This window comes from Siccirubricoccus deserti (genome assembly GCF_014283215.1).
In the GTDB taxonomy this organism is placed as follows: Bacteria; Pseudomonadota; Alphaproteobacteria; order Acetobacterales; family Acetobacteraceae; genus Siccirubricoccus; species Siccirubricoccus deserti.
On sequence record NZ_JACOMF010000005.1, the window covers coordinates 167,817 to 221,873 of the forward strand.

Sequence of the window (54,057 nt, forward strand, 5' to 3'; positions counted from 1 at the left end):
GGCGGCCGAGCTGACCATCGCCCAGGTGCAGCACATCCGCGAACTCGGCACGCTGCACCCGCACATGATCATGACACCCGGGGTGTATGTGAACCGCGTGGTCCAGGTGGACCGCGGCGGCGATTGGCTCAAGCCGGAGGGAGAGGCGTGATGAAGCCGTTCACCCGTGACCAGATGGCTGCGCGGCTTGCCGCCGACGTGCCGGAAGGCTGGTGCGTCAACCTCGGCATCGGCATCCCGACCATGGTCGCCAACCATGTCCCGCCGGAGCGGGAGGTGATCTTCCAGTCGGAGAACGGTGTCATCGGCATGGGCCCGGCGCCGGCCAAGGGGCAGGAGGATCCCTGGCTGATCAACGCCGGCAAGCAGCTGATCACCCTGGCCAAGGGCGCCTCCTTCGTCGGTCATGCCGACAGCTTCGCGATGATTCGCGGTGGCCACATCGACCTCTGCGTGCTCGGCGGCTTCGAGGTGGCGGAGAATGGCGACCTCGCCAATTGGGCCACCAGCGAGAACGACACCGCCCCCGCCGTCGGCGGCGCCATGGACCTCGCCGCCGGCGCCAAGCGGCTCTGGGTGGTGATGGACCACACCACCAAGGACGGCAGGCCGAAGATCGTCGAGCGCTGCGGCTATCCGCTGACCGGCCTCGGCTGCGTCAACCGGGTCTACACCAACCTGGCCGTGCTGGACGTGGTGCCCGGCAAGGGCTTCGTCGTGCGCGACCTGGCGCCGGGCTGGAGCCTCGCCGAAGTGCAGGCCAAATCGGCGGCGACCTTGCACACCAACTGAGGACACAGGCCAATGAGTGCCGCGCCCATGGATGACCGCGCGGAGTCGATCCGCATGATCCGCGACAGCGCGGCGGCGGTGGCGCCGCCCGGCGGCGAGCTCAAGCGGGTGCGCGACCTGCGCTTCCAGGACCCCGGCTTCGATGCCGGGGTGTTCCGTCAGATGGGCGAGATGGGCTGGATTGGCCTGCGCCTGCCGGAGGCGCTGGGTGGCGCCGGACTTGGCCTCGGCGAGGCCTGCGCCCTGGCCGAGGAACTCGGCGCCGGGCTGGTGCCGGAGCCGCTGATCCCGGCGATGCTCTCGGCCGGGCTGCTGGCCGCCGCTGGCGGCAAGGGCGCGCTGCCGGTGCTGCTGGCCGGCGAGGTGGTGGTGCTCACCGCCTGGCAGGAGCACCCGGACACGCTGGAGGTGCCGGGCACCCCCGATGCCTCGCGCCGCTTCCTGCCCATGGCTGCCGGCGCCGATTTCTTCCTGGTCCCGCAGCAGGAGGGGGGCAGGCTCGCCCTCTATGAGCTATCGGCCGCGCGCAGCGCCGTCACGGTCGAGCGCACCCAGGATGGCGGCAACCTCGGCATGCTGACGCCGAACCTGCGCGAGGCGACGAAGCTTGCCGACGACATCGGCCCGGCGCTGGCCGAGGCGCTGGACGAGGCGGCGCTGCTGACCGGCGCCTATCTGCTGGGCGGCATGGAACGCGCCTTCGCCATGACGCTCGATTACCTGCGCACCCGGCAGCAATTCGGCCGCATCATCGGCACCTTCCAGGCCCTGCAGCACCGCGCCGCGGATGTGAAGATGCAGATCGCGCTGACCCGCGCCAGCATCGAATCGGCGGCGGCGGCGCTGGACGCCGGCGCCAGCGGTGATGCCCGCCGCGCCGCTGTCTCCCGCGCCAAGGCACGCGCCGCTGATGCCGCCATGCGGGTAACGCGCGAATGCATCCAGCTGCATGGTGGCATCGGCTACACCGACCAGTATGATGTCGGCCTCTACCTGCGGAAGGCGATGGTGCTGACCAACCAGTATGGGAGCGCCGCGCTGCACCGCCGCCGCTTCATGGCGGTGAGCCCGAAGGTGGAGGAATGAGCGACCCCGTAGCGCGCGTCGTCACCGAACGGGACGGCAATGTCCTTCTCCTGACGCTCGACCAGCCGGCCCGGCGCAACGCGCTGGCCATGTCCATCCGCTTCGAGCTGATCGAGGCGCTGCGCGCGGCGCAGGGCGACGCATCCGTGCGCGCCATCGTGCTGACCGGCGCAGGCGGGCATTTCTGCTCCGGCGGCGATATCTCCGGCATGGAGGTGAAAACGCCGATGGAGGGGCGGGAGCGCATGCGCCTCTCGCATGAGCTGGTCCGGCTGATGGTGCTCGGCAGCGTGCCGGTGGTGGCGGCGGTGGAAGGCTTCTGCGTCGGCGCCGGCCTGTCGCTGGCCTGCGCCTCCGACACCGTCGTGGCGGCGGAGGATGCGCGGCTCGGCGCCGGCTTCGGCAGGATCGGGCTGATGGCCGATCTCGGCCTGCCACATACGCTGCCGCTGCGCGTTGGCCAGGGCAGGGCGCGGCAGATCCTGCTCTACCACGGCCAGATGACGGCGATGGAGGCAGAGCGCATCGGCCTCGTCGATCATGTGGTGCCGAAGGGCCATGCGCTGGCGAGCGCGCTGGAGAAGGCGCGCTTCCTTGCCGAACAGGCGCCGGCGCCGATGGCGCTGACCAAGCAGATGCTGGGCGAGGGCCTCGACCGTGCGCTGGAGCAGGAACGGCATTTCCAGGCGACGCTGTTCCTCACCGGGGATTTCAAGGAAGGCCGCGCCGCCTTCCTCGGCAAGCGCGCACCACAGTTCAAGGGAGATTGAGATGGACGCCATCCGCATCCCCGCGCCGCAGGAGCTGGACGGGCTCGACGACGAACATTTCCGCCAGGTGGTCCGCGCCTTCCTGCACGAGAACTACCCGGAAGAGCTTCGCAACCCGCCGAAGCGGCTGCACTGGTCCGAGAACCGGCCCTGGTACATGAAGCTGGCGGAGAAGGGCTGGCTCTGCCCCGGCTGGCCGAAGGAATACGGCGGGCTCGGCCTGTCGCCTGCCAAGCAGATCATCCTGACTGAGGAATACGAACGCTACGGCGTCGCCCGCACCAACGACCATGGCATCGTCATGCTCGGCCCGCTGGTGATCAAATACGGCACCGAGGCGCAGAAGCGGTTCTTCCTGCCGAAGATCCTCACCGGCGAGCACATCTGGTGCCAGGGCTATTCCGAGCCCAACGCGGGTTCCGACCTCGCCGCGCTGAGGACCGAGGCGGTGCTGGACGGCGACCACTATGTGGTCAATGGCCAGAAGATCTGGACCACCCTGGCGATGGACGCCAACTGGATCTTCCTGCTGGTGCGCACCGACAAGCAGGCGAAGAAGCAGGAGGGGATCAGCTTCCTCCTGGTCGACATGAAGACGCCGGGCATCACCGTGCGGCCGATCATCAACCTCGAGATGCACGACGAATTCTGCGAGACCTTCTTCGACAATGTCAGGGTGCCGAAGGAGAACCTGGTCGGCCAGCTCAACAAGGGCTGGGACATGGCCAAGGCGCTGCTCGGCTTCGAGCGCATCTTCCTCGGCTCGCCACGGCAATCCGGCTACGCGCTGTCACGGCTGAAGCTCCTCGCGGAGCGCATGGGCTGCTGGGAGGACGCCGAATTCCAGGACCGCTACGCCCGGCTGCGGCTGGAGTTCGAGGATCTGAAGGCGCTGTTCGGGGTCTATGTCGAGAAGCTGAAGCGCGGCGAATCGCTCGGCCCCGATGTCTCCATGCTGAAGGTGATCCAGACCGAGCTGTTCCAGAAGATCACCGACTGCATGCTGGAGATCGCCGGCGAAAACGCCGGGCTGCTGGAACCGATGGAGGGCAACCGCGACCTCAACATCGGCGGGCTGTTCATCCAGGCGCGGCCGGCCTCGATCTACGGCGGATCGAACGAGATCCAGCGCAACATCCTCAGCAAGAACGTGTTGGGGTTGCCAGGATAGCAGAAGGCCAGGGGGCGCTGCTCCCCTGGACCGGTTTGAGTTTGGCTGCGCCCCCTGATTGACCGGCTGCGGCCAGGGAACGACCATGCGCCGAATCAAGCCGGGATGCCTGCCATGACCGAACTCTGGCGCCTGTCCGCCACCGACCTCGCCGCCCGTATCCGCGCGCGCGAGGTCTCCGCCCGGGAGGCCGCCGCCGCGGCGCTGGCCCGGCTGGAGGCGGTGAACCCCGCGCTCAACGCCGTCATCGCCCATGACCCGGCGGAGAGTTTGGCCGCCGCCGATGCGGTGGATGCTATGCTGGCGCGTGGCGAGGATCCCGGCCTGCTCGCCGGCGTGCCGGTGACGGTGAAGGTGAACGTCGACCAGCAGGGCTGGCCCACCACCAACGGCCTCCGCCTGCAACGCGAGCTCATCGCGCAGCAGGACAGCCCGGTGGTGTCGAACCTGCGCCGCGCTGGCGCGGTCATCCTCGGCCGGACCAATACCCCGGCCTTCTCGCTGCGCTGGTTCACCCGCAACTCCCTGCATGGCGCGACAAAGAACCCGCGCGATCCCGCGATCACCCCGGGCGGCTCCTCCGGCGGCGCGGCGGTGGCGGTGGCCACCGGCATCGGCGCGATCGGCCATGGCACGGATATCGCCGGCTCCATCCGCTACCCCGCCTATGCCTGCGGCGTGCATGGGCTGCGACCGACGCTCGGCCGGGTCGCGGCCTGGAACGCTTCGGTCGCGGATCGCGGCATCGGCGGCCAGCTCATGGCGGTCTCCGGCCCGATCGCCCGGACCATCGCCGATTTGCGCCTCGGCCTCGCGGCCATGAGCACGCCCGATGCGCGCGACCCCTGGTGGACGCCGGCGCCGCTGGAAGGCCCGGCCTATCCGAAGCGCGCCGCCCTCTGCATCGCGCCCGAGGGCATGCCGGTGCAGGCCGAGGTCGCGGCCGCCCTGCGCGATGCGGCGCGGCGGCTGGAGGCGGGTGGCTGGAGCGTGGAGGAGGTTCCGTCGCTGCCCCCGTTGCAGGAAGCCGCCCGGCTCCAGGCCATGCTCTGGCTGGCTGAGACCCGCCGTGGCGGCATGGCTTCGGTGGTGGAGCGCGAGGGTGATCCGGATGCCATCGCCATCTTCGGCTTCATGGAGAGGCTCTGCCCCGCGCCTGCGCTGGAGGATTTCCAGGACACGCTGCAGCGCCGCGTCACGCTGCTGCGCGCCTGGCTGCTGTTTCTCGAGCGCTATCCTGTGGTGCTGATGCCGGCCTCCGGCGAGCTGCCTTTCCGCGACCATTCGGATGTCGAGGGTTTCGACCGCTTCCAATCGGTGATGGCGGCGCAGCTGCCGCAGATCGCCCCGGCGCTGTTCGGCCTGCCGGGGCTGGTGGTCAGCACCGGGCTGGTGGGGCGGGTACCGGTCGGGGTGCAACTGATCGGCGGGCGCTATCGGGAGGATGTGCTGCTCGCCGCCGGCACGGCCATCGAGGCCGGCGGCGTGCCGCCCGCGCCGATCGACCCGGCGGCCTGATCGGATGCGTCCTCCGCTGCTGCCGGCCGCCCTGCTGCTGACCATGGCGTTGCTGCCCGGCTGTGCCCGGCGAGCTGGCTGCGAGGCCCTGCTGACCAACCACTCCGCCATCGCGGTGGAGCAGCTCTATCTGGCGCCGGCGGCCACCCGGCAGTGGAGCCCCGATCTGCTGCGCGGCGGCGGCCTCTCCAGCCAGGCCAGCATGCCGCTGCGCTTTCCGGCAGAGGGCGCCTACACGCTGCGCATCGTCTGGGTGGACGGTCGCGCCGCGGAGCTGCCAGGGGTGGCGGCCTGCGAAGCCCGCCGCATCAATATTCTCGGCCAGGGGCTGCGCGCGGAATGATGCGAACTGCGATGCAGCCTGCGCGATCGTAGGTTTATACGTTCAACCAGGGAAATTGGCGCCCCGCGCTTGGCGGGGAGCCGGCACGCCTCCAGGTCGGCGGCTGTGCGGCCGGCTACTCCGCCGCCAGCATCCCGATCGCAGCCTCTGGGGCGACTCCCGGGCCGATCCTCGGCAGCACCGCTCGCAACGCGCGGACCAGCTCGGCGATCATCGCATCGGTATGGAAGGGGGTGGCACAGAGCCGCAGCCGCTCCGTGCCGCGCGGCACCGTCGGGTAGTTGATCGGCGTGGCGTAGAGCCCGTGCTCGGCCAGCAGCCGCCGCGCCACCTGCCGGCACAGCTCGGCCTCGCCGACCCAGACCGGGACGATGTGGCTCGGCCCGTCCATCCGCGCCAAGCCGGCGCCATCCAGCGCCGCCTTCAAGGCCGCGGCGCGTTCCGCCAGCGCCGCTCGCCGGGCCGGGTCGCGCTTCAGCACCCGTACGCTCTCCAGCGCGGCGCCGGCCACCGCCGGCGGCAGGGCGGTGGTGAAGATCAGCCCGCCGGCGACGCTGCGGATATAGTCCACGACATCCGCGTCGCCCGCGATGTAGCCGCCGAGCACCCCGAACCCCTTGGCCAGCGTCCCCTCGATCAGGTCGACGCGGTGGGCGGTACCGTCCTGCTCGCTGATGCCGCCGCCGGTCGCGCCGTAGAGGCCGACGGCATGCACCTCGTCGAGGTAGGTCATGGCGCCGTAGCGCTCCGCCAGGTCGCAGATCGCGCCGATCGGGGCGATATCGCCATCCATGGAATAGACGCTCTCGAAGGCGATCAGCTTCGGCGCGCCGGGCGGGGCGGCGGCGAGCTTCGCCTCGAGGTCGGCGAGGTCGTTGTGCTTCCAGATCACCCGCTGCGCCGCCTTGGCGCCGCGCATGCCGGCGATCATCGAGGCGTGGTTCTTGGCATCGCTGAAGACGATGAAGCCCGGCAGCGCTTCCAGCACCGCGCTGATGCCGGCCTGGTTGGCGATATAGCCGCTGCCGAACAGCAGCGCCGCGCCCTTGCCGTGCAGCGAGGCCAGTTCGGCCTCCAGCGCCGCATGCAGGGGCGAGGTGCCGGAGATGTTGCGGGTGCCGCCGGCCCCGGCGCCGTGCTCGGCAACGGCCCGCGTCGCCGCCGCCAGCACCGCCGGGTGGTTGCCCATGCCGAGGTAGTCGTTGGAGGACCATACGGTCACCTCCCTGACCCCCTGCGGCCCGTGCCAGCGGTAGGTCGGGAAGCGCCCGGCCAGCTTTTCAAGACGGGCGAATTCGCGATAGCGGCCTTCCTGGCGGAGCGCGCCGAGGCTGGCTTGGCAATGGGAGAGGAAGGCGTCGCGGGTGCGCATGGGATTTGCCGCCACAGTGGAAAAGTCGTTGCGCAAGTATGTTGGCATGGTTGCTGAAAGCCCAATCACGCTACCGCAACCCCGCGTCGCGGCGAAGCGCCATGCTGCTGGCGCCAGCCCGTGCGGACTGTGCGCCCGGGCACAGGCCGGGTCTTTGGCGCAGATCAGCCGGCGAGGGAAGCCGGGGCCGCCGCGCATGCCGAAATTGGCCCCTCGGCCGCAACCGAAGAGGTTCGACAGGGCATGCCAGGGCCGGCATATTCCGCTGGTGGATCCTTGGCCGAAGGATGGGCGGCCCGCCACGCGCCGCCGGCCGGGGAGAGCAGCAGGGGAGATGGTCGCATGTCTGATAAGCCCACCTATGACCGCATCATGCAGCTGGCGACCGGATTCTGGGCCTCGAAGGCTTTGTTGAGCGCGGTCGAGCTCAACCTGTTCGGGGTGCTGGCGGCGGGGCCGCTGGAGGCGACGGCGCTCCGCCAGCGGATCGGCATCCATCCGCGCGCGGCGCGCGACTTCTTTGACACGCTGGTGGCGCTCGGCCTGCTGGAGCGCGACGCCGCGGGCCGCTACGCCAACGGCGCCGAGGCCGCCCGTTTCCTCGACCCCGCCGCGCCCGGCTACATCGGCGGCATTATCGAGATGCTGAATGCACGGCTCTTCACTTTCTGGGGGTCGTTGACTGAGGCGCTGCGCACCGGCGAGCCGCAGAACGAGGCGAAGAGCGGCGGCGACGTATTCGGCAGCCTCTACGCCGACCCGGACCGGCTGGAGGTGTTCCTGCGCGGAATGACCGGGATCACCACCCCAATCGCCGAGGCGCTGGCCGCTGCCTTCCCCTGGCAGGAGGTGGCGAGTGTCGTCGATATCGGCACGGCGCAGGGCTGCGTGCCGGTCCGGCTGGCCCGTGCCCACCCGCATCTGCAGGTCGCCGGCTTCGACCTGCCGGTGGTGGGGCCGGTCTTCTCCCGCTACGTGGCGGCCGAGGGCCAGGCGGAGCGGGTCCGCTTCATCCCCGGCGACTTCTTCAAGGATGCGCTGCCGCAGGCCGATGTGCTGGTGATGGGCATGATCCTGCACGATTGGGATCTGGAAACGAAGCGCATGCTGATCCGCAAGGCGCATGCCGCCCTGCCGCCCGGTGGGTCGCTGATCGTCTGCGAGGCGCTGATCGACGATGCAAGGCAGACCCACCTGCCGGGCCTGCTGATGAGCCTCAACATGCTCATCGAGACCCGCGGCGGCTTCGATTTCACCGGCGCCGACTGCATCGGCTGGATGCGGGAGGAGGGCTTCGCCGAGGCCCGGGTGGTGCCGCTGACCGCCGCCCATGGCGCGGTGATCGGGCGGAAGTAGCGCGTCCCCTATCGCACCGGATGCTGCCGCAGCGCCGGGGCGACCGCGGCGCGGGCGGCCTCCGCCTCGGCCTGCAGGGCCAGCATCCGCGCCACGTACTGCGCGGCGAAGGCCCGATAGGCCGCCGGGTCCCGGTCGCGCCAGTCATAGAAGCCGAGGCCGGCATCGGCGCCGGTCTCGTCACGCTTCGGCAGGTCCAGCATCCACTCCGCCGCTGTGCCTTCGTGGTGCAGCAGCGGCACCAGGCCGGATTGCGAGGCGGCATGGGTGCCGAGGCCGGAGAGGTCCTTCTGCTCGATCAGCCCGGTCACCGCCATGCGCGGCGTCAGCATGCGGCGGATGACGAGATCGACCGTCGCGGCATCGACCGCGCCCTCGGCGATCATCTGGTAGGCCTCGTTCGCCATGGCGTGCTGCAGGCGGTTGATCAGCGCGCCGGGGATCGGCTTGCTGAGGCGCAGCGCGGTGCGGCCGCAGCGCGCCAGCAGCGCGGCGATCGCCTCCAGCGTCTCGGGCGCCGATTGCCGCACGGCGATTAGCTCGACATAGGCGAAGGTGTCGGCCGGCTGCATGTAGTGCAGGCCGCAGAAGCGTTCCGGATGGCGCAGCGGGTCCGCAAGCGCCTGCAAGGGCAGCACCGAGGTGTTGGAGGCGAGGAGGCAGCGCCCACCCCAGGCCGCCTCGATGCGCGCCAGGAACTCCTGCTTCAGCGCCATCTCTTCCGGAATGCTCTCGATGAGGAGGTCAGGCGGCGGCCCCTCGGGCGCGCCCAGCCGACGGACCCCCATCGGCAGGCCGGGTTTTTCCGCGCCGGGATCGCGACTGAGCAGCCAGCATTCCACCCCATGCGCCGCGAAGCCGCGCAGGATGCCAAGACCCATCACGCCGCCCCCGGCGACGCAGACGCTGTTGATGTCCATGCGCGTTCTCCCCTTGGGTACTCTGCCTGGATCCGGGGGTGGAGCAAGCCGGTGGCTCTGCCCCCGGGGCCCCGTTGGATATGGGCGTCCTCCACGGCCTGGGCCCGGCCGCCACTGGACGAGGCGTTCTAGAACTGCCATTCTAAATGGTATGGTCAGGACGGCGCGCTTCTCCGAGCACTGCTTCATCGAGGCTGCGACGCACCTCGTCGCCGAGGGCGGCCCCGCCGCGGCCACCATGCAGGCGATCGCGCGCCGGGTGGGGGCGCCCACGGGCTCCATCTATCACCGCTTCGAGTCCCGCTCGGCCATCCTCAGTGCGGCCTGGAACGCGGCCTATGCCTCCTTCACGGGGGCGCTGGCGCCCTTGCTGCGCGAGGGCCGTGCCCGCGAGGCGGCACTGGCCATCCTGCCCTGGTCAAGCAAGGACGAGCACCGCGCCCGCTTCCTCTTGCTGCATGAGCCGGTCACGCTGTTCGAGGACGCTCCGCCTCCGGCGCCGGTGCGGGAGGAACTCGAAAGGCTGGAGGAGGCGTTCGACAGTGCCTTCCGCGCCTGTGTCGCCGCCCGCGGGGACGGCAGCGTTCGCGAGGAGGAGCTGGCGCGGGCCAGGTTCCTGATCTTCGACGCGCCGATCGCGATTATCCGCCCCCACCTGCTGAAGGGCGGCCCGCTGCCGCCCTTCGTCGAGCGGATGATCGATGAGCTTCACGCGGGACTGCCCATCGCCGCCACGCCGGACCAGGGCATACGACCCATGGCCGCTGCGTGACATCGCCGCTGTTTCGCTTGCCCGGGATCTCCCATGGACGCCATCGCTCCCCGCCAAAGCATCAAGCTGCACGCGCCCGAGGACTTCGTCGGGATGCGGGCCGCCGGCCGGCTCGCCGCGGCAGCGCTGGACATGATCACCGCGCATGTCCGGGCGGGTGTCACGACGGCCGAGCTCGACCGGATTTGCCACGCCTTCGTGCTGGAACACGGCGGCACGCCGGCCTCGCTGGGCTATCGCGGCTACGCCCATGCGACCTGCATCTCGCTCAACCACGTCGTCTGCCATGGCATACCCGGCGAGCGGCGGCTCATGGACGGTGATATCCTCAACATCGACCTGGCGGTGGTCCTCGACGGCTGGCACGGCGACAGCAGCCGCATGTACGGGGTCGGCAAGGTCAGCACGCGCGCCGCACGCCTGATGGACGTGGCCTATGAGGCCATGATGCGCGGCATCGAGGTGATTCGCCCCGGCGCGACGATCGGCGACATCGGATTCGCCATCCAGCGATTCGTGGAGGCGGCACAGTTCAGCGTCGTCCGGGATTTCTGCGGCCACGGGCTGGGCCGCGTCTATCACGACGCGCCGAATATCCTGAACTACGGCAGGCCGGGGCATGGGGCCGAATTGCAGCCGGGGATGTTCCTGACGGTCGAGCCGATGGTGAATGCAGGGAGGCCGGAGGTGAAGGTGCTCGGCGACGGATGGACGGCGGTGACGCGCGACCGCAGCCCCTCGGCGCAGTTCGAGCACAGCGTCGGGGTCACCGGGACGGGCCATGAGATCTTCACCCTCTCGCCCGCGAAGCTCACCCGGCCACCCTACCCGATCGCGGGGTAGGCGGAGCCACTCCTCGCCCACCGGGACCGGCGCAGCGCCGAGGCTTGCCAGCCCCACGCACCGCCGGCACCCTTCGCGCATGACCGAACGCCTGCACCCGTTGCTGAAACCGCTGCTGGCCGATGACTGGGCCGCGGTGGATCCCACCCTGCCACCGCTGCTGGAGGTGCTCTTCGCCCGCAGCGCCGGGGAGGATTGGCACAAGGCCGGCACCTTCAAGGACCATCTGCTGGGGGTCTACCGGACCCTCGCCCTCTGGGACCAGCCGCGCGAGGTGCGGCTGCTCGGCCTTTTCCACAGCGTCTATTCAAACGAGTACGTCGACCTGAAGCTGTTCGATGCCGCCGGCAACCGGGCCGAGCTGGCCGGACTGCTGGGGGAGGAGGCGGAGCGGCTGATCCACCTCTTCTGCACCATGCCACGCAGCCTCTTCACCCGCCGCCTGGCGGAGGAGCCGGATTTGCCCGAGGAGGGCATGGTGCTGGAGCGCGAGGGCAAGCCCGACATCATCCTCTCGGCGCGCGACGTCGCGGTCTTCGGCATCGCCACCATCGCCGACATCGCCGAGCAATGGCATTCCTGGCAGGACGAGATCTTCGCCGGCTTCCCCGGGCCGACAGTGCCGCGCGGCACGCGCGACCATTGGGCGGCCGCCATGTGGCCGGGGCCGCTGAAGCCGACGGTCAAGGCGCTGTCGCTGCTCTCCCGCCTCGCCCGGCCGCTGGCCTTCATGCCGGAGGAATGGGGGCTGCCGACGCCGCCGATCTTCGCCCGCTGCAATGCCCTGCTGGCGCCGGAGGAGGAGTTGGCCGCTGTCACCCTCTACTGGCAGGCGGTGACCCGTGCCCTGCCGCTCGGCAGCCCGGAGCCGACCCGCCGGGCGCTGGAGGAGGCGGCGCGGCTCAACCCCTTCGTCGGCGAGCCGCGGCTGCTGCTGGCGCAGATCGCGCTTGGCCAGGGGGAGTGGGACCGCGCCGCGGCCGAGGCCCGGGCCGGGCTGGACCTGCTCTCCGACTGGGGCGTCGCCTGGGACAAGCGCATCGCCTGGTCCGGCTGGGTCGCCTGGGCGCGCATCCTGCTGCAATCGGCCGAGCGGCGGCGCTGGCCGGAGCAACTGGCCGGGCTCAACGGGCTGGGGCTGGTAGGCTAAGCTATCCGCTGAGCGGCATTCGCGGCATGGTGCCGCATCATGACCGTTCCGGGGGAAACATGACCCGTCTTTCGCGCCGCGTAATCCTCGCCCTGCCGCTTGCCACGCCCTTCCTTGGCCGCACCGCCCGGGCGCAGGGCTGGCGCCCCACCCAGGCCATCCGCATCATCGTTCCGGCCGCGCCAGGTGGCACCGCGGACATGTCCGCCCGGCTGCTGGCGCCCTATCTGCAATCCCATTTCGGCCAGAACGTCGTGGTCGACAACCGCTCCGGCGCCGGCGGCGTCATCGGCACCCAGGAAGCGGTGCGCGCCACGCCGGATGGCCACACCCTGCTGCTCGGCAACATCGGCCCGCAGGCCATCGGCCTCTCGCTCTACCGCAGCCTGCCCTACAACAAGGACAGCCTGATCCCGGTCGGTGGCACGGTGCGCGGGCCGAACGCGCTGGTGGTGCACCCTTCGGTACCGGCGAACACCATGGCGGAGTTCGTCGCGCATCTGAAGAAGAACCCGGGCAAGCTGTCCTACGCCTCTCCCGGCGTCGGCCAGTCGCCCCATCTCACCGGCGTCTGGTTCAACCAAGCGACGGGGACGGAGGCGATCCACGTTCCCTTCCGCGGCGCCGGCCCGGCGGCGATGGAGCTGGTTGCCGGCAACATCCAGTACATGTGGAACAATCTGACGAGCGGCATCGAGCAGATCCGCTCCGGCCAGGTCCGGGCGCTGGCGGTGTCCTCCGCCGAGCGCAACCCGCAGCTGCCGGACGTGCCCGCGGCAAGGGAGACGATGCCGGAGCTGGCGCAGTTCGATGTGAACACCTGGTTCGGCATCTTCGCCCCCGCCGGCACGCCGCGCCCGGTCACCCAGTCGATCAACGAGGCGATGGAGGCCTGGCAGAAGACGCCGGAGATCCAGGCGCGGTGGCGCGAGATGGGAGGCGTCCCGCTCAGCGGCAGCATGGAGCAATTCCACGCTTTTGTTGCCAATGAGATCGAAAAATGGGGCAGTGTGATCCGCAAGGAAGGACTGCAACTGGACCTCAGCTAGAGCGGGTCGCCGAAGGCGGAAACCTGCCCTGAAACGATGGAGCGGATTGCGGTCCCAGCCGGGCTGCGATCCGCCCAGCCAGCAAGCGGCTCGAGGTCGTTCGGTGAACCCGTGAACGGAAAAGGCCCGAGCCATGCCAGCCATCACCCGCCGCGCCACCCTCGCCCTGCCTGCCCTGCTGCCTGCCCTCGGACGTGCCCAAGCGGGGGCAGGGGCCTGGCGGCCCGGGCAGCAGGTGCGGATCATCGTCCCGGCCGCGGCGGGCGGCACCACCGACATCATGGGCTGGCTTTGCGCCCAGCATTTGCAGGCGCGCTGGGGCACGCCGGTGGTGGTCGAGAACCGCGCCGGTGCCGGCGGCACCATCGGCACGCTGGAGACGGTGCGGGCGCGGCCCGATGGCACCACCCTGCTGTCGGGCAATATCGGGCCGCAGGCGATCGCCTATTCGCTGTTCCGCAACCTGCCCTACAAATCCGAGCAGATCCTCCCCATCGCCGGGCAGATCCGCGGCCCCAACGTGCTGGTGGTGAACGCCGATACCCCGGTGCGCAACATGGCGGAGTTCGTCGCTTGGCTGCGCGCCGACCCGGGCAAGGTCAGCTACGCCTCCACCGGTGTCGGCCAGTCCACGCATCTGACCCCGGTGTGGTTGCTGCAGCTGCTGAAGGCCGAGGCCATCCACGTGCCCTTCCGCGGCTCCGCCCCGGCGCAGATCGAGCTGCTGGCCGGCAATGTCGGCTTCCTGATCGACAATCTGACGGGGGTGATCGAGCATATCCGCAGTGGCAAGCTGCGCGCCCTGGCGGTCACCAGCGCCGAGCGCAACAGCAAGGTGCCGGAGGTGCCCGCCGCCCGCGAGACCCTGCCGGAGCTGGCGCAATTCGAGGTCAACACCTGGTTCGGCCTGTTCGGCCCGGCCGGTCTGCCGACCGAGATCATCCGCACGGTGAATGCCGAGATCAACGCGATGCTCGACCTGCCGGAGACGAAGCAGCGTTTCGACATGCTGGGCGGCGTGCCGATGCGCTTCACGGTCGAGGAATTCGCCAGCTGGGTGCGGGTCGAGACCGACAAGTGGCGCGGCGTGATCCAGCGCGAGGGGCTGCAGCTCGACGCCGGCTGAGTGCGGCCGGAGGCCGGCCGAGGCACCCGGTTGACGCCGACGGCACTCCGCAGCAGCCTGTTCGCGAATGATTCTCTCCCCCCTCTGGCTGCCGATCACGCTCTCGGCCGCCCTGTTCCAGTGCTGGCGGACCGCGATGCAGCAGAAGCTGCGCGGCCAGCTCTCGGTCAATGCCGCGGCGGTGGTGCGCTACCTCTACGGCGTGCCGGTCGGCGCCCTGCTGCTCGGCCTCTACATGCTGGTGTTCGGCGGAACGCTGCCACTGCCGGGCTGGGCCTTCCTGGCGCTCTGCGCCGCTGGTGGCCTCGGCCAGATCCTCGGCACCAACCTGCTGATCATGGCCTTCGGCCACCGCGGCTTCGCCGTCGGCACCGCCTATGCCAAGACCGAGGCGGTGCAGGGCGCGATCCTGGCGCTGGTGCTGCTGGGGGAGCGGATCTCAGCGGTGGCCTGGGTCGGCATCGCGATCGGCGTCGTCGGCGTGCTGTGGCTCTCGCTGGCGGGCAAGGCGGCCTCGCTGCGCGAACTGGCGCTGGCCACGGTGCAGCCGGCCGCGGTCTGCGGCCTGGCGGCGGGGTTCTTCTTCGCCGCGACCAGCGTGCTGGTGAAGGCGGCGAATCTGGAACTGCCGGGCGACGACCCGATCCACCGCGCCCTGGTGACCCTGGTGGTGACCAACATCCTGCAGACCGTCATGCAGGGCGGCTGGCTGCTGGCGCGGGAGCCGGCCCAGGCTCGCGCGGTCTTCACCACCTGGCGCAGCAGCGCCCAGGTGGGCGCGCTCTCGGCCTGTGGCTCCGCCTGCTGGTTCAGTGCATTCGCCCTGGCGCCGGTGGCGCTGGTACGGGCGGTGGGGCAGGTGGAGATCCTCTTCACCCTGCTGTTCAGCCGCTTCTACCTGCGGGAGCAGCCCAGCCGGACGGAGATCCTGGGCGCGCTGACGGTGGTGCTCGGGGTGGTGCTGGTATTGGCCGGCCGCTGAGGCGCCCTGCCTAACGCGGCAACAGCACCCGCACCAGCAGCGCCACTGCGCCGGTCACGCAAACCCCTACAAGCCACAGCGCGGCGAACCAGCCGAGGCGCCGCCACATCCTCAGTGATATCCCTCGCCCGCCTTCACCTTGCCGCGGAACAACCAGTACACGTAGGCGGTATAGGCCAGGATGACCGGGATCAGCACCGCCGCGCCGACCAGCATGAAAAGCTGCGAATCCCGCGGGCTTGCCGCCTCCCAGATGGTGATGCCGGGGGGCACGATCATCGGCCACATGGAGATCCCGAGTCCGGTGTAGGAGAGGAAGAAGAGCCCAAGCGCGCAGGCAAAGGGGACGCCGTCCCGCCAGACCACCCTTCGGTGCTCCTTGCCGGTTCCCGCCTCCTCCAACCCGCGGAACAGCCGCCAGGTCAGCACCACCACCAGCACCGGGACCGGCAGCGCCGTGAGGATGATCGGGAAGTTGAACCAGCGGTCACGGAATTGCGGCAGCAGGAAGGGCACCACCAGGCTGACCACGATGATGAAGCCGAGCGTCAGCCAGGTCAGTCCCCGCGCCAGCCCCCGCACCTGGTCCTGCATCTCGCCTTCGGTCTTCCAGACCAGCCAGCAGGCGCCGAGCATCCCATAGCCGGCCAGCAGGGCACAGCCGGTCAGCACCGAGAAGGGCGAGAGCCAGTCCCACCAGCCACCCGCATAGGCCCGGCCCTGCACCTCCACCCCCTGCACCAGCGCGCCGAGCGCGACGCCCTGGGCAAAGGCCGCCGCATAGCTGCCGCCGGAGAAGGAGCGGTCCCACCAGATCCGCTGGGCGTCGGTCGCGGCGCGGAAGCGCATCTCGAAGGCGACGCCACGGAAGATCAGCGCCAGCAGCATGATGATGATCGGCATGTAGAGCGCCGGCATGATCGTCGCGTAGGCCAGCGGGAAGACCCCGAACAGCCCGCCGCCGCCCATGACCAGCCAGGTCTCGTTGCCGTCCCAGACCGGCGCCACGGTGTTGACCGCGAGGTCGCGGTCCTTCTGCCCGCGGATCCAGGGGAACAGGATCCCGACGCCGAGGTCGAAGCCGTCCATGCAGACGTAGAGGAAAACGGCGGTGGCGATGATGAAGGCCCAGATGGTGGCGATGGTCTCCGCGCTCATCCCCGTCACTCCGCCGGCTGCGGCCGCGCGTCATGCGCGCGGTCGGGGTCGACCTGCGGACCCGGCGTGATGCCGGCGGTGCGGATCGGCGGCTCGGACTCCACCCCGGTCTCATGCGGCTCCGGCGGGTGGCGGAACAGGCGGAACAGGTACCAGATGCCCGCGCCGAAGACGACGAAGTAGACCACGATGAACAGTGTCAGCGAGGTCACCAGCGCCGGCACGGCAAGCGGACTGGCGCTCTCCGAGGTGCGCATCAGGCCGTAGACGGTGTAGGGCTGCCGCCCCGTCTCGGTCACGAACCAGCCGAAGGTGACGGCGATCAGCCCGGACGGTCCCATCGCCACCGCCCAGCGGTGGAACCAGCCGGCGCCGTAGAGCCGCCCGCGCCAGCGCAGCCAGAGCGAGGTGAGGCCGAGCCCGATCATCAGCAGGCCCATGCCCACCATGATGCGGAAGGACCAGAAGACCAGCGGCACGTTGGTCGGCCGCGCATCCTTCGGGAAGGCCTTCAGCCCCTGGATCTCGCCGTCCCACTCATGCCGCAGGATCAGGCTGCCGAGGCGGGGGATCTGGAGCGCCAGGCGCGTCTCCTCCCGCGCCATGTCCGGTATGCCGAAGAGGATCAGCGGCGCGCCGCGCTGGGTCTCCCAATGCCCTTCCATCGCGGCGACCTTCTGCGGCTGGTAGTGCAGCGCCCAGAGACCCTGCAGATCGCCGAAGACGGCCTGCGCCGGCGCCACCGCGGCGGCCATCCACATCGCCATGGAGAACATCAGCCGCGCCCGCTCATTCGCGCGGTCGCGCAGCAGGTGGAAGGCGCCGACCGCGCCGACGATCATGGCGGTGGTCAGATAGGCGCCGGTGATGGTGTGCAGGTAGCGGAAGGGGAAGGAGGGGTTGAAGACGATCGCCCACCAATCCGCCGGCAGGAACTGCCCGTCCGGCGCGATGGTGTAGCCCGCCGGCGTCTGCATCCAGGAGTTGGCCGAGAGGATCCAGAAGCCCGAGATCAGCGTGCCCACCGCCACCAGGCAGGTGGCGGAGAAATGCAGCGCCTTTCCGACCCGCCCCAGGCCGAACAGCATGACGCCGAGGAAGCCGGCCTCAAGGAAGAAGGCCGTCAGCACCTCATAGGCAATTAGCGGCCCGAGCACCGGCCCGGTCCGGTCCGCCCAGACCGACCAGTTTGTGCCGAATTGGTAGGAGAGGACGATGCCGGAGACCACGCCCATGGCGAAGTTCACCGCGAAGACCTTCAGCCAGTAGCGGAACAGGTCGAGGTAGGCGGCGCGGCCGGTCCAGAGCCACAGCGCCTCCAGCACCGCCAGATAGCTTGCCAGCCCGATGGTGAAAGCGGGGAAGAGGAAGTGGAAGGTGACGGTGAAGGCGAACTGGAAGCGCGCGAGGTCAAGCGCGCTCGGGAAGGCATCCCACGGCATCGTTCACGTCCCCGCTACTTCTGGGGGTAAATCGGCAACCAGTACTGTCGTTCCGCGTGCCTGGCGGGTGCTGTATCACGAAGCTGGGAGACGAGCCTCGGGTCTGGCGCCGACCATCACTTCAAGCCACCGCACGAAGCCGCGGTCCGGCCTCGGTGCGGACGCTGCGCACGCCGATCACCTGGCGGAGGTTGCCCTCCACCAGATGCACCATCGCGGCCGGCATGGCGTGCAGCACCAACTCGGCCTGGACGGTATCGCCGTCGCGCAGCGCCTGCATGGCATCGGTCATCAGATCCCGCTTGGCGAGCGGCTGCAGCAGCCGCGGCAGGAGGCCCGGGCAGGCATCGGCGGTAACGAGGAAACGTGCGGCGAGAAGCGGGGAATCGGACATCGCGGGAAGCTCCGGTACGGCGAGGGCGGGAAGGAAAACCCGGCGGCGCGGCACGCGCCGTACCCACGGCGCGGCTCAGGCAGCCGGGCCAGTAATTCGCGCGGTACGGAGGAAGCGATGCGACATGAGGGCACCCTAGCCCGGATGGCCAGGGGATGCCAAGCGTGACCCCGCCCTAATCCCGCCGCGCCGGCACGGCCGGCCAGTGCCAGGCCGGCAGCCGGGCGATGGCGATCCGCGCCAGACTCAGGGTGCGATCCTCCAGGGCGAGCGGCACTTCCAGCTCCGGTGGCCCGCCCTCCGGAGGGCTCCGGCTCAGCAGCCGTACCATTGTCCGCGCGGCGGCCGCGGTCCGCGCCGGCACCAGCCCGGCCGCGGCGGCCGCGTCCAGCGCCTCCGCTCCGCCGGACAGGCGCAGCGTGGCGGCGCCCATCGGCTGCAGCGCCTCATCCAAGGTCAGGGTCGCGGTGGCGGTGGCGACAACCGGTCCCCAGTGCAGTGCCAGGCTGCGCAGGTCGAGCGTCCCGCCGCCCACCCGCCAGGCTGCGGCCCGCGCCGCCGGGCTGCGCCCGGGCGGCACCGGGCCGGAGAGCGCCGCGTCCAGTACTACCGAGGCAATGGTCTGCCCCAGTGTCGCCAGTTCCGGTCCGGCCGTGTCCGGCAGGGTCAGGTCATCGGCCGCGCCACGCAGGGTCACCGCCGGCTCGCCCTCAATGGCGGTGATCCGGGTGGCTAGGGTCAGTTGCAGGGTGCGCAGCGCCACGCTGCCGGCGGCGGTGCCAAGGCGCAGCCGCTCGCCCTCCAGCTTCAGTTCGCTTGGCAGCACATCCCGCTCCAGCGGCAGCGCGCCGTGCAGCCGTTCGGCGGTGAAGGGCAGCCCGGCCTCGCCGAGGCGGAGGTGGTGGCGCCCGCCAAGGTCCAGTTGCAACCGGTCCAGCCGCGGCGGCTCCAGGCGCAGCACCAGTCTCTCCGCCTGCCAGTCCATGCCGCCGGGCAGGGTGGCCTCGCCGCCCGTCAGCCGGAATTGCGGCAGGGTCAGCGTCGCCGCGAAAGGCCAGCCGCCGCGCCGGGGCGGGCCATGCGCCACCTGCCAACCCTGGGCACGCCGCAGCGCGGCCCAACTGGCGAAGCCGTCCTCCAACTGGTTGGCCATCCATTGCCAGAGCAGCGCATGCCCGGCGCCGAGGCCGGCGAGCAGCAGCAGCGCGCCGAGCAGCAGGCGGAGGAGCGGCCAGCGGCGGCGCCCCGTTCGGGTCGATGCCTCGGCGAGGCGGGGCGGCTTGGCGGACATTGCGGTCAGCGATATACGCGAAGCCCGCGCCGGCGCGAATGCCCGGGGCACGCATGCCCGGGAGCCAGATGACACGGTCCGTCGCGCCTGCCGCCCTCGACCCTGATGGGCACCTCTATGTCTTCGGCTATGGTTCGCTGATCTGGCAGCCGGGCTTCGCCCATCTTGGCGCCCATCCGGCCCTGCTGCGCGGCTTCCATCGCCGCTTCTGCCTCTGGAGCCGGCTCTACCGCGGCACGCCGGAGGTGCCAGGGCTGGTACTCGGCCTCGACCGCGGCGGCGCCTGTCGTGGGGTGGCGTTTCGGGTCGCCGGGCAGGATGCCGGCGCGGTGCTGGACTACCTGGATGCGCGGGAGAACATCGGCGGGGAGGTGGTCTACACCCGCCGCCTGCTGCCGGTGCGGCTGCTCGACGGCGGCAGGATGGTCCGCGCCGTCGCCTATGTGGCGAACCGGGGCCACCCCGCCTATTGCCGGCCCTGTCCGGAAACCGCCGCCGCCGCCATCGCCCGGGGGACCGGGCAGGCGGGGCCGAACCGGGACTACCTGCTCAACACCGTTGTGCACTTGCGAGCGATGGGCGTCCGCGACGGCGGGCTGGATCGCATTGCGGCGTTGCTTGGCGGCAACTGATCCCCGGGCATTGTCCACATCGCAGGGCGCCGGCGATTGGGCGCCATGGGGATACGACAGGATTGCCAGCAGGTTGACGGGATAAACCACAGCAGCTTCCGTCAACTATCCCCAGCTCACAATATTCCCAAGCGAATTCAATGCGTTGCATGCATATCGATCTTGTGGATAAGCATGTTCTGGAATGCTGTTGTTAACTAAAATCACACAAACGCAGCAGCTTGCCGAGGCATGCTGCACTCACGACCGAACTCCCGCGCCGAGTTCATCCACTGGTTTATCCACAGCCTCTCCGGATAGCAGCCGGGCGGTTTCCGCTTCGATCTCTGCCTCAAGCCGTTCCATAAGCGCATCGCGCCGCAGCTCCGTCGGCAGCGGCGGCAGGACGGCGACGGTGATGGTGCCCGGGCACTTACAGAAGCTGCGACGGCCCCAGTAACGGCCGCTGTCGGTCGCCACCGGCACCACCGGCAGGCCGGTCGCGGCGGCCAGCGCCAGCACCCCCGGCTGGTAGGGCACCCGCACGCCGGGAGCAACCCGCGTGCCTTCGGGAAAGATGACGATCTGCCGCCCCGCCTCCGCCGCCGCGCGACCGGCCTTCAGCAAGTGCCGCATGGCGCTGGCGCCGCCGGCGCGGTCCACCGCGATCATTCCGCTATTCCGTGCCAGCCGGCCGTAGAGCGGGATGTGCAGCAGCTCCTTCTTCAGCACATAGACGGGGTCCGGCAGCAGCCGCAGCCAGACCACCGTGTCGAACGCCGATTGGTGCTTGGCGGCGATCAGCCCGGCGCCACGCGGCAGGTGTTCCGCTCCGGTAACCCGCAGGTGGATGCCGCAGATCACCCGCAGCAGCCAGAGGACCACCGCGGCCCAGCCGCGTATCGGCAGGGTCAGCCAGTGTCGTGGCCCCAGCGCCAGCGGCAGCAGCACCAGGGCGATAAACCCGGTGGCGCCGAAGAACGCCATGTTGAACAGCAGGGAACGTAGCCAGATCATCGGTTCGGGTCCGGGGTGGGCGCGCCGGGGCGGGTCAGCCCGGCCTCCGCCGCCAGCAGCTTCAGATATTCGCCGGCCAGCAGCGACCAGGTGCGCAGCCGTGTGCCGGCGTCGCGGTCGCGCAGCCGGGCCGGGACCACTGGATGAGCGACCAGCGCCGCCTGCGGCAGCACCCGGCGCAGTTCCAGCAGCGCCCGCGGCATGTGGTAGGCGGCGGTGACGATGCGGATCGAGGCCAGCCCTTCGGCTTTCGCCCATTCGGCGATCTCCCGCGCATTGCCGCGGGTGCTGGTCGCGGCTCGGCCCAGGGTGACGCGGCCGGCCAGCGCCTCCGGCCCCGCGCCGCCCAGCCGGGCGAGGTCGGCCAGGGTCACATCCGGATGGACGCCGGAGACCAGCAGCCGCCCGGCCTTGCCCTGGCGCAGCAGTCGCAGCCCGGTCTCCACCCGTTCTGCGCCGCCGGTCAGCACGGCGATGCCGTCGGTTGCGCGGTCGGGATCGGCCGGGGTGGTCGCGGCCAAACGGAGGAACCAGCCGAAGCCGCCCAGCAGCGCCAGCAGCACCAGGGTGGCGAGCAGGGCCGCCCAGCGGTGCCACTGGCGGCGGCGCAGCCGATCCTGCCTCGCCGCGCCGCAAAGCCCGGCCGCGTTCACGGCAGCCGCCGCAGCCAGCGGCGCACCGTCGCCTGCGCCGTCAGCCAACCGAGCCCGGCCGCCAGACAGGGCAGCAGCGCCAGTTCCAGCCAGGGCAGCTTGCCCCAGGGCAGCGCCAGCAGGTCCACCCCCGGCTGGCCGCCCACCAGCGGCGCCGCCAGATCGGCGAACCCCGCCAGCACCGGCGCCGCCACCAATGTGCCGGCCAGCCCGCCGAGGCCCACCAGCAGCGCCGCCCGGGCGGCGAAGCGGCCAGCGATGTCGGTATCGGTGGCGCCGAGGTCGTGCAGGATGGTGATCGCCTCGCGCCGCGCCGCGATGCCCGCCCGCACCGCGACGGCCACCACCGCCGTGGCGATGCCCGCCACCAGCAGCAGCGCCGCCAGCGCCACCGCCTGCAGGCTGCGGGCGAGGGCGACCAGCCTTGCCACCCAGACACCATGCGCCTCCACTGCGCCGCCCGGCACCGCGGTGGCGATGCGGTCGGCCAGCGCCGCCGGGTCGCGCGGCAACTCCTCCAGCCGCAGCTCGATGATCGTGGGCAGCGGCACTGCCGGCGCCTCGCCGAGCCAGGGCCGCAGCAGCGCCCTCAGCCGCGCCTGGTCCATGGCGCGGGCCTCCGCCACCTCCGGCATGGCGGCAAGGGTTGCCAGCGCCCGGGTGAGCCTGCCGTCGGTCGCGGCAGCGGACGGCAGCTGTACCGTCATCGCGGTGGCGGCGCCGCCTTCCCAGCGGGATGTGAGGTCGGCCGCGCCGCGCGCCCCGGCGATCGCCAGCGCCGCCAGCAGTGCCATGGCCGCCACCAGCGCCGGCAGCAGCCGGTCGGACATCACCCGGCGCAGGCCGAGCGGGTCGCGGCCGCGGCTGCGGCGGAGCCGCGCCTCCGCGCCGTGGCGAAGCCGTGGTTCAGCCATGGCTGACCAGCCGCCCCCGCTCCAGCCAGAGCGCCGGCGCCGGATAGGCCTCGACCAGCGCCTCGGCATGCGTCGCGACCACCACGGTGGTGCCGAGGCGGTGCATCTCATGCAGCAGCGCCAGAACCCGGCGGGCCTGGACAGTGTCGAGGTTGCCGGTCGGTTCATCGGCCAGCAGCAGCGCCGGCCGCATCACCACGGCACGGGCCAGGGCAGCACGCTGCTGCTCGCCGCCGGACAGCGTCGCGGGCAGCTGGCCAGCTTTCGATTCGAGTCCGGCCCAGCGCAGCATCTCCGCCACATCGGCACGGATCTGGCCTTCCGCCCGGCCGGCGATACGCAGCGGCAGGGCGACGTTGTCCTGCACCGGCAGGTGCGGCAGCAGGCGGAAATCCTGCCAGACCGTGCCGATTCGCCGGCGCAGCGCCGGCAGGTCGCGCCGGCGGATGCGCGACAGGTCGGCGCCCAGCACCTCCACACTGCCGCTGGTTGGCCGCAGCGACAGCTGCATCAGTCGCAGCACCGAGGATTTGCCCGCGCCCGAGGGGCCGAGCAGCCAATGGAAGCTGCCCTGCGGCAGGGTAAAGCTCACGTCGTGCAACGCCGCGGGCTCCCCGGCCCCCGGACGATCCCCGGCCAGCCCCCCCACGGGCCTTGCCGCATTGGCATAGCGCAGCCCGACACCGGCAAAGCGAACCATGGCGCGGACAATGCCGCCGGCGAGCGGGAACGCCAAGTGAGGAAGCGTATCTTGCAGGCGCGAAGACACGGCCTCACATTGGCGCGCCAATGCGCATCGCCTGCCCCGCCTGCTCAGCCGCCTACGAGGTGCCAGACGCGCTCGTCGGCCAGGGCCGGCGCCTGCGCTGCACCCGTTGCGGGCATGCGTGGATGGCCACGCCGCCGGCCAACGGGAAGGCGTTGCTCCCGGCCGCGCCGCCGCCCGCCGCCCCCGCGCATTTCGAGCCGCCACCGCCGGTGCAGATGCCGCGCCGGGCGCCGCAACTGATCGACCCGCCGTTGCCGCAGCTAGGCGATACGGCGGCGCGCCAGGAGTCGAATCCCCTGCTCTGGGCGGCGTGGATCGGATCGGCGCTGACGGTGGTCGCGGCAGTGGCGCTGCTCTGGGCCTATCGAGCGGAGGTGGTTGCGGTCTGGCCGCCGGCGGCGCGGCTGTTCCTGGCGCTGGGGGCCGACCTCGGCGGGTAGGAGGGGGGTGGCGGGTTGGCCGGTGCCCCTTCGGCCGGGCTTGACCCAGCCATCAACCCACTATTTCCGCGGTAGATGCGGATGCACGGAGCGAGCCCGTGCAGGGCGGTGTCGGGGCTACCGCCCGGTCAGGATCCGCTCGACCAGTTGCTTCGCGGTCGGGATGAAGCCGTTGGAATAGAAGGGGTCGCCGGCGAAGCGGAAGGCATTGTGGCCGGCGAACATCAGATTCTGCTCCAACGCCCCGTCATGCGCCACGTCCTGCAGCGTCTTCTGGATGCAGAAGCTGCGCGGGTCCGCCTTCTTGCCGTTGTCGAAGGTCGGCTCGTGCTGCGCCCAGTTGGAGAAGCGGCAGGAGGAAAGGCAGCCCATGCAGTCCACCTGGTCCTTGATGATCTCCCGCGCCTTCTCCGGCGTCACGAAGATCAGCGTATTGTCCGGGGTGCGCATGGCTTCGGTGAAGCCCTCGACCTCGAACTGGCGGACGCGGGAGAGGTCATGCGCGGTCAGCCAGACCCGCCGCTTGCGCGGGCCGACGCCGTATTCCGCCACATGATCGCCGATCGGCTCGGCGGTGTAGGCCACCTGCCGCTCGTTGCGGTCCTCCAGCTCGCGGAGGAATTCATTGCGCACCGCGCTGCTGTAGAAGCCGGTGGGGGAGAAGCGCTGCAGCAGCACATCCCCGGGCTTCAGGGTCAGCAGCCGCTGCTTCCAGGCGTCCGAGATCGGGCTTTCCTGGGTCAGCAGGGGACGGGTGCCGAATTGGAAGGCGATCGGGCCGAGTTCCGGATTGTCGATCCAATCCTGCCATTCCTCCAGCCACCAGACGCCGCCCGCCATGATGATGGGGGTGTCGTCCAGGCCGAATTCCCGCATCTGCTGGCGCAGCTTCAGCACCCGGGGGTAGGGGTCCTCAGGCTTCGCCGGGTCCTCGCTGTTGGAGAGGCCGTTATGGCCGCCGGCCAGCCAGGGATCCTCGTAGACGACGCCGCCGAGCCACTCCCGGGTCTTGCCGTAGCTGCGCTTCCAGAGCGCGCTGAAGGCTCGGCCGGAGGAAACGATGGGGTAGTAGAAGACGCCGAAATCCTTGGCGATGTCGGCCAGGCGATAGGGCATGCCGGCACCGCAGGTGATACCGTTGATCAGCCCCTTGGCGCCTTCCAGGATGCCGCGGATCACCCGTTCGGCACCGCCCATCTCCCAGAGGATGTTGCAATGGATGCGGCCCTGGCCGCCGGCCCGCTCATGCGCCTCGCGCGCCTGGGCGATGCCGCCGGCGATGCCGTAGGCCACCAGCTCCTCATGCCGCTCGCGCCGGGTTTGACCGTGATAGACCTGCCGGATGACCCGGCCTTCGGCATCGTAGCTGTCGGCGTTCACGGCGGAGAAGGTGCCGACGCCGCCGCCGGACGCCCAGGCACCGCAGGTGCCGCCATTGGAGACGGCAACGCCCTTGCCGCCTTCGACCAGCGGGAGCACGTCCACCCCGCCCATGCGGATCGCGTTGATCGCCTTCACACCCAAGCCCTCAGTCTTCAGTCGGCCAATGCATATAGCGCGGCCAGCGCCCTTTCGAAGGGGCTGACCAACGCTAGAGCAGATCGCCGGGAGGCTGGAAGCCTAGAGGCCCAAATCTGCTCCGGAAGCAACAAGCTAAAGCGGACCGCAGTTCCAACTGAACTGCGATCCGCCTTGATGCGCCTTGCGGCTGAGGTTACTCCGCCGCCTCGTTCCGGTCGCGCCGCGGGCCGCGGTCGCGCCGCGGACGGTCCTCGCCACCCTCGGGCCGGTCCTCGCGCGGCCGGCGGGCGCCGACCTGCTCGGTGATGTCGGCGCCGGTCGCCTGATCGACCACCCGCATGGAGAGCTTCACCTTGCCGCGGTCGTCGAAGCCCAGCACCTTCACCTTTACGGCGTCGCCGACATTGACGATGTCGGTGGTGCGGTTCACCCGGTCGTTCGACAGTTCGCTGATGTGGACAAGGCCGTCGCGGGCGCCGAGGAAGTTCACGAAGGCGCCGAATTCGGCGGTCTTCACCACTTTGCCGTTGTAGATCACGCCGACCTCCGGCTCCGCCACGATGCCGCGGATCCAGTCGATCGCCTTCTGCGCCGCCTCGGTGCTGGTGGCCGCCACCTTGATGGTGCCGTCGTCCTCGATGTCCACCTTGGTGCCGGTGCTCTCGGTGATCTCGCGGATCACCTTGCCGCCGCTGCCGATGACGTCGCGGATCTTCTCCTTCGGCACGCTGATGACGGTGATGCGCGGCGCGTTCTGCGCCACGTCGCCGCGGGCGCCGGTCAGCCCCTTGGCCATCTCGCCGAGGATGTGGATGCGGCCATCCTTCGCCTGCGCCAGGGCCTGGCGCATGATGTCGAAGGTGATCGAGGTGATCTTGATGTCCATCTGCAGGGCGGTAATGCCCTGCTCGGAGCCGGCCACCTTGAAGTCCATGTCGCCCAGATGGTCCTCGTCGCCGAGGATGTCGGACAGCACGGCGAAGCCGCGGTCTTCCTTGATCAGGCCCATGGCGATGCCGGCGCAGGGGCGCTTCAGCGGCGCGCCGGCGTCCATCAGCGACAGCGAGGTGCCGCAGACGGTGGCCATGGAGGAGGAGCCGTTGCTCTCGGTGATCTCGGAGACCACGCGCAGCGTGTAGGGGAACTTCTCCTTCTCCGGCAGCAGCGGCCGGATGGCACGCCAGGCGAGTTTGCCATGGCCGATCTCGCGGCGGCCCGGGCTACCCATGCGGCCGGTCTCGTTCACGCTGTAGGGCGGGAAGTTGTAGTGCAGCATGAAGTGCTCGCGGTACTCGCCCGCCAGCGCGTCGATGATCTGCTCATCCTGGCCGGTGCCGAGGGTCGCCACGCACAGCGCCTGGGTCTCGCCACGGGTGAACAGCGCCGAGCCATGCGCCCGGGGCAGCACGCCCACCTCGGCGACAATCGGCCGCACCGTCTTCGTGTCGCGGCCGTCGATACGGAGGCCGGTGTCGAGGATGGCGTTGCGGACGACGTCGGCCTCAAGCTCCTTCAGCAGGGCCTTGGCGGCGGCGGTGTCGGCGCCCTCGGCGGTGAGCTGATCGACCACCGCCTTCTTGGCGGCGCCGACCTTCTCCTGCCGGACCAGCTTCTGGGTCTCCTTGTAGGCTTCGGCGATCGTCGCGGTGCCCAGCTCGGCGATGCGGGCCTTCAGCGCGGCCTCGGCGGCGGAGGGCTCGGGCAGCGGCCAGGGCTCCTTCGCGGCGCGCTCGGCCAGCTCGATGATGCCCTGGATGACCGGCTGGAAGCCCTTGTGGCCGAACTCCACGGCGCCGAGCATGATCTCTTCCGAGAGCTCCTGCGCCTCGGACTCGACCATCAGCACGCCCTCGGCGGTGCCGGCGACCACCAGCTCCAGCTGGCTCTGCTGGCGCTGCGCCATGGTCGGGTTCAGCACGTACTGGCCATCGATGTAGCCGACGCGGGCGCCGCCGATCGGGCCGAAGAAGGGGATGCCCGAGAGGGTGAGGGCGGCGGAGCAACCGACCATCGCCACCATGTCCGGGTCATTCTCCATGTCGTGCGACAGCACGGTGGCGATGACCTGGACCTCGTTGCGGAAGCCTTCGGGGAAGAGCGGGCGGATCGGCCGGTCGATCAGGCGGGAGACCAGCGTCTCGGCCTCAGACGGGCGGCCTTCGCGCTTGAAGAAGCCGCCCGGGATCTTGCCGGCGGCGAAGGCCTTCTCCTGGTAGTTCACCGTCAGCGGGAAGAAATCCTGCCCCGGCTTCACGCTGCGGCTACCGACCACGGTGCAGAGCACGATGGTGTCGCCGAGCCGGGCCACGACAGCGCCATCGGCCTGGCGGGCGATCTTGCCCGTCTCCAGCGTAAGGAGCTGGCCGCCCCAGGAGATGTCCTTGCGATAGTAATTCTCGAACATGCGTCGTTCCTTTGCCGGGACCGCGCCGCCCGGGTTCACGGGCGGTATGGCGCGGTCCGGACCGGGCGCCGCAGGGCGCCCGGATTGCGGAGGGCCGGACGGTCCCGCGGTGGCGGGGCGGTCCGGTTGCGACGCGGTGGGTTGGCAGTCTCGGCCTGCGAAAGACCCTAACTGGGTCGAGGCTCGGCGCTTCGGGCTGCATGGAGTGCGAGCCGACCCGCCAGGCTGGAGGGGAGACCGCCCCCGTTGCCGGGGATCCATGTGGCCGGAAACGCCAACGCCATCCCGGAAGGGAGCGCGGCTCTGTCCTGTCAGCCCGCCGCGTGCGCGGCGGAAACCTGGGAAGGGCAGCGGCCTCTCGGCCGTGCCCACCCGGTCAGGCGGTCATATGGCCAATCCCGGGCGGGATTGCCATGGGAATCTTGCCGAAAGGCATGCGTGGCCGCAGAGCGGCTGGAATGCGGCATCGCCCCGGGCTTCGGGGCGATGCGGCCTGGCCTGCCCAGTGAGGCGACCGCGCAGGCGGCCGGCCGGCTGTGCCTAGCGGCGCAGGCCGAGGCTGCCGATGAGCCGCTCGTAGCGACCCTGGTCCTTCTTCTTCAGGTAGTCCAGCAGGCCACGCCGCTGGCCGACCAGCACCAGCAGGCCGCGCCGGCTGTGGAAGTCCTTGGCATGGGTCTTGAGGTGCTCGGTCAGGCCGGAAATGCGCTCCGACAGCAGGGCGACCTGCACTTCGGGGCTGCCGGTGTCACCGGGCTTGGTGGCGTATTGCGTGATCAGCGCCAGGCGGCGCTCCGCGGACACAGCCGACATCGGGTTTTTCTCCTGTTGGCCGGGTGGCTCGGGCCACGCTTCGGCAGTTCAACCGACGGCCAGCGGGGCTTCCTGCGCCACCAGGCGTTCCGGCACCATCTGGCCGGACTCCAGGCGGCAAAGCCCGATGAACCGCTCCCCCGCCATCGCACGCACCAAGCCCCCATCGGGGTTGGCGGCGTCCGGAATACGGCCCATGAGCTCGACCAGGCTGATCACCTGGCCGAACCCGAGCCGTGCGGCCTCCGCTTCAGTGAGGGCCAGCGCCGGGATGTCGGCCAGCGCGGTCGCCACGGGAAGCAGGAGGTCCGGGGAAGGGGGCGGGGTATCGCCCGCGCCGCGCAGCTTGTCCAGTGGAATCGCATGCGGCTCATGGAACGGCCCCACCCGCATGCGCCGCAGCACGGCAATGTGCCCGACCGTGCCGCAAGCCTTCGCCAGGTCCCGCGCCAGGGAGCGCATGTAGACGCCCTTGCCGCTTTCAACCAGGAAGACCGCGGTGTCGGCATCCGGCCGCTCGATCAGCTCGAACCTGTCGACCCGGGCAGGGCGGGGGGCGAGTTCCACCGCCTGGCCCTCGCGCGCCAAATCATAGGCCCGCTCGCCGGCCACCTTGATGGCGGAATAGATCGGCGGCACCTGCATGATGTCGCCGCGGAACGCCGGCAGCGCCGCCGCGATCTCAGCATCGGTCGGCCGATGGTCGGAGGTGGCGATGGTCTGGCCATCGGCGTCGTCGGTGTCGCGCAGATCGCCGAAGCGGAGGGTGAAACGGTAGGATTTGGTGCCGTCCATCACATAGGGAACGGTCTTGGTGGCGGCGCCGAAGGCGATCGGCAGCAGCCCGGTGGCCAGCGGGTCCAGGGTGCCGCCATGGCCGCATTTCTGCGCCTGGAACAGCCGCTTGACGATGTTCACCACATCGGTGGAGCCGATGCCGGAGGGTTTGTCGACGATCAGCCAGCCGTCGATCGGGCGGCCCTTCGGCTTCCTGTGGTGGTGGCGGCGATGCTGCGGGCGGCCGGCTTGGCTCACTGGTCCTCCTCCGAGCGCGGCCCGAGGTCGCGGGCGACCTCGGGCTGCTTCAGGACGCGGTCGATCTGCATGGCGTAGTCGAGCGCGGTATCGGGCTGGAAATGCAGGCCGGGGGCGTATCTCAGCCGCACCGCCTTCGCCACCTGCGTTCGCAGATAGGGCGCGGCCCGCTTCAGCGCGGCAAGTTGCGCGTCCGGCAGGTCCTTGCCCAACCCGCTGACGAAGGCGGTCATGTGCTTCAGATCGGGCGAGGCCCGCACCTCGGTGACGGTGACATGCGCGCCGGCCAGATCGGGGTCGCGGAAATCGGCGCGGGCGAGGACGGCGGAGAGCGCATGCCGCACCTCCTCCGCCACGCGCAGCATGCGCTGGGATGGGCCGGCGGAGCCGGCGGAACGCTTGGGCATGGGTGTGGGACCCTTCAGAAAGCAAAGGGCGCGGCACCCTGCGGCGCCGCGCCCCGGAAGAACCCGGAGAGGGGCGCCGGTCAGGCGGCCGCCACCGTCTCCACTTCGTAGCACTCGATCTGGTCGTCGACCCGGATGTCGTTGTAGTTGGCGAAGCTCATGCCGCACTCCAGGCCATTGCCCACCTCGCGGACATCGTCCTTGAAGCGCCGCAGGGTGGAAAGCTCGCCCTGGTGGATGACCACGCCGTCGCGCAGCAGGCGGACGCCGCAACCACGCTTCACCACGCCTTCGGTCACGCGGCAGCCGGCCACATTGCCGACGCGCTTGACCTCGAACACCTGCAGGATCTGGGCGTAGCCCAGGAACTTCTCCCGCTGCACCGGGGCAAGCTTGCCCTTGTACAGCTTCTCGATGTCGTCCGAGACCTCGTAGATGATCGAGTAGTAGCGGATGTCGACGCCATCGCGCTGCGCCATCTCCCGCGCCTGGGTGGTGGCGCGGACGTTGAAGGCGACGACCACGGCGCCAGAGGCCTTGGCGAGTTGGATGTCGCTTTCGGTGATCTGGCCCACCGCGCTGTGCAGCACGCGGACCCGCACCTCCTCGTTGCCGAGCTTGCCGAGGGTGACGCCGATCGCCTCGGCGCTGCCCTGGACGTCGGCCTTGACGACGACGGCCACTTCCTTCTGCTCGCCGAGCTGGACGCGGGCCAGCATCTCGGCCAGCGTGCCGCGACCGGCGGTATGAGCCGCGCTCACCTTCTCCCGCAGCTTGCGCTGGCGGAAGTCGGAGATCTCGCGCGCCCGGCCCTCGTCCTCCACCGCGACGAAGTTCTCGCCCGCGGTCGGCACGCCGGACAGGCCGAGGATCTCGACCGGCAGGCTGGGACCGGCGGACTTCAGCTGACGGCCCTTGTCATCAAGCATCGCCCGCACCCGGCCCCATTCGGCGCCGGCCACCACGATCTCGCCCTGCTTCAGCGTGCCCTTCTGCACCAGCACCGTCGCCACCGGGCCACGGCCACGGTCGAGCTTGCTCTCGATGACGGTGCCTTCGGCGGCGCGGTCCGGGTTGGCGCGAAGGTCGAGCAGCTCGGCCTGCAGGGTGATCGCCTCAAGCAGCTTGTCGAGGTTGATCTTCTGCGTCGCCGAGACCTCCACCTCCTGGGTCTCGCCACCCAGGCTCTCGACCACGATCTCGTGCTGCAGCAGTTCCTGCCGCACCCGGTCGGGGTTGACGCCCGGCTTGTCGATCTTGTTAACCGCGACGATCAGCGGGACATTCGCTGCCTTGGCGTGGTTGATGGCCTCGATGGTCTGCGGCATCACGCCGTCATCCGCCGCGACCACCAGCACCACCATATCCGTCACGGACGCGCCACGGGCGCGCATGGCGGTGAAGGCGGCGTGGCCCGGAGTGTCGATGAAGGTGACACGGCTGCCGTCCGGCACCGTCACCTGATAGGCGCCGATGTGCTGGGTGATGCCGCCGGCCTCGTGCGCCGCCACATCGGCCTTGCGCAGCGCGTCCAGCAGGCTGGTCTTGCCGTGGTCGACATGGCCCATGATGGTGACGACCGGCGGCCGCGATTCGAGGTCGGTATCCTCGTCCGTCGCGCCCTCAAGGCCGATCTCCACGTCGCTCTCGGCAACGCGCTTCACCCGGTGGCCGAACTCCTGCACCACCAACTCGGCGGTGTCGGCGTCGATGCTCTGGGTCAGCGTCGCCATGACGCCCATGCGGAACAGCGCCTTCACCACCTCGCCGCCACGCGCGGCCATGCGGTTGGCGAGTTCCTGCACGGTGATGGTCTCCGGCAGGATGACGTCGCGCACCACCCGCTCGGTCCCCGAGCGGAGGCGGGCGAGTTCCTGCTGCCGGCGCTCGCGTTCGCGGGCCCGGCGCAGCGAGGCGATGGAGCGGCTGCGCTCGTCCTCACCTTCGATCGCCGCCTGCACGTCGATGCGGCCGTCACGCCGGCCACCGGCGCCCGGGGTGCTCTTCTTGACCGTCGTCAGCACCGGCTTCTTCGCCGGCAGGGCGCTGCCGGCCGCACGCCGCATGGCGCCGCGGCGGGCCTCATCCTCCTCCTCGGCGGTGCGGGCGCGGAGCGTCAGCTTCGCGGCCGGGCTGCCAGGAGCGGCAGCCGGGGCGGCGCCGGGCGGGCGGCGCGGCGGCACCGCCGGCGTCGCCGGGCGGGCCACGGCTGGGCTCGGTGCCGGGGGGGTAGTAGCCGCAGGGGCTGGGGTGGGCGTCGCAACCGGGGCGGCGGGGGACTCGGCCGGTGGCGGTGCCGCGGCGGCAGCCGCCGCACGCTCGGCTTCCTCGGCGCGGGCGCGGGCCTCGGCCTCGGCACGCTGCTGGGCTTCCTCCTCGGCGCGGCGGCGTTCTTCCTCCTCGCGCCGGCGGGCTTCCTCGGCGGCGGAGCGAACCATGAGGGCCTGGCGCTCGCGCTCCTCGCGCTGGCGCTGGGCTTCCAGGCGGCGCTGTTCCTCCAGCACGCGCTGGCGAGTGGCCAGCTCAGCCTGGGTCAGAGGCCGACCTGCCGCCGGCGCCGGGCCGCGGGCCTGGCCGCCGGAGCGCGCGGCGCCACCGCCGGGCCCGCTGGCCTGGCGCTGGCCGCCCGCCGCGCCGCCGCCCTGGGCCGGCGAACCGGCCGGGCGCGCGCCTGGCGTCACCACGCGCTTCTTCACCACCTCGACCTGCACGGTCTTGCTGCGGCCATGGCTGAAGCTCTGGCGGACGCTGCCGGCGTCCACCGTCTTGCCCAGCTCCAAGCGACCGCCAGCCGGCCGAAGGCTCAGCCTGCTCTTACCCGCGTCCTGGTCGTTCTGGTCACTCATGCGTTGGTCCGAACCCGATCCGTCTGCCGTCATGCCGCTCATGCCAAGGGACGCTCCCGCAGGCGTCGCGCCACGGGCCGGTCCCACAAATTCTCCTGGCGCGAAACGCCGCGCCCGGCCTCAACTCCCTTTCGTCGCGCCGGACTTGTCCCGGCGCCGACCGGCCCCTTCGGGGGTCGCCTTGGCGATGCCGGCAAGCCGCGCGGCTTCCGCCTCGATGGCGTCCGCCAGCCGTCCGGGGGCGATCGCCACATGCACCGCATGGTCCCGGCCAAACACACTGCCCAGCGTTTCCGCCGGAAGCGGCGCCACTACGGGGATCCCGCGGCTGCCGATCAATCGTGCCCGCTCCGCCGGGCTGCCGTCCGAAGCCTCCACCAGCAGGCCGGCCTTGCCGGTCTGCAGCCATTCGCGCACTGCCTCCCGCCCGCACACCGCCTGGCCGCTCCGCCGGGCAAAGCCGACGAAATCCCGTACCCGGCGCCGCAGGCCATCCTCGATCCGCGCGCGAAGGTCGGGGGGCGGAAGCACTGGTCCGCGGGCCGCCTTCGCAAAGGCGCCTCGCGTCACCGCGCGTTCTAACACATCGGCCCTGGCCGACAACCACATTCCCCGGCCCGGTAGTTTCCCTTGCAGGTCCGGCACCAGCCGGCGCTCCGGATCCAGCACGAATCGCAGCATCTCCGCCTTCGGCCGGCTTTCCCGCGTCACCACACAGCGGCGAAGCGGGCCGGTTTCCGGCAGGTCTTCCTCTGCCTCCGGGGCAGGATCAGGCAGGCTTGCCGTCGCCATCCGCCGGTGTATCTCCCTCGGGGGCCGCGCCGCCCTCGAACCAATGCTGCCGTGCCGCCATGATGATGGCGTTGGCGGTTTCCTCGTCGATGCCGTCGGCGCCGATGATCTCGATCAGCTCGTCGGAGGCGAGGTCCGCCAGGTCATCCAGCGTCTTCACCCCCTTCTCGCCCAGCGCCACCAGCTGCACCGGGGTGAAGCCGCCCGCCTCGGCCACCGCATCATCCACGCCGAGCGCCTGCCGCTTCTCGTCCAGCTCCACGTCGCGCCGTTCCAGGAAGCCCTCGGCACGGCGCTTGAGCTCGGCCGCGACGTTCTCGTCGAAGCCCTCGATCTCCGCCAGCTCCTCATCCTCGACGGAGATGATGTCCTCGACCGAGGTGAAGCCCTCGGTCACCAGCAGGCCGGCAATCACGTCGTCGACATCCAGCGCCTCGACGAACAGGCCGCTGCGCTTGCGGAATTCTTCCTGACGGCGCTCGCTCTCTTCCGCTTCCGTCAGGATGTCGATGTCCCAGCGGGTGAGCTGGGAGGCGAGGCGGACATTCTGGCCGCGGCGCCCAATCGCCAACGACAATTGGTCGTCCGGCACCACCACTTCAACCCGCCGCGCCTCATCGTCCAGCACGACCTTCGTCACCTCGGCCGGGGCCAGCGCATTCACCACGAAGGTGGCGTTGTCGGGCGACCAGGGGATGATGTCGATCTTCTCACCCTGCAACTCGGCAACCACCGCCTGGACGCGGCTGCCGCGCATGCCGACGCAGGCGCCGACCGGGTCGATGCTGCTGTCGCGCGAGATCACCGCCATCTTGGCGCGGCTGCCGGGGTCGCGGGCGACCGCCTTGATCTCGATGATGCCGTCGTAGATCTCCGGCACTTCCTGGGCGAAGAGCTTGGCGAGAAAGCCGGGATGGGTGCGGCTGAGGAATATCTGCGGCCCGCGCGGTTCCTCCCGCACGTCGTAGATGTAGGCGCGGACCCGGTCGCCGTTGCGGAAGGCCTCGCGCGGGATGGTTTCGTCGCGCCGCAGCAGCGCCTCGGCCCGGCCGAGGTCGACCATGAGGTTGCCGTATTCGGTACGCTTGACGACGCCGTTGATGATCTCGCCGACGCGGTCCTTGTATTCCTGGTACTGCTTGCCCCGCTCGACTTCCCGTACCCGCTGGACGATCACCTGCTTCGCCGTCTGTGCGGCGATGCGGCCGAAGTCGATCGGCGGCAGCGGGTCGATGATGAACTCGCCGGCCTGGATGCCGGGCTTGAACTTCTGGGCGATGCGCAGCGGAAGCTGCGTCGCCTCGTTCTCCACCGGCTCCTGGTCCACCACCTCGGTCCAGCGGGAGAGCCGGACCTCGCCGCTCCTGCGGTCGATGACGGCGCGGATGTCCTTCTCATGGCCATATTTGGCGCGGCCAGCCTTCTGGATGGCCTGCTCCATCGCCTCCAGCACCTCGTCCCGCTCGATCATCTTCTCGCGCGCGACGGCATCGGCGACCTGCAGCAGCTCCGGTCGGGCGATGGCGATGTCGATGGCCATGGACCTAATTCCTCTGCGAGTAGGGCTGCCCATCGGGCGCGGCGCCATCGGCGTCCTCGGCCCCTCCGGGTGGCGGCGCCGCCGCGGTGGCGGCGATGAGTGCGTCGGTCAGCACCAGCTTGGCGCGGCGGAGATTGCCGCGCGGGAAGCTGGCGTCGGTGCCATCCTCCAGCCGCAGCCGTACGGTTTCCGCATCGGCGCCGAGGGCGATGCCCCTGAAGCGCTTGCGACCATCCTGCGGCACCACCAGCTCCAGGCTCGCCAGGTGGCCGGCAAAGCGGTTCCAGTCCTTGGTGCGGGTCAGCGGCCGGTCGATCCCGGCGGAGGAAACCTCAAGGGTCCACTCGCCCTTGATCGGGTCCTCGACATCCAGCACGGCGCCGACGGCGTGGCTGATCGCCTCGCAATCCTCGACCCGGAACGGCGCCTCATCCACGCGGTCGGCCATGATCTGCACCACCGGCCGTTCCTTGCCGCTCACCTGCACGCGGACCAACTCATAGCCCATGTGCTCGATGGTCGGCGCGATCGCATCGGCGATGCGCGCTTCCAGGCCTTCGTGATGTGGACGTTCAGGTTCCAAAAGCAAAAAAGGCGGCCCGTTAAGGCCACCCCCCGTAAAAGCGCGGATGGTGATGATTGGATGACTATAGGTTAGCGGCACTGCCACTGCAAGCCTCGTATCGGCATCATTCCGAGACTGGGTGTCTTCTCCCGGCGGGCATCCGCCAGGATTGAGCAGGTCCTCCCGTCCATACCGAGCTGGTAGAGGCTCGCCGCACAGCTGGTCAGCTTGACTTCCTATTCACGCAGCGCCGCCACCTTGGCCAACTGCACGTCAGAGCACGGCAATCAAATGATGCCTGCTGCTGAAGCCCTGGATCGAGGCGTCCGCCCCCGCCAGCACAAGCCTTGCCGGACAACCGTGGATCACGCCCTAACGTGGCGGAGAGGCGACGCTCCCGAACCCCGCCTGCGATCTTCCGCAGCCTGCTATGGCACCTGCAGCCAGTAGGGCTGTGCACCGTAATAATCATAGACCCGCTGGCCCCAGGCACGGTCCGTCCAGTCTGGCGCCTCGCTCGCTGCGAAGCTGGGCGCGCCCTCCAGCCGGTCGCGGTCGAGGTCCACCCGGTAGCCGCCGAGGGACAGGTCATACTCCAGCACCGACCAGGGCAACGGGTGGTAGCGTTCGCCGATGCCAAGGAAGCCGCCGAAGGCAAGGATCGCATAGGCGACCTGCCCCGAGCGCTTGTCGAGCATGACATCCTCGATGGTGCCGAGGTGTTCGCCCTCACGGTTATAGACCGGGGTGCCGGCGACCTTGCTGGCCGCGATGAGCTGCGCGGTTTCCTCGATCGCCACGGCGCCGCTGCCAGGCGTCACGGCGGTTCCGCCGATGGCCATGCTTTTCTCCCTGCATGAGGAAAGGCGGAAGGGGGGGCGGGCGACGATGCGGTTGGGACCGACTCCGCACCGCCGCCTGCCAGGGTCGCCACTGGGGGGAATGCAGCGACCTTGCCAACAACGGCCAACACCGCGCCGGGTTCCCGGCGTGGCGCGAAGGCTCTGGCGGTTCGGTACGGAAACGGTGTGCCGGGCGGGTCAGCCCGGCTCGACCGGCCCGCCCGCCTCGGTCCAATCCTTGAAGCCGCCCAGGTTGCGGACATCGGAATAGCCAAGGTCCTGCAACAGCTTGCCTGCCAGCGCGGCGCGGCCGCCGGAGGCGCAATAGGTGATGACGGTCGGCTTCTGGAAGGCCGGGTCGCGTTGCGGGCTTTCCGGGTCGGCGCGGAATTCCAGCAACCCGCGCGGGATCGGCAGGGCGCCCGGCACCTTGCCTGAGGCCGCCACCTCCGGCGGCTCCCGCAGATCGATGAAGACCGCCTTGCCGGCGTCGTGCAGGGCCTTCGCGTCGGTGGCGGAGATCCGCGGCACCGCGGCATTGGCAGCGGCGAGCATGTCCTTCACGGTGGTCGGCATGGCTGGGTTCCTCCCGGAGCGTGTGCGGGGCAGAGGCTAGCCCGCGATCGCCTCGTGTGGAAACCATGGATCGGGCGGGGCGGCGCGGCGGTTCGACATCGCCCGCGACCAGGGCCATATGCCGTGGGTGACCGAACCCCTCGCCCTCTACCTGCACTGGCCCTTCTGCGCTGCGAAATGCCCCTATTGCGACTTCAACAGCCATGTGCGGGAGCGGATCGACAAGCCGCGCTTCCGTGCCGCCCTGCGGCAGGAGCTGGCCGGGGAGGCGGCGCGGGCCAATGCCGCTGGCCGACGGCCGCTGGCCAGCATCTTCTTCGGCGGCGGCACGCCGAGCCTGATGGAGCCGGAGACCGCCGCCGCCCTCATCGCCGACGCCAGGGCGCTGTTCGACGCACCGGACGCGCTGGAAGTGACGCTGGAAGCCAACCCGACCAGCGTCGAGGCGGCGAAGCTGCGGGATTTCCGCGCCGCCGGGGTCAACCGCATCTCGCTTGGCGTGCAGGCGCTGGACGAGGCGGCGCTGCGCTTCCTCGGCCGGAAGCATGATGCGGCGCAGGCGCTGGCGGCGCTGGAGGCGGGGCGGGCGATCTTCCCGCGGCTCTCCTTCGACCTGATCTATGCCCGCCCCGGCCAGCCCGAGGCGGCCTGGCGGGCCGAGCTGCGGCAGGCGCTGGCGCTCGCCGCCGACCACCTCTCGCTCTACCAGCTGACCATCGAGCCGGGCACCCGCTTCGCCACCGAATACGCCCGCGGCGCCTTCACCCTGCCGGATGCCGATGAGGCGGCGCGGCTCTACTGGGCAACGGTGGAAGAGGCAGGGCGCTTCGGGCTCGCCCCCTATGAGGTCTCGAACTACGCCAAGGCGGGCGCCGAGAGCCGGCACAACCTCGTCTACTGGCGCTATGGCGACTACCTCGGCATCGGCGCCGGGGCGCATCAGCGGCTGATGGTGGAGGGCCGGCTGCTGGCCGCCCGCCGCCACCGCGCGCCGGAGGAATGGCTGGCGCGGGTGGAACGGGATGGCCACGCCCGGACCGAGGAGGAGGCCCTTTCGCCGCGCGACCGGGCGCGGGAGGCACTGCTGATGGGGCTGCGCCTGGCCGAGGGCATCGACCCCGCCCGCCTCGCCGCCCGCAGCGGGATGACCCTGGCCGAGGCGGTGGACCCGGCGATGCTCGCCGCCTGCCTTGACGAGAATTACCTGGAATGGACCGAGGCCGGCCGGCTGCGGGCGACCGACGAGGGGCGGATGCGGCTGGATGCCATGCTGCCGGTGCTGCTGCGCTGAAGGTGATCGGGCAGGTTACCGAAAAGCCCAGGCGTGGGCGGGCCTGAACCCGTGGAGCTACCAACCCTTGAACCCGTCATGGCCGGACTTGATCCAGCCACCCCGGCCCCTGTTCTTACAACGGAATCGAATGCGCGGATCAACTCCGCGTATGACGGAGTGGGGGCAACTCCTGCCGGCCCGGCTCCGATGGTGTAGCGCGCCGGACCTCACCGCCCCTTGTCTTCTCCCCACCCGCTACAGTGGATTGCAGTCAGGTCCGAACGCCGCGCCGCTGAAGCCTGTTGCTTACAGAATGGATTCAAGCGGCCGGGCGTTCATGCCCGGCCGAAATCCGCTCTACCCCCGCGCCAACTCCAGCGCCCTGGCATAGACCTGCTTGCGCGGTAGCCCGGTCGCCTCGGCCACCATCGCCGCGGCGTCGCGCACGCTCATCCCGGCGGCCAGCGCGCCGCGCAGCCTGTCCTCCAGCTCCGCCGCGCCCGCCGTCTCCGTCGGCGCCGGGCCGACCACCACGGCGACCTCGCCGCGCGCCGCCTCCCGGGCGTAATGTGCCGCCAACTCGGCCAGGGTGCCGCGGCGCACCTCCTCGAAGCGCTTGGTCAGCTCCCGCGCCACCGCCGCCGGGCGGTCGGGGCCGAGCCCCTCGGCCAGCGCCGCCAGCATCTCCGCCAGCCGGTGCGGCGCCTCGTAAAAGATGGTGCTGGCGGAGAGCCCGGCGCGCTCCACCGCCCGCAGCCGGGCGACCTCCGCCGCCCGCGCCGCCGCCTTGCCGGGCAGGAAGCCGAGGAACAGGAAGGGGTGCGGCGGCAGGCCGGAAAGGGTCAGCGCCATCACCGCCGCATTCGGCCCGGGGATGGCCGAAACCGGCAGCCCGGCGGCGATCGCCGCCCGCACCAGCCGGTAGCCGGGGTCGGAGACCAGGGGTGTGCCGGCGTCCGAGACCAGCACGATCCGTTCGCCCGCCCGCAGCCGGTTGAGCACCCGGGGGGTCTGGTCATCCTCATTGTGCTCGTGCAGAGGGATCAGGGTCACCGAAACACCATGCCGCGCCAGCAACGCCCCGGTTACCCTGGTATCCTCGCAAAGGACCGCCGTGGCGTCGCGCAGCGCGGCCAGGGCGCGGGGCGAGAGATCGCCGAGGTTGCCGATCGGCGTCGCCACCAGCAGCAGGCCGGCTGGGTGCGCGACCGGCTCAAGGTCAGGAGGATCGTGTGTCACTTCAGTCATGTTCCGCACCCCGGGCGGGTTTCCCCCGGCGATGGCTGCCGGCGCTGCTGCTCCTGCTATCTCCGCTGGCTGCCTGCGCCCCGCAAGCCCCGCGCTACGCCGCCCCGGTCTTCGTCGCCCCGGCAGCGATGCAGGAGGCGCCGCGCGGCCGGGTCGGGCTGCTGCTGCCGCTGTCCGGCGCCAACCGGCAGCTCGGCCAGGCGATGCTGAACGCCAGCCAGCTGGCGCTGTTCGACCAGGGCGACCGCAGCATCGAATTCCTGCCCAAGGACACCAGCGGCACCGCGAATGGCGCGGCGGAAGCGGCCCGCAGCGCCATCGCCGAGGGCGCCCGCGCCCTGGCCGGGCCGCTGACCCTCGGCGAGACCGCCGCCGCCGCGGGCCCGGCCCGCGCCGCCCGGGCGCCGCTGATCGCCTTCACCAGCGATGCGGCGCAGGCCGGCGGCGGGGTCTGGGTGCTCGGCATGACGCCGACGGAGCAGGCGGAGCGGATGGCCGGCGCCGCCGCCATGGACGGGGCGCGACGAATCGGCTTGCTGGCGCCGGACGACGAGTTCGGCCGCCGCCTGGCCGCGGCGCTGCGGACCAGGTTGCCGGCGCTCGGCCTGCCGCCGCCCTTCGTCCAGCTGCATCCGCGGCTCGGCGACAGCGCCCAGGCGGCGCGGACGCTGGCCGAGCAGGCCGGGCCGGAGGGGCTGGACGCGGTACTGCTCGGCCTCGGCGGGGAGCGGGCGCGCACGGCGGCGGCGGCGCTGGCAGCGGCGTTGCCGACCCGGCCGCGCTTCCTCGGCATTGCAACCTGGGGCACCGACCCGGGGCTGGCACAGGAGCCGGCGCTGGTCGATGCCTGGTTCCCTGGCCCCGACCCGGCGATCCGGGCGCAATTCGACTCCCGCTACCAGGCAGCTTTCGGTGAGCGGCCGCCGCCGCTGGCGGGCATCGCCTATGACGCCGCAGCGCTGGCCAGCCGCAGCCTGCGCGACGGCATCGGCTCGCCGCCGGTGGGGGAGGCGCTGCTCGGTGCCGACGGGCCGATCCGGCTGACCCCCGATGGGCTAGCCCAGCGCGGGCTGGCGATCTTCGCGGTCGATCCCTCCGGCGAGCCGCGGCTGATCCAGCCGGCGCCGGTGCCCGGCGCGCCGGGAACATGATTCGGATGGCCCTGAACCCGAACAGGCTCAGGTCTCCCTCGGGCGCCGGGCGCAAGCGCTTGGTTCGCTGGACTTCGCGCCATCGGGCGTGGCGCGCGGAAGCGCGCCCGGGCCTGTCAGGCGGCCGGTCCGTTGGCGTGAGCTTGGCCGCGCTCCAGGGCCGGGAAGCCGAAGCCGTGGCTCCGGCCGGCTGATGCGGCGGGGGCAGATCTTTCGGGTGCTGAGGGCCGCCGGGCTGATCGGCGGAGTACCGTGGGTGGTGCTGCTGGCGCTGATGCTGGGGGGCGCGCTGGAGTGGCGCGCCGGACTGCTGGCGATCCTCGCCTGCAGCATCGGCGCGCTGGGGTTGGCGCGGATCTGGATCGGCAACCTGGCGGGGTTGGCGGATTCGCTGCGCCGTGCCGCTGCCGAGGATGGCAGGCTGGTGCCGCCCTCCACCACCCCGCTATTGCCGGCGGTGGCGGAGATCAGCGACGGCGTCGCCCGCCTTGCCCGCACCCTGGCGGAACGCGCCGAGCTGGTCGGGCGAATGCGGCGCGCCGATGAGGCGATCGTCGAGACCTTGCCCGATCCGCTGCTGGTGCTCTCCCCGGCGCGGCTGCCGCTGCGTGCCAATGCCGCGGCGCGGGCGCTGTTCGGTGTCGGGCCCGGGCGCGGGAGCGTCGCCGGGGCGGGCGACATCGCCGCGCTGCTGCGCCATCCGGTGCTGGCAGCGGCGGTGGACCGGGCGCTGGCCGAGCAGCGGGCGCAGACCGCCGACCTGGTGCTGCCGGTGCCGGTGCTGCGCGAGATTGCCGCCCAGGTGATCCCAATGGAGCCGGCGCTGGCCGATGGCGGCCGCATCGTCATCCTGCTGTCCGACCGGTCGCGGGAGCGGGCGGTGGAGCGGATGCGGGCGGATTTCGTCGCCAATGCCAGCCATGAGCTACGCACCCCGCTGGCCAGCCTGATCGGCTTCATCGAGACGCTGCGCGGCCCGGCAGAGGATGACCCGGCGGCGCGGCAGCGTTTCCTCGGCATCATGGCCGAGCAGTCGGAACGCATGCAGCGGCTGATCGACGACCTGCTCGGCCTGTCGCGCATCGCGCTGACCGAGCACCAGCCGCCGACCGGCCGCGCGGTGCTGGCGGCGATCGCCCAGGCCGAGGCGGAGGCGCTGGAGCCGCTGTTCCGCAGCCGCGGCATCACCCTGACCCAGGCGCTGGACGATGCGGCGGTGGCGGCACCGGCGGATGCCGAACAACTCGCCCAGGTGGTGCGCAACCTGCTGGAGAATGCGGTGCGGCATGGCCGCGAGGGCGGCCAGGTACAGCTTTCGGCTGGCCCCGGTGGGCGTCAGGGCGGCCGGGAGGGCGTGATGCTGGCGGTGAGCGACGACGGCCCCGGCATCCCGCGCGAGCACATCCCCCGGCTGACCGAGCGCTTCTACCGGGTGGACACCGGTCGGTCGCGCAGGGCAGGGGGCACCGGCCTGGGGCTGGCGATCGTCAAGCACATCGTCAACCGTCACCGCGGGCAGCTGCATATCGACAGCGAGGAAGGCCAGGGGGCGACCTTCCGGGTGTGGCTGCCGGCCGAGCAGCGGTAGGGGAAGGCCGAAGCAACCGGTCCGAGCGCGCTTCCGCGCCCCGGGCCAGCATGGCGCGCCAGAACGCCGCAGATTCGGCCAGCTCCGCGGCGGAGAGGTCGCAGGCGAAGACCCGTTCGCCGAGGGCGGCGAAGCGCTGTGCGATGGCGCGGCAGAAGCCATGGTCGGCACCGGTGACAGCGACCGTTACCCCGCCGAAGCGGATGTTCAGGCCCGCGCCAGCTCCGGCAGGTTGGCATCATCCATCGGCCGGGTGCCGGCCTCGCATTCATGGATCATCGCCACCAGCCGATCGACCAGCGGGCAGGCGATGCCGTGCCTCGCGCCGATGGCGGAGATCGGCGCGATCTGCGCATCGGCCTCCGTCCTCCGCTTCCGGACCCAGAGGTCGCGCCAGATGCCGCTATGGGTCTTGGCGCTCGGCCGATTGAAGGCGACCATCTCGCGCAGCGCGGCGCGGGCCTCCGCCTCGGTGGCGCCCGGCAGGAAGCCGGCGGGGTTGAAGGGGGCGAAGGCCAATGGCCGCACGCCTTCCGCCAGCGCGACGCGCATCACCTCCCCAACCAGGGCGCGGAACAGCGGCACCAGCTCAGCGCGGTCGAGACAATCGGCGATGCCCTTCTCGCCCAGCGCCTGGGAGAAGAGTAGCGCGAGGTAGCCGAGCTTGCCCCAGAGATACCCCCAGATCTCCCGGGTCAGCACCGCATCCGGCTCGAAGTCGCGCAGCAGCGCGTGCAGGGCGGCAAGGCGCGGCGTCTCGGCGCCGTCGATCTCGCCGACCACCACCGGGCCGCGGTTGCCGTAGACGATGCGGCCGGGTGCATGCCAGTCGGCGCCGTAGTTGATGAAGGCGCCCATGGTGCGCGGCGCGCCGACGATCGGCGCGATCAGCGTTTCGCAGAGGCCGTTCTGCAGCGACAGCACGTAGCCGTCCTCGGCCAGGTGCGGCAGCAGGGCGCGGCAGGCGGCCTCGGTGTGCTGCGCCTTCACCGCCAGGAAGATGTGGGAATAGCGGCCCTGCAGCGCATCCGGCGTGAAGGCGGGCGCGGTGACGGTGAACCGCGCCACCGGCCCTTCGATGGATAAGCCCCGCGCCGGGTCGCGGATCGCCGCGACATGCTCCGGCACGAGGTCGACGAAATGCACCGCATGCCCGGCGCGAACCAGAAAGGCGCCGGCGGTGCCGCCGATGGCGCCCGCACCCCAGATCAGGATCGGTTCCGCCATCGCCTTGTCCTCCGCCTGAAGCGGAGACGGTAACGCCCGCCGGCCCCGCGTCAACCGGCGGCGGCTTCGTTGCCGTCACGCCAGGCGATCAGGCGGCGCAGCCCCTCGCGCATGGTGACCTCCGGCGTCCAGCCGATGGTGCGCGCCGCTTCCTCATGCGCGATGCGGAAGGCGCCGCCGGAGGTCAGCCGGACCTTGCCGTCATTGCCGACGAACTCCGGCGCCGGCCCGCCGCCGGCCAGCTCCGTCACCAGCCTCACCAGTTCCAGCGTGGTGATCGGCTCGGGGCCGGAGGTGTTCACCGCAACATCCGTCGCGGCACTTTCAAAAGCCATGCGGTTGGCCCGGGCCAGGTCGCCGACATAGACGAAATGCTTGGTCTCGCTGCCGTCGCCGAAGACCTGCGGTGGCTCGCCACGGCGGACCTTGTCCATCGTCTCGATGATGTAGAGGGCGTTGGCGGCGCGGTAGTGCTGACGTTCGCCATACACCGTGGAATAGCGCAGCACGACGTAATCCTGGCCCCATTTGCGGAAGGCGTCGCGGCAGAGCTGCTCGCCGATGATCTTGCTGGCGCCGTAGAGGATGGCGGCCGGCGGTGCGCCCATGCTGTGGAAGGGGGTGCTCTCGACCAGCTCGCCGGCCACGCCGGGGCCGTAGCCATAGGTGGCGTTGGAGGAGGCGAAGACGACCTTCCGCACCTTGTTGACGCGGCAGGCTTCCAGCACGTTCTGCACGCCGCGGATGTTCACATCGAGCCCGCCCCAGGGGTCGCGGTCCATCGAGAGGGTCATGTAGGCGGCAAGCTGCAGCACGCCGGCGGCACCTTCCGTCACGCGCAGCAGCTCGGCGATGCGCATCACGTCGCCGCGCACGAGCTTCAGCCGCGGGTGGTCCTGCAGATGGGCGATGGCGGCATTGGAGCCGAAGGCGAAATTATCGAACAGCACCACCTCGGCGGCGCCATGGTCCAGCAGCTCCCCGGCGGTGGCCGAGCCGACCAGGCTGGCGCCGCCGATGATGACGAAGCGGTTCCCGGCGATGGGGACGGAGGCGGACATGCGATTCACTCCCGGTAATCCTGTTCAGCGCATCCAAGCGCGGCTGAGGGCAGCGGGAAAGGCCCCCTGCGGCAAGCCACGGCGCGGCCTGCGCCTGAAGACCTCAGCGTGCCGCCAGCCGCCGCGGTGGCGGTGGCCGGGGCGGCGGCAAGGGCAGCGCCGTGTTGGTCACCCAGAGGCCGAGATGGTGCAGCGCCTCCCGTGGGTCGGGACGGGCCGGCAACTGCGACCAGGCGGTCAGCAGCACCAGCGCCACCACCAGCGGCTCGAAGGGTGAGCCGGTACGGCAGAGCGGCAAGGCCCAGGTGCCGCGCAGCGGCCAAGCCAGGCGCAGCCCGCCCGGCGTCAGCAGATCCGCGGCCAGATGGCTCAGATAGCCGACCATCAGCGGGGCGGTGAGGTGCTGCGGCAGGGCGGCGTGCTGCACCAGCATGCCGCAGCCGACCAACGCCAGCAGGGAATGGGTCACGCCGCGATGCCCGAACACCGCGGCGATGATGGTGGAGACCGGGCGGAGCCGGCGCCCCACCCAGGATTTCGGATGGTCGATGTCCGGCAGCAGCCCGCCGAGGACGGCCAGCGCCAGCCCGACAGGGTCCAGCGGCGGCTGGTCGAACTGCGGCGCCGCGATCAGCCAGGCGGCTGCCCCGAGGGCGATATGGGAGCCTGCCAGCATTGCCTGAGAACAGCCTACCCCATGGCGGATCGGCGCCGCCCGGCACCATCTCCCTCATCCGCCAGAATCAGGAGCAACGCCAGGATCTTCGGCAAGGAAATTCATATTTTGCACGAAGTGGCGATCAGGCGGGAGCATCAGGCCTTCCCGCAACACCGCGATGCGGCCTGCGCGGGGCCTCAGCCTTCCCCCGTGGCCGCCCGCAGCGCCACCAGGAAACGCTCGGCGGCCAGCTCGGGCGGCCAGGGGCGCCAGGCCTCCTCGCCGAACCCCGCGAGTGGATCGGCCGTCATCACCGCGGCACGAATGCCGAGCGTGCTGCGCACCTCTTCCCGGGTCCAGCCGGCGACATGCACCGCCTCGGCCGCCGCCAGCGCGATGTCGCACAGCTTGTGGTCGCGCTTGCTCTCCGCGGTCCATGGCGGCAGCGCGTAGCGTAGCGCCACCGCCGCCTGCAGCCGCGCCTGCAGATCGGCGAAGCCCGCGCCGAGGAAGGGCTTCAGCGGAGAGATGCAATCGAAGCCGAGCAGCCCTTCCTCGGCATCATGCAGCAGCTCCCGCCGCTGCTCCGCCAGGGTCAGCCCAGCCCGGCTGCGCGACCGGCACAGCGCCAGCACCGCCAGCGAATGCTGCGCGACCGAAAGCGGCGCGCCCGGCCAGATCGAATGCCCGCCCCAGCGGAAGGTGCGTGACAGGCCGATCGCCAGATCCTCATCGGTCCAGTCGAAGGGCGTTGGCGCCAGCAGGTCAAGCCGGCGGCCGGAGGGCAGGCGGACCCAGGCGCGAGCGGGGATGCGCGCCGGGGCCGCCATGGGTCAGAAGCGCGGCGCGGAGATGTCGAACTCGTGCATCACCTCGACATCCTCGCTGAACCAGGAGGCGATGCCGGCACGGCGCTGGCCCATGTACTCCGGCTTGCCATTGGCATCGAGGCGCATGGCCAGATCGTGGCCGGGGATCAGCACCGTGCCCGGCGTCTCCCGCCACAGCCCCCAGATGCGCTCAAGGCTGGCGCGGCTGGCGGCGCCATCCATTGTCATGTCGACGGCCAGCGAGAGCAGCTCGGCACGGTTCTTCGCCGCGTCGCCACTGAACACCACGGGCACGTCATTGCCGGTCATCCGGTAGACCAGGCAGCCCGGGGTGTGGCCGGGGCAGAGGTGGGCGGTGAAGCCGGGCAGGAAGGACTGGTTGTCATCCAGGAGGTGCAGCTTCGGATGCCGCGCGAGGTCCTTCACATAGAGCTCGGGCAGCGGGTTGAAGCCGGTGGGCACCTTGGTCGCCCATTCCATCTCGGTGCGGCCGATCCAGATCTCGGCATTCGGGAACAGGGTATAATTCACCGAGTGGTCCCAATGCGCGTGCGTCAGCACCACATCGGTCACGCTCTCCGGCTTGCAATCGACGGCGGCAAGCTGGCGGGCGAATTCGCCGCGGATGGCGAAGGAGCCGACATCGATCAGGATGGTCCGGCCATGGCCGCGCAGCAGGGCGATGGTGCTCCAGCCCAACCCACCGTGGCAGAGCGACTTGCCGGGATACCCCTGCACCAGTGAATCCAGCCGATACATCGCCGCCTCCCGCATTATCCGGGCGGAGACTCGCGGTGAAGGCGCGCGGCGTCAACCTCCCGGCCGGCGCAAGGCATCCTGCCCGGCGGACCCGCCCATGCCTGGCCCGGACGCGCTTCTGCGCGCCGCGCCCGGCGTCCGAAGGGGGCAGGGTTCAGCGCGGCATCAGTAGGTGGCGAAGATCCGGGCGATCTCCACCGGGTCGCTGGTGACGGTCAGCGCCAGGGCCAGCAGGATGCGGGCCTTCTGCGGCGTCAGATTGTCGGCCGGGATGAAGCCGGCCTCGCGCAGCTTGGTGGTCGGGAAGACCCGGCCGCTGCCGGCGCGGGTGGATTGCACCACCACCACGCCGGCGGCCCGCGCCGCGCGCAGCGCCTCGGCATCGCCCGGGGTGACGAAGCCAGGGGCGAAGCCGGCGGCGACGATGCCCTTCGCCCCGGCGGCGGTGAAGGCGCGCACCGCCGTCCCATCGGCGTCGGCGTAGGCATAGGCGATATCGACCCGCGGCAGCGCATCCAGCCCACGGATGTCGAATTCGGTGTCCGGCGCCAGCCGGCGCAGCGGCCGGCGGTACCATGCCAGCCGGTCGCCATCCGCATGCCCAAGCGCGCCGAAATCGGCGCTGCGGAAGGTCTGCATGCGGCCGGTCGAGGTCTTCGTCACCTCCCGCGCCGCCTGGATCTCGTCATTCAGCAGCACCAGCGCGCCAAGGCCGCGCGCCTCCTCGCTGGCGGCGACGCGGACTGCATTCACCAGGTTCAGCCCGGCATCGGTCGAAAGCGCGGAGGCCGGGCGCTGCGCGCCCATCACGACGACCGGCACCGCCACCTTCAGGGTCAGCGAGAGGAAATAGGCCGTCTCCTCCAGCGAGGCGGTGCCATGGCCGATGACGATGCCGGAAAGCCCGGGGTTCTCCGCCGCCACCTGATCGCAGAGCAGTACAAGCTGCCGCCACTCCGCCCAGCCGATCTGCGGCGAGGGCACGTTGCGGTAGGGGACGGCGAAGACCTCGGCGACCTGCTGCACCTCGGGGAAGCGCGCGAGGATGCCGTCGGCCTGCAGCAGCATCCCGTTCGCGCCGTAATCGACGGTGTCGAGCGGCCCCTTGCCGATGGAGGCGATGGTCCCGCCGGTGCCGATGAAGGCGACGCGCTTGGTCATGCGGAGGCTCCCTGCCAGAGAACGCCGAGACTGCCACGCTGCGCCGCAAGTGGCTACCGCAGCGCAACAAGCAATGTCGTTGCGCCGCGTTGCGGCGCGGGTGTTCACTTCCGGTCAGACTGGGAGGAACCAGGGCATGCAGCCCATCCGCAGCGTGCTTGCCGCCGCCGTCGTGCTGGCGCTGGCCGGCGTGGCCATCGCCCAGACCGGCTACACGCCGGGGCCGCACAACATCACCCTGCCGTCCGACTGGCAGCAGCGCTTCATCCGCTACGCCACGGTGGACAACGCCAGCCGCAAGATCATCCGGCACATCTACGTCAATCCGGAGGCCTTCGCCGCGGCCCGGCCGGGCCAGCCGCTGCCGGATGGCACGCTGATCATCATGGCGGATACGCGCGCACGGCTCGGCGCCGATGGCGCGCCGCTGCTCGACCAGCAGGGCCGCTTCATCCCGGAGCCGGGCTGGATCGCCATGGGGGTGCAGGAGAAGCGCGCCGGCTGGGGCGTGGGCTACGGGCCGGAGAAGCGCAACGGCGAGTGGGAATACGCCCGCTTCAACGGCGACGGCACGCGCAGCACCGCCAGCGTCGAGGCCTGCTTCACCTGCCACCTGCAGACCCGCGCGCGGGAGGATTTCGCCTTCAATTTCTGGGATTACGTGCAAACGCGGAAGTAGCAGCCCCCGAGGCTCAGGCCCGCATCAACGCCCTGACATGCGCCGCGGTGCTGGTCGCCAGCGCCTCCAGATCGTAGCCGCCCTCCAGCAACGAGACCACGCGGCCCTGGCCATGCCGCTCGGCAATGGCGCAGAGCTCCGCCGTCAGCCAGGCGAAATCCGGCTCCCGCACCCTGAGCTGGGCCAGCGGGTCGCGGGCATGGGCATCGAAGCCGGCGGAGATCACCAGCAGTTCCGGCGCGAAGGCGTCCACCGCCGGCAGCAGCCGGGACGTCCAGGCGGCGCGAAAGGCCTCGCCATCGGCACCCGGCGGCAGCGGGGCGTTGAAGACATTGCCCGCCCCCCGTTCCCGCGCATCGCCGGTGCCGGGGTAGAGCGGCCATTGGTGGGAGGAGGCGTAGAGGATGCTGGCATCCGCCTCGACGCAGGCCTGGCTGCCATTGCCGTGATGGACATCGAAATCGACGATCGCGACCCGCGCCACGCCATGCGTCGCCTGGGCATGGCGGGCGGCGACGACGGCGTTGGAGAACAGGCAGAAGCCCATTGGCCGGCTCGGCTCGGCATGGTGGCCGGGCGGGCGCACGGCGCAGAAGGCGCGCCGCACTTCGCCCCGCATCACCGCATCCACCGCCGCCACCGCGGCGCCGGCGGCCCGCAGCGCGGCCTCGGCGCTGTCGTGGCTCATGATGGTGTCGCCATCCAACGGTACGCTCTCGCCCGGCCCCGGGCGGATGCCGAGGATCGCCTCCACATACTGCCGCGGATGCACCCGGCAGAGCTGCTCAAGCGTCGCCTCGGGCGTCTGGCCGCGGATCAGCCCGGCGAATTCCTCCTGGTCCAGGGCCTTCAGCACCGCGCGCAGGCGGTCGGGGCATTCCGGGTGATAGTCGCCCGGGTCGTGCAGCAGGCAGGCGCGGTGGGTCAGCAGCAGCACGCTCATCCCGGCTCGTCCCGCTTGCGGAGGACGAAGCGAAACACGCCTTCGCTGGCGTCGGAGGACAACAGCGCGTGGCCGGTCTCGGCGCAATACGCCGAGAAGTCCTTCACGCTGGCGGGGTCGGTCGCCAGCACCACCAGCTCCGCGCCGGGCGGCAGGCCGCGCAGCGCCTTGTTGGCCTTGAGGACCGGCAGCGGGCAGGACAGCCCCTGGACGTCGAGCAGTGTTTGCGGCATCCGCCGAGTCCAGCACCCGCGCCCGCCCACCGCAAGGCTTGCGATGCGGCCGCCGGCCAAGCAGTCTGGGGCATGACGCTGCGATTCGGGATTGACCTCGGCGGCACCAAGACGGAGATCGTGGCGCTCGACGCCACGGGGGCCGTCCGGCTGCGCCAGCGGGCGCCGACGCCGCCCGACTACACCGGGGTGATTGCCCTGATCGGTGAGTTGGTGGAGGCGGCGGAGGCCAGGCTGGGGGCCTCCGGCTCGGTCGGCATCGGCATTCCCGGCAGCCTCTCCCCCGCCACCGGGCTGGTGCGCGGGGCGAATTCCACCTGGCTCAACGGCGGAAGGCTGGACCGCGACATCGAAGCCCGGCTGGGCCGCCCGGTGCGGCTGTCCAATGACGCGAATTGCCTGGCGATGAGCGAGGCGGCGGATGGCGCCGGCGCCGGCTTCGATACGGTCTTCGCGGTGATCCTCGGCACCGGCGTCGGCGCCGGCATCGTCAGCGGCGGGCGGGTGATGGAAGGCCGCAACCGCGTCGCCGGCGAATGGGGCCACAACCCGCTGCCCTGGATGACCGCCTCGGAACACCCGGGCCCCGTCTGCTGGTGCGGCCGCCGCGGCTGCATCGAGAGCTTCCTCTGCGGCCCGGCCCTGGCCGCCGAGGCCGATGGGCCGGGCGCGCGCGACGCCAGCGTCCTGCCCACCCGCGCCGCCGCCGGCGATGGCGCCGCCGCCGCCGCGCTCGCACGCCACACGGACCGGCTGGCGCGGGCGCTGGCGCATGTGGTGAACCTGCTGGACCCGGATTGCATCGTGCTCGGCGGCGGGTTGTCGAACATGGACCACCTCTACGCCGAGGTGCCGGCGCGCTGGGGCAGGTGGATCTTCAGCGACACGGTGACCACGCCGCTGCGTCGGGCCTGGCATGGCGACAGCTCCGGCGTGCTTGGCGCGGCGAGGCTCTGGGATGCCGGCTGAGCTGCGCGCCGGGGTGCTGTACATGGCGGTGGTCTTCGCCGTCGGAGTCCTGTTCGGCCCAGTGCGTGAGCTGGTGCTGACGCCGACGCTGGGCCCAGGTGCCGCGATCGTCATCGAGGCGGTGCCGCTGCTGCTGGCCATGGCCTGGGCCGCGCCCTGGGCGGCGCGCCGCTTCGCCGTGCCACCGACGCCGCGCGCCCGGTTGCTGATGGGGCTGGGCGCCCTGCTGCTGCTGGTCCTGGCCGAGACGGCGCTGGATGCGCTGCTGCGCGGCCGCGGCCCCGGGATGTGGCTGGAGCGGGCGCTGACGGGGCACGGACGGATCGGGCTGGCGCTGATGGCTGCCTTCGCCGTCATGCCGCTGCTGCTGCGCCGCCGCGCCTGACGCTGCCGCGGGGATACTTACCCTCCCGTCAGCTCCAGCCAGGGCTCCCATGCCTCCACAAGCGCCGCCACTGTCGCATAACCGGCGGCATCCGGGTGCACGCCATCGCCGCGCGCTGCGCCGCCACGCCAGGCGGAGCTGTGCGACAGCGCCGCGTGCAGCGGCAGGAAGGGCACGGCGAAGCGCTCCGTCAGCGCTTCCAGCAACGGCGAGAGCGCGGCCACCCGGGCATCCTGCACCGCGTCATGCAGCGCCGGCGGCGGCCCCAGCAGCAGGGTCGGCCAGCGGGCGGCGGACCAGTCGAGCAGCGCCGCGGCGTTGTCCAGCGTCTGCTCCGTTGGCACCCGCGGCATGCCATCCTCGAAGGTGGTGTCGTTGAGGCCGAGGCAGAACACCACCGCCTGGGCATCGCCCGGGGTGCCGACCAGCCGGGCCAGCACCTCGGCCTCGGCGCGGCGGCGGATGTCGGCGCTGGTGTCGCGGCGGATGCCGAGGTTGTAGGCGGTGACGGCGACTCCGCGCCCCCAGGCCGCCGCGGCGCAGCGGCCGACCCAGCCAAGGGTGGTGGCATCGCCGACGCCGGCGGTGAAGCTGTCGCCGACGAAGCAGGCGCGCAGGTCGCGCATCATGATGACTCGAACTGCGGGTCGATCGGCACGCGCAGCGCCTCGGCCAGCCGGTTGGTCTCGGCCGCCATGCCAACGACGGCCAGCAACTCGCCGAACATCGCATCATCCATCCCGGCGCGGCGGGCCGCGGCGCCGTGGCTGGCGGTGCAATAGGCGCAGCCTGCGGCCATGGAGGCGGCGAGGTAGAGCATCTCCTTCATCCGCGCATCCAGCGCACCCGGCGCCATCACCTGCGTCAGGCTCTCCCAGGTGCGTTTCAGGGTGGCGGGGTCGACCGCCAGTGCCTTCCAGAAATTGTTCACATCCGGCACGCCGCGCGCCGCCTTGATGGCGTCATAGACCGCCCGCACCTCGGGCGAGGCCTCGGCGTATTCGATGAGGCGCGGCATCAGCTTTCCCCCAAGCGGATCATGCCGGGCTCCCCGGCAACGGCGGGTAGGGCTGCACGCCGATGCGCCAGCGCTCCACCCGCAGGTCCTGCCAGACGCCCTCGGTCACATAGGGTTCCGTGGCCAGCCAATCCTGCACCGCCGCCTCATCCGGCAGGGCGAGGGCGATGATGGAGCCGACCATGGCGCCATCCGGCATATCCAGGATGGCGCCGCCGATGCGGATGCGGCCGGCGGCGACCTCCGGTCCCAGCCGGGCGAAATGCCGCGGCCGGACCGCCAGGCGGCGCCGCGGCGCCTCGGCATCGGTGCCGTCGCGGGCGATGACGGCGAAGGCGTGCAACGGCCCAGCCTCGCCACCCGGCCGTCCGGGTTGCGGCGCCCAGGGCAGTGGGGCGATTCGGAAGGGCAGGATCGCGTGTCGCACCCAGATGCCGTCGCGGTGGAAGAGCTCGGTGGCCAGATAGGCCGCCATCTCCACCATCGACGGCACCTCGAAGAATTGCAGCGAGCCGGCGGTGGAGCCATCGGCGCGCAGCCGCGGGCCGGACATCACCAGCCTGCCGGCCGCGGCGTTGCGACGGATGCTCTCGACATGCGGAATGCGCGCAGCCTCCCGCCGTGCCGGCGCTGCCGCATCCGTCCCGTCATCACCGATCAGCACGAAGCCCATGGCCGCATCCTCTCCCGAAGGCGGGAGAATGCCGCCACCAGCCGGGCGGGGCTACCGGTTGGTGCGGCCACGCTGGTCGGGGTTCACGCCGCCCTGGCGCGTGGTGTCGTTCATCACGTCGCCCTCGCTGGTGTTGTCGCCCTCCAGCGCCTCCGGGTCGGTTCCGCTGCGGGCGGTGCCCTTGGAGGCGCCAATGCCGGGATTGCGGTCGAGATCGTCCGGCGGGCGCGGGGTGTCGGCGGACCGCCCGTCGCCCTTCTCGGCCCGGCCCTGCGGATGCTTGCTGCTCATGGCCATGCTCCTGCCGTGGAGCAGGTTCCAACGATGGCCGTGGCCGCTTGTTCCCCGGGGCGCCGAAGCGCTCCGGGCCGCCGACCGTCAGTACATGTGCTGGCCACCGTTGATCGACAGGGTCGAGCCGGTGATGAAATCGGCGTCGTCGGCGGTCAGGAAGACCACGCCACGGGCGATGTCATGCGCGGTGCCGAGCCGGCCCCGCGGGATGCGGGCGACGATCTTCTCCAGCACGTCGGCCGGCACCGCGCGCACCATCTCGGTATCGACATAGCCGGGGGCGATGGCGTTTACCGTGATCTGGTTGCGCGCGCCTTCCTGGGCCAGCGCCTTGGTGAAGCCGTGGATGCCGGATTTGGCGGCGGCGTAGTTCACCTGGCCGAGCTGCCCGGCCTGGCCGTTGATGCTGCCGATGTTGACGATGCGGCCGAATTTGCGCGACGCCATGCCGTCCCACACCGCCTTGCACATGTTGTAGCAGGAGCCGAGGTTGGTATCGATGACGTCGTCCCACATCTGCCTGGTCAGTTTGCGCATCATTGCATCGCGGGTGATGCCGGCGTTGTTGACCAGGATCTCGATCGGCCCGTGCTCGGCCTCGATCCGGCCGACGGCGGCGACGCAGGC

58 protein-coding genes and 1 pseudogene (2 of these 59 running past the window's edge) are annotated in these 54,057 nt (G+C 70.9%); 23 read left to right on the plus strand and 36 right to left on the minus strand.

Features of this window, described 5'->3' with window-relative positions:
- The 7 genes from H7965_RS06780 to H7965_RS06810 form a co-directional block, all read left to right on the plus strand.
- Positions 1–151: the final stretch of a 3-oxoacid CoA-transferase subunit A gene (locus tag H7965_RS06780; RefSeq protein WP_186769790.1), read on the plus strand. The gene continues 548 nt to the left of window position 1, outside the view; only the last 151 of its 699 coding nucleotides appear in the window; its start codon lies beyond the left edge, outside the window; its stop codon occupies positions 149–151.
- Positions 151–792 carry a 3-oxoacid CoA-transferase subunit B gene (locus tag H7965_RS06785; protein ID WP_186769791.1) on the plus strand — a complete coding sequence of 214 codons (642 nt, stop codon included), beginning with the start codon at positions 151–153 and terminating at the stop codon, positions 790–792. The genes H7965_RS06780 and H7965_RS06785 overlap by 1 nt, the downstream gene beginning before the upstream one ends.
- Before the next feature lie 12 nt (positions 793–804).
- Positions 805–1,878 carry an acyl-CoA dehydrogenase family protein gene (locus H7965_RS06790; RefSeq protein ID WP_186769792.1) on the plus strand — a complete coding sequence of 358 codons (1,074 nt, stop codon included), beginning with the start codon at positions 805–807 and terminating at the stop codon, positions 1,876–1,878.
- A complete protein-coding gene (locus H7965_RS06795) occupies positions 1,875–2,648 on the plus strand; it encodes an enoyl-CoA hydratase/isomerase family protein (protein ID WP_186769793.1) in 774 nt (257 codons plus the stop codon). The genes H7965_RS06790 and H7965_RS06795 overlap by 4 nt, the downstream gene beginning before the upstream one ends.
- Before the next feature lies 1 nt (position 2,649).
- Positions 2,650–3,819, plus strand: a complete 1,170-nt coding sequence (locus H7965_RS06800) for an acyl-CoA dehydrogenase family protein (protein WP_186769794.1) — start codon at positions 2,650–2,652, stop codon at positions 3,817–3,819.
- Positions 3,820–3,933: 114 nt separating this feature from the next.
- Positions 3,934–5,337 carry an amidase family protein gene (locus tag H7965_RS06805; protein ID WP_186769795.1) on the plus strand — a complete coding sequence of 468 codons (1,404 nt, stop codon included), beginning with the start codon at positions 3,934–3,936 and terminating at the stop codon, positions 5,335–5,337.
- A 4-nt stretch (positions 5,338–5,341) separates the two neighbouring features.
- Complete coding sequence (locus H7965_RS06810; protein WP_186769796.1) at positions 5,342–5,680, plus strand: hypothetical protein; 339 nt, start codon at positions 5,342–5,344, stop codon at positions 5,678–5,680.
- 115 nt (positions 5,681–5,795) lie between these two features.
- Here the strand turns inward: H7965_RS06810 and hemA are convergent, their stop codons facing one another.
- On the minus strand, positions 5,796–7,052 hold the full coding sequence (gene hemA / locus H7965_RS06815) for a 5-aminolevulinate synthase (RefSeq protein WP_186769797.1): 1,257 nt from the start codon (positions 7,050–7,052) through the stop codon (positions 5,796–5,798).
- A gap of 342 nt (positions 7,053–7,394) precedes the next feature.
- Between hemA and H7965_RS06820 the strand changes: the two genes are divergently transcribed.
- Positions 7,395–8,408 carry a methyltransferase gene (locus tag H7965_RS06820; RefSeq protein ID WP_186769798.1) on the plus strand — a complete coding sequence of 338 codons (1,014 nt, stop codon included), beginning with the start codon at positions 7,395–7,397 and terminating at the stop codon, positions 8,406–8,408.
- Between the two features lie 8 nt (positions 8,409–8,416).
- Here H7965_RS06820 and H7965_RS06825 read toward each other — a convergent pair whose 3' ends face one another.
- Positions 8,417–9,328, minus strand: coding sequence for a 3-hydroxyacyl-CoA dehydrogenase family protein (locus H7965_RS06825; protein ID WP_186769799.1), 912 nt, complete (start codon positions 9,326–9,328; stop codon positions 8,417–8,419).
- A gap of 151 nt (positions 9,329–9,479) precedes the next feature.
- Between H7965_RS06825 and H7965_RS06830 the strand changes: the two genes are divergently transcribed.
- The 6 genes from H7965_RS06830 (at position 9,480) to H7965_RS06855 (ending at position 15,250) form a co-directional block, all read left to right on the plus strand.
- Positions 9,480–10,100 carry a TetR/AcrR family transcriptional regulator gene (locus tag H7965_RS06830; RefSeq protein WP_186769800.1) on the plus strand — a complete coding sequence of 207 codons (621 nt, stop codon included), beginning with the start codon at positions 9,480–9,482 and terminating at the stop codon, positions 10,098–10,100.
- 33 nt (positions 10,101–10,133) lie between these two features.
- On the plus strand, positions 10,134–10,943 hold the full coding sequence (gene map / locus H7965_RS06835) for a type I methionyl aminopeptidase (protein WP_186769801.1): 810 nt from the start codon (positions 10,134–10,136) through the stop codon (positions 10,941–10,943).
- Positions 10,944–11,022: 79 nt separating this feature from the next.
- Positions 11,023–12,093, plus strand: a complete 1,071-nt coding sequence (locus H7965_RS06840; protein ID WP_186769802.1) for a DUF6817 domain-containing protein — start codon at positions 11,023–11,025, stop codon at positions 12,091–12,093.
- Positions 12,094–12,152: 59 nt separating this feature from the next.
- Complete coding sequence (locus H7965_RS06845; protein ID WP_186769803.1) at positions 12,153–13,142, plus strand: Bug family tripartite tricarboxylate transporter substrate binding protein; 990 nt, start codon at positions 12,153–12,155, stop codon at positions 13,140–13,142.
- 133 nt (positions 13,143–13,275) lie between these two features.
- Positions 13,276–14,268 (plus strand): Bug family tripartite tricarboxylate transporter substrate binding protein, encoded by a 993-nt coding sequence (locus H7965_RS06850; protein ID WP_186769804.1) that lies wholly within the window; start codon positions 13,276–13,278, stop codon positions 14,266–14,268.
- Between the two features lie 67 nt (positions 14,269–14,335).
- Complete coding sequence (locus H7965_RS06855; protein ID WP_186769805.1) at positions 14,336–15,250, plus strand: DMT family transporter; 915 nt, start codon at positions 14,336–14,338, stop codon at positions 15,248–15,250.
- A gap of 10 nt (positions 15,251–15,260) precedes the next feature.
- Here the strand turns inward: H7965_RS06855 and H7965_RS06860 are convergent, their stop codons facing one another.
- From H7965_RS06860 to H7965_RS06880, 5 genes are all read right to left on the minus strand, one after another.
- Complete coding sequence (locus H7965_RS06860) at positions 15,261–15,359, minus strand: DUF2474 domain-containing protein (protein ID WP_186769806.1); 99 nt, start codon at positions 15,357–15,359, stop codon at positions 15,261–15,263.
- Between the two features lie 2 nt (positions 15,360–15,361).
- The gene (gene cydB, locus H7965_RS06865) at positions 15,362–16,408 is read right to left on the minus strand and encodes a cytochrome d ubiquinol oxidase subunit II (RefSeq protein WP_186769807.1); all 1,047 of its coding nucleotides are present in this window, start codon (positions 16,406–16,408) and stop codon (positions 15,362–15,364) included.
- A 5-nt stretch (positions 16,409–16,413) separates the two neighbouring features.
- Positions 16,414–17,850, minus strand: coding sequence for a cytochrome ubiquinol oxidase subunit I (locus tag H7965_RS06870; protein ID WP_186769808.1), 1,437 nt, complete (start codon positions 17,848–17,850; stop codon positions 16,414–16,416).
- A 121-nt stretch (positions 17,851–17,971) separates the two neighbouring features.
- Positions 17,972–18,244: a hypothetical protein gene (locus tag H7965_RS06875; protein WP_186769809.1), complete on the minus strand. Its 273-nt coding sequence runs from the start codon at positions 18,242–18,244 to the stop codon at positions 17,972–17,974.
- Between the two features lie 175 nt (positions 18,245–18,419).
- Complete coding sequence (locus H7965_RS06880) at positions 18,420–19,535, minus strand: DUF2125 domain-containing protein (protein WP_186769810.1); 1,116 nt, start codon at positions 19,533–19,535, stop codon at positions 18,420–18,422.
- Positions 19,536–19,603: 68 nt separating this feature from the next.
- Between H7965_RS06880 and H7965_RS06885 the strand changes: the two genes are divergently transcribed.
- A complete protein-coding gene (locus H7965_RS06885; RefSeq protein WP_186769811.1) occupies positions 19,604–20,167 on the plus strand; it encodes a gamma-glutamylcyclotransferase in 564 nt (187 codons plus the stop codon).
- A gap of 240 nt (positions 20,168–20,407) precedes the next feature.
- On the opposite strand, the gene H7965_RS06890 is transcribed toward H7965_RS06885, so the two are convergent.
- From H7965_RS06890 to H7965_RS06905, 4 genes are read right to left on the minus strand one after another with little or no spacing between them, the layout of a single operon-like run.
- On the minus strand, positions 20,408–21,163 hold the full coding sequence (locus H7965_RS06890; RefSeq protein ID WP_186769812.1) for a lysophospholipid acyltransferase family protein: 756 nt from the start codon (positions 21,161–21,163) through the stop codon (positions 20,408–20,410).
- Complete coding sequence (locus tag H7965_RS06895; RefSeq protein WP_229682484.1) at positions 21,160–21,816, minus strand: YdcF family protein; 657 nt, start codon at positions 21,814–21,816, stop codon at positions 21,160–21,162. Before H7965_RS06895 ends, H7965_RS06890 begins: the two co-directional genes overlap by 4 nt.
- Positions 21,813–22,730, minus strand: coding sequence for a cell division protein FtsX (locus H7965_RS06900; RefSeq protein WP_186769813.1), 918 nt, complete (start codon positions 22,728–22,730; stop codon positions 21,813–21,815). Before H7965_RS06900 ends, H7965_RS06895 begins: the two co-directional genes overlap by 4 nt.
- The gene (locus H7965_RS06905) at positions 22,723–23,430 is read right to left on the minus strand and encodes a cell division ATP-binding protein FtsE (protein ID WP_186769861.1); all 708 of its coding nucleotides are present in this window, start codon (positions 23,428–23,430) and stop codon (positions 22,723–22,725) included. The genes H7965_RS06900 and H7965_RS06905 overlap by 8 nt, the downstream gene beginning before the upstream one ends.
- 89 nt (positions 23,431–23,519) lie before the next feature.
- Between H7965_RS06905 and H7965_RS31910 the strand changes: the two are divergent.
- Both H7965_RS31910 and H7965_RS06910 read left to right on the plus strand, forming a co-directional pair.
- Positions 23,520–23,615: pseudogene (locus tag H7965_RS31910) on the plus strand (zinc-ribbon domain-containing protein); the annotation flags it as partial.
- Between the two features lie 6 nt (positions 23,616–23,621).
- Positions 23,622–23,939, plus strand: coding sequence for a hypothetical protein (locus H7965_RS06910; protein WP_229682483.1), 318 nt, complete (start codon positions 23,622–23,624; stop codon positions 23,937–23,939).
- A gap of 117 nt (positions 23,940–24,056) precedes the next feature.
- On the opposite strand, the gene H7965_RS06915 is transcribed toward H7965_RS06910, so the two are convergent.
- The 11 genes from H7965_RS06915 to H7965_RS06965 all read right to left on the minus strand — a co-directional run bounded on the left by H7965_RS06915 (position 24,057) and on the right by H7965_RS06965 (position 37,280).
- A complete protein-coding gene (locus H7965_RS06915) occupies positions 24,057–25,457 on the minus strand; it encodes an NAD(P)H-dependent flavin oxidoreductase (RefSeq protein ID WP_186769815.1) in 1,401 nt (466 codons plus the stop codon).
- A gap of 196 nt (positions 25,458–25,653) precedes the next feature.
- On the minus strand, positions 25,654–27,864 hold the full coding sequence (gene pnp, locus H7965_RS06920) for a polyribonucleotide nucleotidyltransferase (protein WP_186769816.1): 2,211 nt from the start codon (positions 27,862–27,864) through the stop codon (positions 25,654–25,656).
- A gap of 540 nt (positions 27,865–28,404) precedes the next feature.
- Positions 28,405–28,677, minus strand: a complete 273-nt coding sequence (gene rpsO / locus H7965_RS06925; RefSeq protein WP_186769817.1) for a 30S ribosomal protein S15 — start codon at positions 28,675–28,677, stop codon at positions 28,405–28,407.
- 48 nt (positions 28,678–28,725) lie between these two features.
- The gene (truB, locus tag H7965_RS06930; RefSeq protein WP_186769818.1) at positions 28,726–29,712 is read right to left on the minus strand and encodes a tRNA pseudouridine(55) synthase TruB; all 987 of its coding nucleotides are present in this window, start codon (positions 29,710–29,712) and stop codon (positions 28,726–28,728) included.
- The gene (gene rbfA / locus H7965_RS06935) at positions 29,709–30,119 is read right to left on the minus strand and encodes a 30S ribosome-binding factor RbfA (protein ID WP_186769819.1); all 411 of its coding nucleotides are present in this window, start codon (positions 30,117–30,119) and stop codon (positions 29,709–29,711) included. Before rbfA ends, truB begins: the two co-directional genes overlap by 4 nt.
- Before the next feature lie 80 nt (positions 30,120–30,199).
- Positions 30,200–32,965 (minus strand): translation initiation factor IF-2, encoded by a 2,766-nt coding sequence (infB, locus tag H7965_RS06940; RefSeq protein ID WP_186769820.1) that lies wholly within the window; start codon positions 32,963–32,965, stop codon positions 30,200–30,202.
- A gap of 120 nt (positions 32,966–33,085) precedes the next feature.
- Positions 33,086–33,757, minus strand: coding sequence for an RNA-binding protein (locus H7965_RS06945; protein ID WP_186769821.1), 672 nt, complete (start codon positions 33,755–33,757; stop codon positions 33,086–33,088).
- A complete protein-coding gene (gene nusA, locus H7965_RS06950) occupies positions 33,735–35,297 on the minus strand; it encodes a transcription termination factor NusA (RefSeq protein WP_186769822.1) in 1,563 nt (520 codons plus the stop codon). The genes H7965_RS06945 and nusA overlap by 23 nt, the downstream gene beginning before the upstream one ends.
- A 4-nt stretch (positions 35,298–35,301) precedes the next feature.
- Positions 35,302–35,880: a ribosome maturation factor RimP gene (gene rimP, locus H7965_RS06955; protein ID WP_186769823.1), complete on the minus strand. Its 579-nt coding sequence runs from the start codon at positions 35,878–35,880 to the stop codon at positions 35,302–35,304.
- 410 nt (positions 35,881–36,290) lie between these two features.
- On the minus strand, positions 36,291–36,704 hold the full coding sequence (locus H7965_RS06960; RefSeq protein WP_186769824.1) for a PRC-barrel domain-containing protein: 414 nt from the start codon (positions 36,702–36,704) through the stop codon (positions 36,291–36,293).
- Positions 36,705–36,902: 198 nt separating this feature from the next.
- Entirely contained in the window at positions 36,903–37,280 is a 378-nt protein-coding gene (locus H7965_RS06965; protein WP_186769825.1) for a rhodanese-like domain-containing protein, read from the minus strand.
- Positions 37,281–37,398: 118 nt separating this feature from the next.
- Here H7965_RS06965 and hemW point away from each other — a divergent pair, with 118 nt between their 5' ends.
- Positions 37,399–38,571, plus strand: coding sequence for a radical SAM family heme chaperone HemW (gene hemW / locus H7965_RS06970; protein ID WP_186769826.1), 1,173 nt, complete (start codon positions 37,399–37,401; stop codon positions 38,569–38,571).
- Between the two features lie 339 nt (positions 38,572–38,910).
- Here the strand turns inward: hemW and rsmI are convergent, their stop codons facing one another.
- Positions 38,911–39,801, minus strand: coding sequence for a 16S rRNA (cytidine(1402)-2'-O)-methyltransferase (gene rsmI / locus H7965_RS06975; protein WP_186769827.1), 891 nt, complete (start codon positions 39,799–39,801; stop codon positions 38,911–38,913).
- Between rsmI and H7965_RS06980 the strand changes: the two genes are divergently transcribed.
- Together H7965_RS06980 and H7965_RS06985 are read left to right on the plus strand one after the other, a co-directional pair.
- Positions 39,786–40,952: a penicillin-binding protein activator gene (locus H7965_RS06980; RefSeq protein ID WP_186769828.1), complete on the plus strand. Its 1,167-nt coding sequence runs from the start codon at positions 39,786–39,788 to the stop codon at positions 40,950–40,952. The two genes, rsmI and H7965_RS06980, sit on opposite strands and share 16 nt — an antisense overlap.
- Positions 40,953–41,169: 217 nt before the next feature.
- Positions 41,170–42,540 carry an ATP-binding protein gene (locus tag H7965_RS06985; RefSeq protein ID WP_229682482.1) on the plus strand — a complete coding sequence of 457 codons (1,371 nt, stop codon included), beginning with the start codon at positions 41,170–41,172 and terminating at the stop codon, positions 42,538–42,540.
- 207 nt (positions 42,541–42,747) lie between these two features.
- On the opposite strand, the gene H7965_RS06990 is transcribed toward H7965_RS06985, so the two are convergent.
- The 6 genes from H7965_RS06990 to H7965_RS07015 all read right to left on the minus strand — a co-directional run bounded on the left by H7965_RS06990 (position 42,748) and on the right by H7965_RS07015 (position 48,236).
- A complete protein-coding gene (locus H7965_RS06990; protein ID WP_186769830.1) occupies positions 42,748–43,767 on the minus strand; it encodes a ketopantoate reductase family protein in 1,020 nt (339 codons plus the stop codon).
- 50 nt (positions 43,768–43,817) lie between these two features.
- Positions 43,818–44,828 carry an NAD-dependent epimerase/dehydratase family protein gene (locus H7965_RS06995; RefSeq protein ID WP_186769831.1) on the minus strand — a complete coding sequence of 337 codons (1,011 nt, stop codon included), beginning with the start codon at positions 44,826–44,828 and terminating at the stop codon, positions 43,818–43,820.
- Between the two features lie 103 nt (positions 44,829–44,931).
- Positions 44,932–45,504 carry a metal-dependent hydrolase gene (locus H7965_RS07000; RefSeq protein WP_186769832.1) on the minus strand — a complete coding sequence of 191 codons (573 nt, stop codon included), beginning with the start codon at positions 45,502–45,504 and terminating at the stop codon, positions 44,932–44,934.
- Between the two features lie 179 nt (positions 45,505–45,683).
- Positions 45,684–46,316, minus strand: a complete 633-nt coding sequence (locus H7965_RS07005; RefSeq protein ID WP_186769833.1) for a phosphohydrolase — start codon at positions 46,314–46,316, stop codon at positions 45,684–45,686.
- Positions 46,317–46,319: 3 nt separating this feature from the next.
- Complete coding sequence (locus tag H7965_RS07010; RefSeq protein ID WP_186769834.1) at positions 46,320–47,075, minus strand: MBL fold metallo-hydrolase; 756 nt, start codon at positions 47,073–47,075, stop codon at positions 46,320–46,322.
- A 165-nt stretch (positions 47,076–47,240) separates the two neighbouring features.
- Complete coding sequence (locus H7965_RS07015) at positions 47,241–48,236, minus strand: asparaginase (RefSeq protein ID WP_186769835.1); 996 nt, start codon at positions 48,234–48,236, stop codon at positions 47,241–47,243.
- 136 nt (positions 48,237–48,372) lie between these two features.
- Between H7965_RS07015 and H7965_RS07020 the strand changes: the two genes are divergently transcribed.
- A complete protein-coding gene (locus H7965_RS07020; RefSeq protein ID WP_186769836.1) occupies positions 48,373–48,915 on the plus strand; it encodes a cytochrome P460 family protein in 543 nt (180 codons plus the stop codon).
- Positions 48,916–48,928: 13 nt separating this feature from the next.
- Here the strand turns inward: H7965_RS07020 and H7965_RS07025 are convergent, their stop codons facing one another.
- Together H7965_RS07025 and H7965_RS07030 are read right to left on the minus strand one after the other, a co-directional pair.
- Positions 48,929–49,858: a histone deacetylase family protein gene (locus H7965_RS07025; RefSeq protein WP_186769837.1), complete on the minus strand. Its 930-nt coding sequence runs from the start codon at positions 49,856–49,858 to the stop codon at positions 48,929–48,931.
- The gene (locus tag H7965_RS07030) at positions 49,855–50,091 is read right to left on the minus strand and encodes a sulfurtransferase TusA family protein (protein WP_186769838.1); all 237 of its coding nucleotides are present in this window, start codon (positions 50,089–50,091) and stop codon (positions 49,855–49,857) included. The genes H7965_RS07025 and H7965_RS07030 overlap by 4 nt, the downstream gene beginning before the upstream one ends.
- A gap of 72 nt (positions 50,092–50,163) precedes the next feature.
- Between H7965_RS07030 and H7965_RS07035 the strand changes: the two genes are divergently transcribed.
- Positions 50,164–51,060, plus strand: coding sequence for an ROK family protein (locus H7965_RS07035; RefSeq protein ID WP_186769839.1), 897 nt, complete (start codon positions 50,164–50,166; stop codon positions 51,058–51,060).
- Positions 51,050–51,445: a hypothetical protein gene (locus H7965_RS07040; RefSeq protein WP_186769840.1), complete on the plus strand. Its 396-nt coding sequence runs from the start codon at positions 51,050–51,052 to the stop codon at positions 51,443–51,445. Before H7965_RS07035 ends, H7965_RS07040 begins: the two co-directional genes overlap by 11 nt.
- A 17-nt stretch (positions 51,446–51,462) precedes the next feature.
- Here H7965_RS07040 and H7965_RS07045 read toward each other — a convergent pair whose 3' ends face one another.
- The 5 genes from H7965_RS07045 to phbB all read right to left on the minus strand — a co-directional run.
- A complete protein-coding gene (locus tag H7965_RS07045) occupies positions 51,463–52,071 on the minus strand; it encodes a GDSL-type esterase/lipase family protein (RefSeq protein WP_222440497.1) in 609 nt (202 codons plus the stop codon).
- A complete protein-coding gene (locus tag H7965_RS07050) occupies positions 52,071–52,463 on the minus strand; it encodes a carboxymuconolactone decarboxylase family protein (RefSeq protein ID WP_186769841.1) in 393 nt (130 codons plus the stop codon). The genes H7965_RS07045 and H7965_RS07050 overlap by 1 nt, the downstream gene beginning before the upstream one ends.
- A gap of 19 nt (positions 52,464–52,482) precedes the next feature.
- Positions 52,483–53,136 carry a YciI family protein gene (locus H7965_RS07055; protein WP_229682481.1) on the minus strand — a complete coding sequence of 218 codons (654 nt, stop codon included), beginning with the start codon at positions 53,134–53,136 and terminating at the stop codon, positions 52,483–52,485.
- Positions 53,137–53,187: 51 nt separating this feature from the next.
- On the minus strand, positions 53,188–53,427 hold the full coding sequence (locus H7965_RS07060) for a hypothetical protein (protein ID WP_186769842.1): 240 nt from the start codon (positions 53,425–53,427) through the stop codon (positions 53,188–53,190).
- A gap of 87 nt (positions 53,428–53,514) precedes the next feature.
- Positions 53,515–54,057 carry the 3' portion of an acetoacetyl-CoA reductase gene (phbB, locus tag H7965_RS07065; RefSeq protein WP_186769843.1) on the minus strand. Its footprint extends 180 nt past the window's final position, so the window shows 543 of its 723 coding nt (coding positions 181–723); its start codon lies off the right edge, out of view; it ends in the stop codon at positions 53,515–53,517.

Bases quoted from the DNA above. Each gene is read 5' to 3' on its own strand.
- rpsO (WP_186769817.1), bottom strand. From the start codon at position 28,677: ATGTCGGCTGTGTCCGCGGAGCGCCGCCTGGCGCTGATCACGCAATAC.
- H7965_RS07010 (WP_186769834.1), bottom strand. From the start codon at position 47,075: ATGTATCGGCTGGATTCACTGGTGCAGGGGTATCCCGGCAAGTCGCTC.
- H7965_RS07015 (WP_186769835.1), bottom strand. From the start codon at position 48,236: ATGACCAAGCGCGTCGCCTTCATCGGCACCGGCGGGACCATCGCCTCC.
- H7965_RS06965 (WP_186769825.1), bottom strand. From the start codon at position 37,280: ATGCCGACCACCGTGAAGGACATGCTCGCCGCTGCCAATGCCGCGGTG.
- H7965_RS07025 (WP_186769837.1), bottom strand. From the start codon at position 49,858: ATGAGCGTGCTGCTGCTGACCCACCGCGCCTGCCTGCTGCACGACCCG.
- H7965_RS06790 (WP_186769792.1), top strand. From the start codon at position 805: ATGAGTGCCGCGCCCATGGATGACCGCGCGGAGTCGATCCGCATGATC.
- H7965_RS06800 (WP_186769794.1), top strand. From the start codon at position 2,650: ATGGACGCCATCCGCATCCCCGCGCCGCAGGAGCTGGACGGGCTCGAC.
- H7965_RS06990 (WP_186769830.1), bottom strand. From the start codon at position 43,767: ATGGCGGAACCGATCCTGATCTGGGGTGCGGGCGCCATCGGCGGCACC.
- H7965_RS06995 (WP_186769831.1), bottom strand. From the start codon at position 44,828: ATGTCCGCCTCCGTCCCCATCGCCGGGAACCGCTTCGTCATCATCGGC.
- H7965_RS07055 (WP_229682481.1), bottom strand. From the start codon at position 53,136: ATGGGCTTCGTGCTGATCGGTGATGACGGGACGGATGCGGCAGCGCCG.
- rbfA (WP_186769819.1), bottom strand. From the start codon at position 30,119: ATGCCCAAGCGTTCCGCCGGCTCCGCCGGCCCATCCCAGCGCATGCTG.
- H7965_RS06795 (WP_186769793.1), top strand. From the start codon at position 1,875: ATGAGCGACCCCGTAGCGCGCGTCGTCACCGAACGGGACGGCAATGTC.
- pnp (WP_186769816.1), bottom strand. From the start codon at position 27,864: ATGTTCGAGAATTACTATCGCAAGGACATCTCCTGGGGCGGCCAGCTC.
- hemA (WP_186769797.1), bottom strand. From the start codon at position 7,052: ATGCGCACCCGCGACGCCTTCCTCTCCCATTGCCAAGCCAGCCTCGGC.
- H7965_RS06900 (WP_186769813.1), bottom strand. From the start codon at position 22,730: ATGGCTGAACCACGGCTTCGCCACGGCGCGGAGGCGCGGCTCCGCCGC.
- hemW (WP_186769826.1), top strand. From the start codon at position 37,399: ATGCCGTGGGTGACCGAACCCCTCGCCCTCTACCTGCACTGGCCCTTC.
- H7965_RS06820 (WP_186769798.1), top strand. From the start codon at position 7,395: ATGTCTGATAAGCCCACCTATGACCGCATCATGCAGCTGGCGACCGGA.
- H7965_RS06890 (WP_186769812.1), bottom strand. From the start codon at position 21,163: ATGATCTGGCTACGTTCCCTGCTGTTCAACATGGCGTTCTTCGGCGCC.
- infB (WP_186769820.1), bottom strand. From the start codon at position 32,965: ATGAGTGACCAGAACGACCAGGACGCGGGTAAGAGCAGGCTGAGCCTT.
- H7965_RS07040 (WP_186769840.1), top strand. From the start codon at position 51,050: ATGCCGGCTGAGCTGCGCGCCGGGGTGCTGTACATGGCGGTGGTCTTC.
- H7965_RS06825 (WP_186769799.1), bottom strand. From the start codon at position 9,328: ATGGACATCAACAGCGTCTGCGTCGCCGGGGGCGGCGTGATGGGTCTT.
- H7965_RS06910 (WP_229682483.1), top strand. From the start codon at position 23,622: ATGGCCACGCCGCCGGCCAACGGGAAGGCGTTGCTCCCGGCCGCGCCG.
- H7965_RS07000 (WP_186769832.1), bottom strand. From the start codon at position 45,504: ATGCTGGCAGGCTCCCATATCGCCCTCGGGGCAGCCGCCTGGCTGATC.
- cydB (WP_186769807.1), bottom strand. From the start codon at position 16,408: ATGAGCGCGGAGACCATCGCCACCATCTGGGCCTTCATCATCGCCACC.
- H7965_RS06830 (WP_186769800.1), top strand. From the start codon at position 9,480: ATGGTCAGGACGGCGCGCTTCTCCGAGCACTGCTTCATCGAGGCTGCG.
- H7965_RS06850 (WP_186769804.1), top strand. From the start codon at position 13,276: ATGCCAGCCATCACCCGCCGCGCCACCCTCGCCCTGCCTGCCCTGCTG.
- H7965_RS06860 (WP_186769806.1), bottom strand. From the start codon at position 15,359: ATGTGGCGGCGCCTCGGCTGGTTCGCCGCGCTGTGGCTTGTAGGGGTT.
- H7965_RS06875 (WP_186769809.1), bottom strand. From the start codon at position 18,244: ATGTCCGATTCCCCGCTTCTCGCCGCACGTTTCCTCGTTACCGCCGAT.
- H7965_RS07020 (WP_186769836.1), top strand. From the start codon at position 48,373: ATGCAGCCCATCCGCAGCGTGCTTGCCGCCGCCGTCGTGCTGGCGCTG.
- H7965_RS06945 (WP_186769821.1), bottom strand. From the start codon at position 33,757: ATGGCGACGGCAAGCCTGCCTGATCCTGCCCCGGAGGCAGAGGAAGAC.
- H7965_RS06905 (WP_186769861.1), bottom strand. From the start codon at position 23,430: ATGGTTCGCTTTGCCGGTGTCGGGCTGCGCTATGCCAATGCGGCAAGG.
- H7965_RS06855 (WP_186769805.1), top strand. From the start codon at position 14,336: ATGATTCTCTCCCCCCTCTGGCTGCCGATCACGCTCTCGGCCGCCCTG.
- H7965_RS07050 (WP_186769841.1), bottom strand. From the start codon at position 52,463: ATGCCGCGCCTCATCGAATACGCCGAGGCCTCGCCCGAGGTGCGGGCG.
- H7965_RS06840 (WP_186769802.1), top strand. From the start codon at position 11,023: ATGACCGAACGCCTGCACCCGTTGCTGAAACCGCTGCTGGCCGATGAC.
- H7965_RS07005 (WP_186769833.1), bottom strand. From the start codon at position 46,316: ATGGCGGCCCCGGCGCGCATCCCCGCTCGCGCCTGGGTCCGCCTGCCC.
- H7965_RS07035 (WP_186769839.1), top strand. From the start codon at position 50,164: ATGACGCTGCGATTCGGGATTGACCTCGGCGGCACCAAGACGGAGATC.
- rsmI (WP_186769827.1), bottom strand. From the start codon at position 39,801: ATGACTGAAGTGACACACGATCCTCCTGACCTTGAGCCGGTCGCGCAC.
- H7965_RS06845 (WP_186769803.1), top strand. From the start codon at position 12,153: ATGACCCGTCTTTCGCGCCGCGTAATCCTCGCCCTGCCGCTTGCCACG.
- H7965_RS06880 (WP_186769810.1), bottom strand. From the start codon at position 19,535: ATGTCCGCCAAGCCGCCCCGCCTCGCCGAGGCATCGACCCGAACGGGG.
- H7965_RS06785 (WP_186769791.1), top strand. From the start codon at position 151: ATGAAGCCGTTCACCCGTGACCAGATGGCTGCGCGGCTTGCCGCCGAC.
- H7965_RS06870 (WP_186769808.1), bottom strand. From the start codon at position 17,850: ATGCCGTGGGATGCCTTCCCGAGCGCGCTTGACCTCGCGCGCTTCCAG.
- nusA (WP_186769822.1), bottom strand. From the start codon at position 35,297: ATGGCCATCGACATCGCCATCGCCCGACCGGAGCTGCTGCAGGTCGCC.
- H7965_RS06885 (WP_186769811.1), top strand. From the start codon at position 19,604: ATGACACGGTCCGTCGCGCCTGCCGCCCTCGACCCTGATGGGCACCTC.
- H7965_RS06960 (WP_186769824.1), bottom strand. From the start codon at position 36,704: ATGGCCATCGGCGGAACCGCCGTGACGCCTGGCAGCGGCGCCGTGGCG.
- map (WP_186769801.1), top strand. From the start codon at position 10,134: ATGGACGCCATCGCTCCCCGCCAAAGCATCAAGCTGCACGCGCCCGAG.
- H7965_RS06805 (WP_186769795.1), top strand. From the start codon at position 3,934: ATGACCGAACTCTGGCGCCTGTCCGCCACCGACCTCGCCGCCCGTATC.
- H7965_RS07060 (WP_186769842.1), bottom strand. From the start codon at position 53,427: ATGAGCAGCAAGCATCCGCAGGGCCGGGCCGAGAAGGGCGACGGGCGG.
- H7965_RS07045 (WP_222440497.1), bottom strand. From the start codon at position 52,071: ATGCGCGACCTGCGCGCCTGCTTCGTCGGCGACAGCTTCACCGCCGGC.
- H7965_RS06810 (WP_186769796.1), top strand. From the start codon at position 5,342: ATGCGTCCTCCGCTGCTGCCGGCCGCCCTGCTGCTGACCATGGCGTTG.
- H7965_RS07030 (WP_186769838.1), bottom strand. From the start codon at position 50,091: ATGCCGCAAACACTGCTCGACGTCCAGGGGCTGTCCTGCCCGCTGCCG.